The sequence below is a fragment of the Sinimarinibacterium flocculans genome, from assembly GCF_003201205.1.
Classification (GTDB): domain Bacteria; phylum Pseudomonadota; class Gammaproteobacteria; order Nevskiales; family Nevskiaceae; genus Solimonas; species Solimonas flocculans.
This window is the reverse complement of sequence record NZ_QICN01000006.1, coordinates 113553-170128: the sequence shown is the minus strand read 5'-3', so window position 1 is coordinate 170128 and position 56576 is coordinate 113553. Positions and strand designations below refer to the sequence as shown.

Here is a 56576-nt window from a genome sequence, read left to right as displayed (position 1 = left end):
CCGCCGCGCAGCAGCAGCAGCTTGCGCAGGTGGTCGCGGTAGAAGTCCTCGAACACCGGCGCATCGGTCATGAAGCCGAGCACGTCGCTGGCCCCCGGCCGGTGCAGGTGCGGGAAGAAGCCCATCCACAGCACCTCCTCGACGGCCTCCGGACTGTCCGGCGTGACCAGGATGCCGTCGCCGTGCGCACGTTCCGTCGCTGCGGCCGGCGGGCGCTGCGCGCGGTCGAGAAAGCGGTTCCACCACCACGGCGTGTACACCAGCGGAAAGTCGCGATAGCGATGCGTCGCCATGTCCGGATGGGCGGCCAGCATTTCCAGCAGCACGGTGCTGCCCGAACGGGCCAGGCCGCTGACGTAGACCGGCGCCTGGATCGGCGTGGCCTGGATGCGCTCGCGCAAGGCGGACGACTCCAGGCGGCCGAGCCGCTGCCACAGCCGCGGCCGGCGCGCGACGGAACCGCCGAGCCAGTCGACCCAGGCCGGCACGGCAAACGACGTCGTCGCGGCCCGATCGGAAGAAGCTTGAGTGTTCATGTCGGTCTCACTCGCTCATTGCAGGCGCAGGGCGCGCTTCAGTCCCAGTGCGACCACGGTCAGCACGCCGAAGAACAGGAACTCCCAACCCCGCATCCACTGCGGCCCCCAGGCGATGAACTCCCGGCGCGGCAGGTCGATCTCGACCCGGTCGACCGGCTGTCCATCCGGCAGGAACCCGAGCGGCCCCACGATCATGGCCGTGCGCCAGGTGCGCTTGGCCAGCACCGGCACGGGGGCCTGCATCTCGACCTCACCGAGCGGGCGGCCCGCGTCGTCGCGCAGACTCACGCGCGGCGGCTCGGTCCGCCCGTCGCGCCGGGACTGCGCCGGCCGCCACTGCGCCTGCAGCGGTGCCGGCTCGGCGCGAACGGCGACAGGCTGCTGTGCCTGGGGAAAGACGTGTCCGTAGCTCTGGGCGAGCCAGGACGCGAGCAGGATCATCGGCAGCAGCGCCACGAGCGCCGGAACGACGACCAGCCCGAGCTGCCTGAAGGCGCTGCCGAGCATCCGCCGCATCAGCGGCAGCGCTTCGTGCATCTCGCCATCGAAGCGGTCGAGCCGGTCGCGAGCCACGGCCAGCTCGCGCTTGGCCGCGGCGATACGCCGCTGCGGCGACAGGGCGCCATACAGCAGCATGGTCAGCGCGCCGCCCACGACGCTCCACAGCGTCAGGCGCATCGCCGGACCGAGCATCGCCGACATCTGCAGGTCGACCCAGCCCAGCGCACGTGGCGGCAGTTCGAGCCAGTCCATGGCCGCGACCCGCGTCAGTGTCCGTCGTGCGGCCGCGTCCGCACCGGGCCCGGCGGCGCATCGGCCGCCGCCGCCGCATCCGCGGTCTGTTCAACGCGACGCCGGCGCATCATCCGTCGCAGGGGCCAGGCGAGCACGAAGAACAGGGCCGCGCCGATGGCGGCGATGACGGCCCACAGCGCACCGACCAGACTCAGGCCGGCACCGGGACCGATATAGGCCGTCGCCGGCCACGCGACCAGCGCGCAGACGCTGGCGACACCCAGACTCACGATGCGATTCATGACCGGATCCTCCTGTTGCGTTGCTGTTCCAGATGTCCGCGGAACGCGGTTTCGAGACCGGCGGCGTCGATGCGCTGTCCCCAGGAGACCACGGGAATCAGGCGCTCGCCCTCGCCTCCGCGAACGGGGTTGACGTACTCCCAGACGATCTCGCCCTGCTGCGTCACCTCGAGCAGGCGACCGCCGTCGGACTCGGTGATCAGGGTGTTGCCGTTGGCCAGCCGCTGCTGCGCGGAGCGGATGCGGCTGTCCAGCGGCGCGTCGGCGCTGCCGGCGTAGCTCCAGACGATCCGTTCATCCTTCGGGTCGATCTCGATCACGCGCGACTGTCCATGCGTGCCGAAATGCCCGTTGTTGTCGAACAGCAGGATGTGTCCGTTGTCGAGCATGTCCGGATCGTGCTGGCCGACCCAGGAGCCGCGCATGGCCCACACGAGCTTGCCGCGATCCGGGTCGAGGACCGCGATGGCGCCGGTCTCGCGCATCGACAGCAGCAGCTGGCCCTCGCGGGCGAAGTCGAAGTGCCGCGCGATGCCGGCGTCGATGTAGTCGATCGTGTTGGTATGCAGGTAGTCGCCGCTGCGCCCCAGGTACCACGGCGAGCGGTCGAGCAGGCGCAGGTAAGGCGTGCCGTCGTGCGCCTGCAGCAGCGGGATCTTGCGCAGCTCCCGCCCCTCGGCCGACAGCTCGACGACGAAGTCGTCGATGCGCGGCGGCTTCAGGTGCAGCCGCGGCTCGAATGCCTCGTCGACGATCTCGTGCGTCAGCGTGAAGATGCGGCCGTCCGGCGCGACGTCGACGTCATGGTGGGCGTTCTGCAGATAGGTCCAGATGACCCGCGACTCGCGGTCCATCTTGACCAGGCCGTAGCCGTGCGGCGTGTCGCCGACGCCGTCGTAGACCGCGAGCAGGTCGCCGTTCGGATGGAGCACGGCCTTGCGGAAGTAGATGTGTGTCCCGGCCACCGGCTTGCGCACCGACGACGACTGCGCATCCCAGATCTGCTCGTAGGGCAGCTTCCATTCGTGCACCACGGTGCCGTCGGCATCGATCAGCAGCGCGCCCTGCGTGTGCCCGGAGGTGTACAGCGTGTAACCCGGCTGCATGCGTGCCGGATCGCTCACGGTGACGCCGCGACGCGCGCTGCGCGCTTCGCGCCACAGGTCGGACGCATACGGATCGGATGCGCCGCTGCGCTGCTGCAGCAGTGCGCGCCCCGCCAGGTGCGCGTCGCGCAGCCAGTCCGCGGGAAAGCGCTCGGCGAGCACCACCCAGGCACCGCCGAGAAAGGCCAGCAGGCTCAGGGCCAGTACGGACAGCACATTGAAGAGGCGATCGGTCATCGGCGTCATCGGTCGTGATGGCCCATGCAAGGGCCCTGTTCCACGATGGCCACCGTAGTCGCGCCGCACTGAACATCGGCTGAAACCCCGGCGCCGCAGGGCTTTACCCCCCTGCACCGCTTCTCCACAATGCGCGCCTCACCGCCGGGCCGCGCCATGAACGCTCTGTACGAATCCTCGATCACCAGCCTGCCGCGCGTGCACCGCGGCAAGGTGCGCGACATCTATGCGCTCGGCGACGATCACCTGCTGATCGTGACCAGCGACCGCCTGTCGGCCTTCGACGTGATCCTGCCGCAGCCGATCCCCGGCAAGGGCGCGGTGCTCACCGCGGTCAGCAACTTCTGGATGGCGCGTTTCGCCGGTGTGCTGCCGAACCATCTCGCGCCCGAGATCGACCTCGCCAGCCACCTGACGCCGGCGGAACTGCAGCAGGTCGCCGGCCGCTGCAACGTCGTGCGCAAGCTCAAGGCGCTGCCGATCGAGGCGGTGGCCCGCGGCTATCTGATCGGCTCGGGATGGAAGGACTACAACAGGACCGGCGCCGTCTGCGGCATCGCCCTGCCGCCGGGACTGCAGCTCGCCGACCGGCTGCCGCAGCCGATCTTCACGCCGGCCGACAAGGCCCCGGTCGGCCAGCACGACGAGAACATCGATTTCGCCGAGGTCGAACGCCGCATCGGCGCGGACCTCGCTGCACAGGTGCGCGACACCACGCTGCGCCTCTATGCCGAAGCCGCCGAGTACGCGCGCGAGCGCGGCATCATCATCGCCGACACCAAGTTCGAGTTCGGCCTCGACGAGCACGGCGTGCTGCACCTGATCGACGAGGCGCTCACGCCGGACTCCTCACGCTTCTGGCCGGCCGAGACCTACCGTCCCGGTATCAGCCCGCCGAGCTTCGACAAGCAGTTCGTGCGCGACTACCTGGAAACGCTGGACTGGAACAAGCAGGCGCCCGGCCCGCAGCTGCCGAAGGACATCATCGACAAGAGCGCGGCCAAGTATCGAGAAGCGCAGCGCCTGCTGACCGGCGACTGAGCGGTCCCGACAATGAGCTTCGTCTCCGCCGCCGTCCTGCTGTTCCTGGTCATGGACCCGCTCGGCAACATCCCGCTGTTCCTGTCGGCGCTCAAGCAGGTGCCGCCGGAGCGCCAGCGCAAGGTGATCCTGCGCGAGATGCTGATCGCGCTGGCCGTGCTGCTGCTGTTCCTGTTTCTCGGCGGACAGATGCTGCGCCTGCTCGGCCTGTCGCAGCCGGCCCTGTCGGCGGCCGGCGGCATCATCCTGATGATCATCGCGCTGCGCATGGTGTTCCCGTCGCGCGATCACTCGCTGCACGAGGAGGTCTCCGCCGAGCCCTTCATCGTGCCGCTGGCGATTCCCTACATCGCCGGGCCGTCGGCACTGGCCACGGTGCTGCTGCTGATGAGCCGCGAGCCGGGACGCTGGATCGAGTGGACCGGCGCGCTGCTGCTGGCCTGGGGCCTGTGTCTGCCGGCGATGCTCGCGGCCACGCGCCTGCGCGACATCCTCGGCGTGCGCGGACTGACCGCGGTCGAACGCCTGATGGGTCTGATCCTCGTCACCATCGCGGTCGAGATGCTCATGGGCGGCATCTCCCAGTGGTGGCTGCTGCATCGCTAGGAGCCCGGGCGACAGGAACCGCGCAGGCTCCTAGCCGCGTTCGCGCAGCCGCGGCTATGCTGCCGCGACCACGCAGCGCCGCTCCTGCACATCGGCGGCGGACTGCACGACCGCAGCGTCGGTGACCGCCGCCAGAGTCCGAACCCGAGGAGTGAAGCCATGCAGATCAAGATCGAAATCGACGTTCGCCCGGATGAGCTGCGCCGCTTCCTCGGCCTGCCCGACGTCAGCGCGCTGCCGTCCGATGTGGTCGGTTTCGTGCGCGAGCTGGCGGGGGCGGCCAGCGAGTTCGACGCGGCAGGCTTCGTCAAGACCAACCTCGGCACGCTGCGCAAGAACCCGGCGTTCCAGAAACTGATCGCCCGCATCCGCATCGCCGAGGAGGAACAGGCGGCCGCGGCGGCGCCGGCCAAGCCGCGAAGGCGGACGGCGAGCGGCCGCGCCGGCAAGCGTCGCAAGCAGCGCGACGACGCCACGCCCTGAACGGACGATCAGCGGGCGATCAGCGCGCGCGCCGCAGACGCCGGGCGCCGCCGCGCAGATCCCGGGCGAGGCCCTGCCAGAGCTGCCGCCGCACCGCGTGATCGCGACGCAGCCGATTGCGCGATTCCGGCAGCAGATCCACTTGGTCGCGCAGCAGTTCGCGCGCGCTGCGCGCCTGCCAGGCCAGCCGCAGGCGCTCGCCGGCGGCGTTGAGATGCGCGTTGAGGGCATCGGCCTCATGCAGGGCGATCAGGGCTAGACCGTCCAGCAGACGGTCGATCGGTGCAGCTTGTCGGGGGCGGTGCGACGTCATGGAGTCACGCTTTCGATCAACAAAAAAGGGGTTGAGGAAAGAATCCCCAACCCCTTGCCGCCACCGGACGGGCCGGCGGCGAAACCCGCGTTACGGCAAGCCTGCCCCCCTTAGGCGGCTGCCGCGGCCTTGCGCGCCTTGCCGGTGGTCTTGCGCGCGGTCTTCTTCGCCGCGGCCTTCGGCGCCTCGCCATTGATCTTGGCGCTGATGCTGCCGTAGCCGCTCTTCAGCGTCTTCGCCAGCTGGTCGCCGGCCTTGGAGAAGGTCGACAGGCTGTCGCTGTAGGCGCCGACCACGGTGTTCTTGCCTTCCGGCAGGTAGGCGATCGGGTTGCTGGCAACGGCCTTGATGCCGTCGGCCTTGGCCTTCTCGAAGCTGGCCTGGGCCAGATTCACGAGTTCCTTGCCGGCGGCGACGTTGGTCTGCACGACCGTCTGCACGCCGTCGACGATGATCGCGTTGGCGGCCTTGAGCGTTTCCACGCCGGCCTCGATCACGTCCTGGCCACGCGTCACGACCACGTCGGCACGCGTCTTCACATCGTTCACGAGCGATTCCACATTCACTTCACACCCTCCTCGAAAGACAAATCCACACGGTAGAGACCACTGAAATGCTGCGATGCAACATTTGTTGCGCTGCATCATATTGGCGCACCCGGAGGCTGTCAACTACCGACGGGCGGCGCGCGGGAACGCCCCGGCCCGGGCGCCCGCCGGCGGCCGGAAAAGACCGATCCGGTATGCTCCCGCGCCATGGATCGCTACCTGCAACGGCTGCGCGAGCTGCTCTGGGATCTCGAGGCTTCGGCGCGCTACCCCAAGCGCCTGGTCGTGCTCGGCCGCTACGGCTTCGTGCTCGCGCGCGACCTGATCGAAGGCCAGCTCAACATGCGGGCGATGAGCCTGGTCTACACGACCCTGCTGTCGATCGTCCCGCTGCTGGCGCTGGCGTTCTCGGTGCTCAAGGCGCTGGGTGTGCACAACTCGCTGGAGCCGGTGCTGCTCGAGCTGCTGCGTCCGCTCGGCGCCCAGGCCGAAGACATTTCGGCGAACGTCATCGGCTTCGTCGAGAACATCCGCGTCGGCGTGCTCGGCTCGCTCGGCGTCGCGCTGCTGTTCTATGCAGCGCTGTCGCTGATCCAGAAGGTCGAGTCGGCGTTCAACTTCATCTGGCGCATCGAGCGGCCGCGGCCGCTGTCGCAGCGCCTCGGCGAATACTTCGCCGTGCTCACCGTCGGGCCGGTCGCGGTGTTCGCGGCGCTGGGCGTGACCGCGAGCATCTTCAACAGCGCGGTCATGCTGCGCATCGGCAGCATCGAACCCTTCGGCCTGCTGATCTTCATCGCCGCACGCCTGCTCCCGTACGCACTGATCATCGGCGCCTTCACCTTCCTCTACGCCTTCGTGCCGAACACGCGCGTGCGCCTTCGCGCCGCGGCGCTCGGCGGACTGCTCGCCGGCGTGCTGTGGCAGGCCGGCAGTACGGCGTTCGCCTCCTTCGTCGCGCACGCACCGAACTACAACGCGGTGTACTCCGGCTTCGCGATCGTGATCTTCCTGCTGATCTGGCTCTACGTCGGCTGGCTGATCCTGCTGATCGGCTGCCAGCTCGCGTTCTACATCCAGCACCCCGAGCACCTCAAGCCGCGACGGACGCCGGCCAGCCTGTCGGGGCGCGCCACCGAGTACCTCGCACTGATGATCATGGGCCTGACCGGCCGGCGCTTCATGGCCGGCAGGCCCGGCTACACGCAGGAGGAACTGGCGCTGGCGCTGCACGCCGAACCCGACCACGTCGCCCGTGTCGTCGAGGTGCTGCTGTTCCACGGCCTGCTCGTCGAGACCGGGCACGACCGCACGCAGCTGATTCCGGGCATGGATCTCGACTCGATCGAGCTGGCGCGGCTGTGGCGGCTTGCGCGTGCCGGCGCCAGCACGCTGCCGCAACCGGGGGACGAGCTCGGTCGTGAGGTCGCGGACCTGCTCGGCGCCGCCGAGAAGTCCTTCGAGGAACGCACCGGCCCCCTGTCGCTGCGCCGCTGGCTGAGCCGCGACGGCAGCGGCGACTGAGCCGGCCTATTTCTCGACGAAGGCGCGCTCGATGACGTAGTCGCCGGGGGTGCCGATGTGCGGCGAGATCGAGAAGCCGCGCGCATCCAGGATCGCGCTGGTGTCCGCGAGCATCCCCGGGCTGCCGCACATCATCACGCGGTCGGTCTGCGGATTGAGCGGCGGCAGGCCGATGTCGGCAGCGAGCCGGCCGTTCTCGATCAGCTCCGTGAGCCGTCCCTGGTGCTCGAAGGGTTCGCGGGTGACCGTCGGGTAGTAGATCAGCTGCGCCCGCACCTGCTCGCCGAGAAACTCGTGCTGCGGCAACTCGTCGCGGATGTAGTCGTAGTACGCGAGATCGCTGACGCGGCGCACGCCGTGCACCAGCACCACCTTCTCGAAGCGCTCGTAGACGTCGGGATCGCGGATCAGGCTCAGGAACGGCGCGAGGCCGGTGCCGGTCGCCAGCAGGTACAGGTGCCGACCCGGCTTGAGGTCGTCGAGCACGAGCGTCCCGGTCGGCTTGCGGCTGACGAGGATCTGGTCGCCACTCTTCAGATGCTGCAGGCGCGAGGTCAGCGGCCCGTTGGGCACCTTGATGCTGAAGAACTCCAGCGTCTCGTCGTGATTGGGGCTGGCGATGCTGTACGCGCGCAGCAGCGGCCGCCCTTCGACCGGCATGCCGACCATGACGAAGTGGCCATTGCGGAAGCGCAATGCGCTGTCACGCGTCGTCGTGAAGCTGAACAGCGACTCGTTCCAGTGACGGACGTTGAGGACGGTCTCGTTGGCGAAGGCAACCATGCTGCAACCCGGTGAACAGTGATGAGCGCGCACCTTACGCAGCGGAACCGGCCGCGTCAGCCCCCGCGATGCGTTCGTTCTAACGAAAGATCGCCGGGGCAGCAGAGCCCGCGCCGGGCGTCACATCTCCGGCAGCGTGATGTTCATCTCCAGCACCTCGAGCCCGGCCTCGCGCTGCACGTGCACGTTGACCGCCGTGTCCGGAACCTGCACGTACTTGCGCACGACCGCGAGGATGTCCTCGCGCAGCTTCGGCAGGTAGGCCGGTGCATTGGAACGGCCGTCGCGCTGATGCGCGACGACGACCTTGAGACGCTCCTTGGCAAGCGCCGCGGTGTTCTTGGGTTCGGATCGGAAGAATTTGAGCCAGTCCATAGCGCCCTCCTCAGGGTCCGAACAGGCGGCCGAGCAGCCCCTTCTTCTCGGCCGTGAGGAATCGATGCGCACGCTCCTCGCCGAGGAAGCGCGCGACCACGTCGTCGTAGGCGAGTCCCGCATCGGACGCCTTGTCGACGATCACCGGCGTGCCGGCATTCGACGAGGTCAGCACCGCCTGCGATTCGGGCACGACACCGAGCAGGGGGATCGCCAGGATCTCCTTGACGTCATCCACCGACAGCATCTCGCCCTTGGCCACGCGCGCGGGGTTGTAGCGCGTGAGCACCAGGTGTTCCTTGACGCGACCGTCGCCGCTCTCGGCCTTGCGCGTCTTGCTCGACAGCAGCCCGAGCACGCGATCCGAGTCGCGCACCGACGACACCTCGGGATTCGTCACGACCAGGGCCTCGTCGGCGTGATACATCGCCAGGTGTGCACCCTTCTCGATGCCGGCCGGCGAGTCGCAGACGATGTACTCGAACTCCTTGGACATCTCCTCGAGCACGCGGCCGACGCCGTCGGCGGTCAGCGCGTCCTTGTCGCGGGTCTGGCTTGCCGCGAGGATGTAGAGGTTCTCGTGCTGCTTGTCCTTGATCAGCGCCTGGCGCAGCGTCGCCTCGCCCTGGATCACATTGACGAAGTCGAACACGACGCGACGCTCGCACCCCATGATGAGGTCGAGGTTGCGCAGACCGACATCGAAGTCGATCACCGCGGTCTTGTGGCCGCGCATGGCCAGGCCCGTGGCAAAGGACGCGCTGGTGGTGGTCTTGCCGACCCCGCCCTTGCCCGAGGTCACGACGACGATTTTTGCCAAGGCGTTCTCCTGATTCCGGTCTTCCCATGCTCCGGTGCGCGCCGGAGCCATCCATTTGTCCTGTCCACGATCGATCAGCCTTCCAGGCGCTCGATGCGCAGCTTGCCGTCCGCCAGCCAGACCTGCACGGCCTGCCGGCGCAGTTCGCCCTGCATCTGCTCGGCGACGGCGTAGACACCCGCCACCGCCACCAGCTCGGCCTCGAAGCGCCGGCAGAAGATGCGGGCGTCGGCATCGCCGCGTGCCCCGGCGATCGCGCGGCCGCGCAGCACGCCGTAGACGTGCACGCAGCCGTCGGCGGCGATTTCGGCCCCGGCGCTGACCGTGCTGAGCACGATCAGGTCACCCTCGGCCGCGTAGATCTGCTGTCCCGAGCGGACCGGCTCGGTGACGATGCGCGCCGAACGCCGCGGTGCGGGCGCCGCCGGCGCCGGCTCGGCCGGAACCGCTGCGCTGCGACTTCGCTGGCCGCCGTCCGCCGGCAGCACCGCGAGCCCGCAGGCCGCTGCCGCACCGGCCAGCGGACCGTCGGCAACGCCGACCGGCTGCATTCCGACCTCGCGCATCGCGGCGATCACCCCCTCGATCGGAACCGCACGATCGGCCTCCAGCATCACCGGCATGCCCCGGACCGCCTGCGGCATCTGGCGGGCGAACTCCTGCAACTGCGTGCTGATCGCGTTCGGATCGGGGTCGAGGATGCGCGCGCGTGTCAGCGACAGCATGCGGCCCTTGAATTCCAGCGCTTTGTTCGACGTCATGACGGCTTCGTGCGGTTGCCGGATTGTACACGGCCCGCGGCCGCCGGCCGGCTCCGCGGGCACTGGCTCGTGTTTTGCTTCCGCCCCCCAACATGCTATTGAAGCGTTCAGGCAGAGCCGTCCACGAACCGGGGAACTCCCTCTCGCAACCGCGTATGGCGATCGACTGGCACCAGTACCGCTGCAACGGTTATCACGACGAGCTGTTCGAAAAGCCCGGCCAACCGCGCGCCGCCGCGCGCCGGCTCGTCGACTACCTCGGCAACCTCGGCGCGGCGGAACTCGCCGAACGGCGCCTCGCCGCCGAGCTGGCGATCAAGATCATGGGCGTGACCTTCACGGTCTACTCGGAGGGCCGCAACGTCGACCGCTCGTGGCCGTTCGACGTGATTCCGCGCGCGATCACCAGCCGCGAATGGGCGCGCACCGAGGCCGGCCTGAAGCAGCGCGTCCAGGCCCTTAACCACTTCATCCAGGACATCTACGGCGAGCAGAAGATCGTCCGCGACAAGGTCTTCCCGGCGTCGCTGCTCAAGGAGTCGGTCAACTTCCGACCGCAGTGCGTCGGCATGAAACCACGCCACGGCGTCTGGGCCCACATCTGCGGCTCCGACCTCGTGCGCGACCTGGACGGCACGCTCTACGTGCTCGAGGACAACCTGCGCGTCCCGTCCGGCGTCAGCTACATGGTGGAGAACCGGCTGGTGACCAAGCGCGTGTTCCCGGAGCTGTTCGAGACCGGCAGCATCCTGCCGGTCGACGACTACCCGGCGCAGCTCTACGACATGCTGGCGGCGATGTCGCCGCGCCCGGGCAACCAGCCGAGCATCGCGCTGCTCACGCCGGGCATCTACAACTCCGCCTACTTCGAGCACTCCTGGCTCGCGCGCCAGATGGGCATCGAGTTGGTCGAGGGCCCGGACCTCTTCGTCGGCGACGATGACATCGTCTACATGCGCACGGTCTACGGCCCCAAGCGCGTCGACGTCATCTACCGGCGCATCGACGACCTGTTCCTCGACCCCGAGGCGTTCCGGCCGGACTCGGTGCTCGGGGTCAAGGGTCTGATGCGCGCATGGCTCAAGAACAAGGTCGCGCTGGTCAATGCGCCGGGTGCCGGCGTGGCCGACGACAAGGTGGTCTACGCCTTCGTGCCCGCCATGATCAAGTACTACCTTGGCGAGGACGCCATCCTCCCGAACGTGCCGAGCTGGCTATGCATGCGCAAGAAAGATCGCGAGCACGTGCTGGCGAACCTGGACAAGCTCGTGGTCAAGCCGGCCAACGAATCCGGCGGCTACGGCATGCTGATCGGCCCGCGCGCGTCGAAGAAGGAACGCGAGAAATTCGCGGACCTGATCCGCGCCAACCCGCGCAACTACATGGCGCAGCCCACGCTGTCGCTGTCGACGGCGCCGACGCTGACCGAGGACGGCATCGAGCCGCGGCATCTCGACCTGCGTCCGTTCATCCTGTCGCGCGGCGACTCGGTCTACGTCACCACCGGCGGCCTGACGCGCGTGGCGATGACCAAGGGCTCGCTGGTGGTCAACAGCTCGCAGGGCGGCGGTGCCAAGGACACCTGGATCGTCGACCTCGACGGCGAAACGGAGCCCCCCGTGCAGGTGCAGACCCAGGCGCAGAAGGGCGGACGGCAGACGCAGTCGCAGGGATCGGCAGCCCGGCCCGCCCGCCGCCGGAGACCCGGATGACGCCGGTCACGTCTTCCCTGGAGCGTCGCTGATGCTTTCGCGTGTCGCCGACGACCTGTACTGGTTCGGACGCTACATCCAGCGTGCCGAGAACACCGCGCGCGCCATTGTGGTGCATTCGAACCTGGTGCTCGACCTGCCGCGCAACGTCGCTGTCGGCTGGTCGGCGCTGGTCGAGATCATGGGCGTCGACGACCTGTTCCGGGCGCGTTACGGGACCGGCTATGCCGAGGCGGACGTCGTGCGCTTCCTCGTGCTCGACGCCGACAACCCGGGCTCGGTCGCCTCGTCGCTGGCCAGCGCGCGCGAGATCCTGCGCACCGTGCGCGAGTCGATGCCGCACGAGACCTGGGAGCACATCAACAACGTGCACCTCATCCTGCAGGAAGGCGGCGAGCGCCTGTTGACGCGCAGCCGGCGTCAGGACCTGCTGCAGCACGTGCTCGATGCGGCGCTGATGACCTACGGCATCCTTATCGCCAGCATGAGCCACGACGTCGGCTTCCAGTTCATGCGGCTCGGCACCAATCTGGAGCAGGCCGACATGACCACGCGCATCATCGATGTGCGCACGTCGAGCCTGATCAAGCCGCGCGCCGCCGACGAAGCACTGCGCCCGTTCCAGAACATCCAGTGGATGAGCGTGCTCAACTCGCTGACCGCCTACCACATGTATCGCCGCCACGAGCGGGCACGCGTGCGCGGCACCGCGGTGCTGCGCTACCTGCTACAGGACCGCGAGTTTCCGCGCTCGGTGATGTTCTGCCTGAACATGATCGGCGCGACGCTGCCGAAGCTGCCGCCGAGCCGCGCTGCCGAACGCGCACTGGAGCGCACCGGGGCGGTCGTGCGCGACGCCAACATCGAAAGGCTGGTGGAGTCCGGGCTGCACGACTGGCTCGACGAGGTGCAGGTCGGCATCGGCAAACTGCACGAGGCGATTGCCGCGAGTTACTTCAAGGCCTGAGCCGCAAGTCGCCTGTCAGTCGTCGGCCCCGTCAGTCGTCGACTTCATCCCGCAGCAGGCTGCCCTGCGCGTCCGACATCTCCCAGTCGAAGCGCGGCAGGCTGCGGAAGGCCGACATCAGGGCCTGCCCCCAGGCCTCTCGCAACTGCGCCAGCAGCGGCGTGTCCAGGTCGAGCCGCAGGGTGTGCGTGATGCGCAGCGCATCGCGCGGCAGCATCGCCAGATCGATCGGCGGTCCGACCGAGATGTTCGACTTCATCGTCGAATCCAGCGACACCAGGGCGCAGCGTGCGGCGTCCTCGAGCGGCAATGACGGACGGATGACGCGGTCGAGGATCGGCTTGCCGTACTTGCTCTCGCCGATCTGCAGGTACGGCGTTTCCGGCGAGCTGGAAATGCAGTTGCCCTCGGGGTAGATCAGGTACAGCGCCGGTTCCTCGCCCTGGATCTGCCCCCCCAGGATCAGGGTGGTGCGCAGATCGACGGTATTGCCAAGCTGCATGTGTGCGGCGGTGTCGCGTTGCGCTTTGACCGACACCGCGCCGACGTACTCCGCCGCGTCGAACATGTGGCGCACGTTGCGCAGGCTCACGGCGGCGGCGGGATCGTCGAGATCACGCTTGAGGTGCGCGAGCACGGCCTGGGTCGTCGCCAGGTTGCCGGCCGACAGCACCGTGAACACGCGTTCGCCGGCGAACTCGAAGACATGCAGCTTGTTGTAGGTGCGCACGTCATCGACGCCCGCGCTCGTGCGGGTATCGGCGGCGAAGACCAGTCCCTCGTTGACCTTGATGGCGACGCAGTACGTCATGCGGTGCAGCGTTCCGGCAGGGGTTCGGGCGGCGGCGGGTACCGGCGCGGCGGCGTAGTGTAGGCGCAGCGACCGCGCACGTCATCGCGCCATCGCAGGCCCTCTCGCACAACTTGTGCCGCCGAAAACCCCCGTGCAAGACTCGGTCCCGCCCCTGACCTGCGAGACCGCCGATGACCGCCGCGCAGATCGAGTTCTACTGGGACTCGGCCAGCCCCTACACCTACCTTGCTGCGACCCAGATCGAGGCGCTCGCCGCGCGCTACGGCGCCAGCGTGGTCTGGAAGCCGTTCCTGCTCGGCAAGGCCTTCGAAGCCACCGGCAACCGCGCGCCGGCGACGATCCCGGCCAAGGGCAAGTACCTGTTCCAGGACCTGCGCCTGTGGGCGCAGCACTACGGCGTGCCCTTCCGCTTTCCGTCGGTCTTCCCGGTGGCGAGCCTGGGCTCGCTGCGCGTCGCCTGCACGCTGGCGGACGCCGACATCGGCCGCTGGGCGCTGGCGGTCATGCAGGCGTACTGGACCGAAGACCGCGACATCGGCCAGCCGGACGTGCTCAAGGCCGTCGCGGCCACGCTCGGCTGGGACGGCGAGGCCCTGCTCGCGCAGGCGCAGACCCCGGCTGCCAAGGACCGCCTCAAGGCCAATACCGCCGAGGCCGTCGAGCGCGGCGTATTCGGCGCACCGACCTTCTTCGTCGGCAAGACCATGTTCTGGGGCAACGACCGCTTCGAGCTGATGGAGGAAGTGCTCAGCGGGCGACTCGCCGCCTGATGCGCCGCGCGGCCCTGCTCACCGGGCTGGTCGCGCTGCTCGCCGCCTGCCAGAGCCCGGCGCCGCGCGTTGCGGCGCCCGCACAGACCGTTGCGACGCCCGACCTCGAAGCGCTCTACGCCCGGCGACGGGCGCAGGGGCATACCGTCTATCGCGTCGATCCGGCCGCGTCTGACGTCCGTATCTACGTGTTTCGCGGCGGGCGCGCGGCGCCGCTCGGCCACAACCATGTGCTGTCGGCGCCGGACTTCGACGGCTACGTGAGTCTCGACGGCGAGGCCGCGACGTCGGCGCATTTCGACCTGCGCTTCGCCTTCGATGCGCTGACCATCGACGACCCCGCGCTTCGCGAAGCTACCGGCGGCAGCTTCGCCGGTCCGCGATCCGAATCGGACATCGCCGGCACCCGTCGCAACATGCTCGGCGAGCGCGTGCTCGACGCCGCGAACGCCCCCGCGCTGCATCTTCACGCGCTGCGCGTGGAAGGCGACTGGCCGGTGCTGGTGGCGCGCATCGCCGTCGACTGGCGCGGCCGGCGCCACGAGGACGACGTGCTGCTGCAGGTCGACCGCGACGACGAGGGCCTGCGCGCGCGCGGTGAACTGGTGCTGCGGCAGACCGACCTCGGCATCACGCCGTTGTCGATTCTCGGCGGCCTCGTCGCGGTACAGGATCCCGTCGGGGTGCGCTTCGACCTCCGCGCACAAAAATGGCGCAACGAGCCGTAAGTCATTGACAGAGCTGCAAAACCCGATCCGTATAATGGGCCGCTCATTCGATCGACCAGCGGGGGCACCGCAAGATGCCAAGCGCAGCGCGAAACCGGAGCGTCGTCGCCGGCCTGCTGTTGTGGACGATGCTGCCGCAGCCATCGGCCGCCGGCGACGACAACGAGCAGGACTGGCGGCTCGGCGGCGCCGCCCGCTTCAACTACGGCTGGCTCGACTACGGCCCTGACAAGGGCGACGGCGCCTTCGATCTGGAGCTGTTGCGGGTCGACGCCAGCGGCGAGCAGGGTGCGCTGTTCTTCTCGCTGCAGTACCGCTGGTACGAGGACTTCGACGCGATCCACCACGCCTGGCTCGGCTGGCGCGTCGACGAGGCGCGCGACCTGCGCGCCGGCGTCGTGCAGGTGCCGTTCGGGCTGCTGCCGTATGCCTCTCACGGCTTCTGGTTCGGTTCCGGCTACTACCTCGGCATCGAGGACGACTACGACCTCGGGGCGGTCTGGCGCGACGCGCGCGATGACCGGCGCTGGCATCTGGCGCTGTTCGCCGGCGACGAGTACCGCAACGGCGGCGAATTCGACCGCTATTCCTTCGACGTGGCGACCACCGACGCCCTGCCGTACCGCGAAGCCGAGCGCGTGCATCTGCGTTACGCCCGCGATCTCGACGGCGACGGCTGGCGTGGCGAGGCCGGCGGATCGGCCTTCGTCGGCCGCATCGAGAACCGCGCCACCGGCGGCGACGATGTGCATTGGGGCACAGCCGTGCATGCGGAACTGGTCCGCGGCGACTGGTCGCTGCAACTGCAGTGGGCGCACTACGACTACGGCGTCGACGGCGACCGCATCGCGCTGTCGGCCTTCATGTTCCCGTTCGAGATCGCCGCCGAAGCCGATGTGCTGACCGCCAACCTCGCCTACGCGCTGCCGCGCACCGGCTGGCTGGACGCCATCACCTGCTACAACGACCTGAGCACGACACAGGTCGACGGCCCCGGCCTGCGCGACTCCTGGCAGAACGTCAGCGGCTGCAGCTTCGCCAAGGGGCCGATGTTCACCTACGTCGACTGGATCGCCGGACACAACATGTGGTTCGTCGGCGGTCCCGGCGTCGGCATCCGCGAGCCGGGCGGCGACCGCTGGCGCTCGCGCCTGAACGTCAATCTCGGCCTGTACTTCTAGGGACGCCACCGACCATGAGCGAGCGCAACGCCGCCCCCGCGCGCAGCTGGATCCGCATCAATCCGCCGGTGTTCCTCGCCTCGGCGATCCTGACGCTGGCTTTCGTCGCCTACGCCGCCTCGGCACCCGAGTCCGCCGACCGCGTGTTCGGCGCGGTGCAGAACTGGGTCGTCGACACCGCCGGCTGGTTCTACGTGCTGGCCGTCGCCGGTTTCCTGGTATTCGTCGTGCTGCTCGCGGCCTCGGGCTACGGCCGCATCAAGCTCGGACCGGACCACAGCGAACCGGATTACAGCTACACCTCGTGGTTCGCGATGCTGTTCTCGGCCGGCATGGGCATCGGCCTGATGTTCTTCGGCGTCGCCGAACCGATCATGCACTACGCCGATCCGCCGGCCGGCGACGCGCAGACGGTGGAGGCGGCGCGCCAGGCGATGCGCATCACGATGTTCCACTGGGGCATGCACGCCTGGGCGATCTACGCGGTGGTGGCCCTGTCGCTGGCCTTCTTCGCCTTCCGCCACGGGCTGCCGCTGACGATCCGCTCGGCCTTCTATCCGCTGATCGGCGAGCGCATCCACGGGCCGATCGGACATGCCGCCGACACCTTCGCGGTGCTAGGCACGATTTTCGGCGTCGCCACGTCGCTGGGCTTCGGCGTGATCCAGGTCAACAGCGGCCTGCACTACCTGTTCGAGGTGCCGGTTTCCACCGGCGTGCAGATCGCCCTCATCGCCGGCATCACTGCGGTGGCGACGCTGTCGGTGGGCCTCGGGCTCGACAGCGGCATCCGCCGCATCTCCGAGCTCAACATGGTGCTCGCGGTGCTGCTGCTGGCCTTCGTGCTCGTGGCCGGGCCGACGGTGTTCCTGCTGCAAACCCTCGTGCAGAACACCGGCATGTACCTGTCGAACCTGTTCGAGATGACCTTCAACCTCTACGCCTACGAACCCAGCGGCTGGATCGGCGGCTGGACCCTGTTCTACTGGGGTTGGTGGATCGCCTGGTCGCCGTTCGTCGGCATGTTCATCGCACGCGTGTCGCGCGGCCGCACGATCCGCGAGTTCGTCGTCGGCGTGCTGCTGGTGCCGGTCGGCTTCACCTTCATGTGGATGACCTTCTTCGGCGATACGGCGATCCACATGGTCATGATGCGCGGCATCGGCGAACTTCCCGAGGCCGTGGCCGCCGACACGTCAGTGGCGCTGTTCAAGTTCTTCGAGTACCTGCCCTTGTCCGGCATCGCCTCGCTGATCGCGACGCTGCTCGTCGTCACCTTCTTCGTCACGTCGTCGGACTCCGGTTCGCTGGTGGTCGACATGCTGACCTCGGGCGGCCAGGAGGAATCGCCGCTGTGGCAGCGCATCTTCTGGGCCGTGATCGAAGGCATCGTCGCCGCGACCCTGCTCGTCGCCGGCGGCCTCAACGCCCTGCAGACCGCGACGATCGCCAGCGCCCTGCCGTTCGCCCTGGTCATGATCGTCATGTGCTGGGGACTGCTGCGTGCCCTGCGCATCGAGGGCTACAAGCGTCTGAGCCTGCGCGACATCCGCATCGGCGCCCGCAGCCCGCAGACACTGAGCTGGCAGAAGCGCCTCAGCGGCATCGTGCACCAGCCTTCGCGAAGCGAGGTGCTCGCCTACCTCGAACAGACGGTGCGACCGGCGCTGGAGGACGTGGCCGCCGAGCTGCGCAGCAAGCAGCTCGATGCCCGCGTCGGCAACGGCGACGACGGCCGCGTCTGGGTCGAGGTCGGTCACGGCGCAGCCATCGACTTCTTCTACTCGGTGCGACCGCGCGCCTACGAGCCGCCGGCCTTCATCCTGCGCGACACGCGCAGCGACCGGCAGGCGCAGATGAAGTACTACCGCGCCGAGGTGCACCTGCGCGAAGGCGGTCAGGACTACGACATCATGGACTGGCGCCGTGAGGACGTGATCGGCGACGTCCTCGATCACTACCAGCGCCACCTGCACTTCCTGCAGGCGGTCGGCTGAGCCGGCAGGCGCCTACGCGGACCAGCGCAGGTCCAGCGTGCACGGGTAGTCCGGATTCGGTGTCTCCGCACGCAGCGGATACGGACCGGGCGTATGGCCGATCGGCTCGAAGCGCGCGATGCGCCGCGCCTCGGCCTCGAAGGCATTGACCGGATAGCTGTCGTAGTTGCGGCCCGCCGGATGGGCGACGTGGTAGGTGCAGCCCGCGACCGCACGCCCGCTCCAGGTGTCGTACAGGTCGAAGATCAGCGGCGTGTGCACGCCGATCGTCGGATGCAGGCACGACGCCGGCTGCCACGCGCGATAGCGCAGGCCGGCGACGTATTCGCCGTGTATCCCGGTCGGACGCAGCGGCAGCGGACGGCCGCCGCAGGTCACCGCGAAGCGGCCGGGTGACAGTCCGCCGACCCTGACCTGCAGCCGCTCCACCGACGAGTCGACATAGCGCGTCGTGCCGCCGGCACCCGGCTCCTCGCCGAGCACCGGCCACGGCTCCAGCGCATGCCGCAGCTCCAGTTCGATGTCCTGGTAGCGCAGCACGCCGTGGCAGGGGAAGCGGAACTCGAAATGCGGCGCGAACCAGTCGCGCTCGAACGCGAACCCGGCACGGCACAGGTCGTCGACGACCTCGCCCAGGTCGCGCCAGTTGTCATGCGGCAGCATCCAGCGGTCGTGCAAGGCCGTGCCCCAGCGCACCAGCGGACGTTCGTACGGCTCGCGCCAGAACCACGCGATCAATGCCCGCACCAGCAACTGCTGCGCGAGGCTCATGCGCGCGTGCGGAGGCATCTCGAAACCGCGCAGCTCGACCAGACCGAGACGGCCGGTCGGCCCGTCGGGCGAGTACAGCTTGTCGATGCAGAATTCGGCGCGGTGCGTGTTGCCGGTCAGATCGACCAGCAGATTGCGCAGCGTGCGGTCGACGATCCACGGCGGGACGTCCATGCCCTTCTTCGGCAACTGCGCAAGCGCGATCTCCAGCTCGTAGAGCTGCGAGTCGCGCGCCTCGTCGACGCGCGGATGCTGCGAGGTGGGCCCGATGAACAGCCCCGAGAACAGGTAGGACAGCGACGGATGGTTCTGCCAGTAGCGCAGCAGGCTGGCGAGCACATCGGGCCGGCGCAGGAACGGCGAATCGGCCGGCCGCGCGCCGCCGACGACGACGTGGTTGCCGCCGCCGGTGCCGACCGCGCGCCCGTCGATCAGGAACTTCTCCGCGGTCAGGCGCGACTGGTGCGCCGCTTCGTACAGCGACAGGGTGTTGTCGCGCAGCTCGTCCCAGGAACGCGCCGGCTGCACGTTGACCTCGATGACGCCGGGGTCGGGCGTCAGCTTCAGCGTTTCCAGCCGGGCATCCGCCGGCGGCGCATAACCCTCGATCCGGACCGGCAGCTGCGTCTCGGCGGCCACGTCCTCGATCGCCGCGACCATGTCGATGAAGTCCTCGGTGCGCGACAGCGGCGGCAGGAAGACGTTGATCCAGCCTTCGCGCGGCTCGACCGCGAGCGCCGTGCGCACGTGTACGCCGTTGACGTAGCGCCCGCGCGGCGGCGGCGGCGACGGTTCGCGCGCCGCCTGCTGCTCGCGCGTGCGCGCGGCCGGTGCGTCGCCGCGCATCTGCAGGAACGGCTGGCGCCGCGGGTCGGGGGACGGCAGCGTCTGCGGCAGCGCCCATGGATCGGCCGGCCAGCTCGCCGGCACGCTGCCGGGCGGCACCGGCGGCAGCGACTCCAGCGGCAGGCGCAGCCCGATCGGCGAGTCGCCCGGCACCAGGAACAGGCGGCCGCTGCGCAACAGCCAGCGCTCGCTCATCCAGCGCGCCGCCGCCTGCCAGCGCTGCACCGGCAGCACGTAGCCGCGAGCGTTGCCGAGGCCGCGCTCGAACACGCCGATCATGCGCGCGCGCTCTTCGGGATCGGACAGGCGGTTGTCCTTGGGATCGATGTTCACCGGCAGCCGGCGCTCGCGCACCAGGTAGTGCAGCGCGTCCTCATAGGCTTCGCAGACGTTGCGCGGATCGACGTCGAGCCGCTCGGCCAGTCCGAGCATGAACTGGTTGGCCTGCAGCAGGCTCACCGGCTTCGCCGGGTCCGGTGTGCGCACCGGCAGGCGCCACATCGGCTCGCCGTCGCGCCGCCAGTACAGCGTGTAGACCCAGCGCGGCAGCGACTCGCCCGGATACCACTTGCCCTGCCCCCAGGTGAGCAGACCTTGCGGCGCATGGTGGGCGCGCAGGCGCAGGGCCAGGTCGAGCGCGCGCTGCGCCTTGCTCGGACCGACCGCGGCGGTGTTCCATTCGGCGCCCTGCGGATCGTCGGCGGCGACGAAGGTCGGCTCGCCGCCCATCGTCAGGCGCACGTCGTCCTCGTTCAGCCGTGCATCGACGGACTGACCGAGGGCGTCGATCCGGTGCCACTGATCGTCGCTGTACGGACGGGTCACGCGCGGCGACTCGAACACGCGCGCGATGCGCATCTCGTGGCCGAACTCGACTTCGCAGGGCTCGACGCCACCGGTGATCGGTGCCGCCGTCGACGGCTCCGGCGTCGCCGCGAGCGGGATATGACCCTCGGCGGCGAACAGACCCGAGGTCGGGTCGAGACCGATCCAGCCGGCGCCGGGCACGAACACCTCCGCCCAGGCGTGCAGGTCGGTGAAGTCCTCGGCCGCGCCCACGGGGCCTTCGAGCGGCTTCACGTCGGGCTTGAGCTGCAGCAGGTAGCCCGAGACGAAGCGCGCGGCAAAGCCCAGGTGGCGCAGCATCTGCACCAGCAGCCACGACGAGTCGCGGCACGAGCCGGAACGCAGCGACAGCGTCTGCTCCGGCGTCTGCACACCCGGCTCCATGCGGATCAGGTAGCCGATGTCCTGCTGCAGCCGGCGGTTGAGCTCGACGAGGAAGTCGACCGTCGCGCAACCCTCCATCTGCACGCCGTCGAGGTAGGCCTGCAGCTGCGGGCCGGGCGCATCGACGCGCAGATAGGGTTCGAGATCGGTCTTCAGTTCCGGCGCGTAGGTGAACGGCAGCTCGCGTGCGTCCTCCTCGACGAAGAAGTCGAAGGGATTGATCACCACGAGATCGGCGACCAGGTCCACGGTGACGACGAAGTCCGTCACCTTGTCCGGGAACACGACCCGCGCCTGCCAGTTGCCGAAGGGGTCCTGCTGCCAGTTGATGAAATGCGGATCGGGCTCGATCTTCAGCGCATAGCTGCGCACGTTGGTGCGCGTATGCGGCGCCGGTCGCAGGCGGATGATCTGCGGCGACAGCCCCACCCGCCGGTCGTACCGGTAGCGGGTCTGGTGGTGCAGCGCGACGTGAATCGACATGAAGACCCTTCGTGGTGAGCTCGAACTTACCGTGGCGCGACGGCATCGCCCCGGCACCGCACCGCCCGACCCGTTCCGGCCGGGCGCCGAGGCCGCCGTCCAGGGACGTCCCCTCCGCTGGCAAAAGGCTTGCCACCGGGCGACCGCCGCAGTCTGCCTATACTGCGCGCGCCATGACAGACCCCGCTTCCGGCCTCGCCAGCCGATCCGAACACGTCCGCCTCCGCGGCCTGCGCTACCACGTCCGTCGCTGGGGTCGCCCGGACGCACCGATGGTGTTTCTCGGACACGGCTGGCTCGACGTCTCGGCGACCTTCCAGCTGCTCGTGCAGCCGCTGCTGCATCGCTGGCAGGTGCTGGCACCGGACTGGCGCGGCTTCGGCCACACGCAGTGGCCGGCCGACGGCTACTGGTTTCCCGACTACGTGGCGGATCTCGACGCGCTGGTGGCCCACTATTCGCCCGACGCGCCGCTGCGGCTCGTCGGCCACAGCATGGGCGCCCAGATCATGAGCCTCTACGCGGGGCTCAGGCCGGACCGCGTCGAGCGCTACGTGTGCCTGGACGGCCTGTTCCTGCCGGACATGGAAGCCGCGCGGGCACCCAAGGTGCTGCGCCGCTGGATGGATCTGTGGCCCGGCGACACGCGCGAGCGCTTCTATCCCTCGTTCGAGGCGCTGGCGCGGCGCGTGCGGGCCAAGCACCCGGCGCTGACGGCCGAGCGTGCGCTGTTCATCGCGCGCTGCTGGGGCGCGGCCGACGGCTTCGGCCGCATCCGCCTGCTCGCCGACCCCAAGCATCATCTGCCGATGGCGGCGCTGTACCGGGCCGCCGAGTCGAAGGCGATCTGGCAACAGGTGACCGCACGCACGCTGTTCGTCGACGCCGCCGACTCGATCTTCCCCCAGGCGATCGGCGCCGCCGAGACCGCCGAGCGCCGCGCCTGCTTCCGCGACCATGCGCAGCTGCGCATCGACGGGGCCGGCCACATGCTCCACTTCGATGCGCCCGAGGCGACCGGTGCCGCGATCGCCGCCTTCCTCGACACCGGCTGATCCCCCGGTTTGCGGGGTGTCGCTGCGGCACCGGTCCCCATACACTCCATATCTTGTACCCGGCGTCAGACCGGGCCGTCGGTGCGCGCCCCCGGACGAGGCGCACCGACAAGCGATATTCCTCATGGGGAGGACGGTGTTCGACGAACGATCGGTGCCCACCGAGTCGGGCGGATTTTTCCTGCGGATACGAAACCGCGGGCTGATCGCGGCTGCGTCCCGGCGCAATCCCGTCGACGAACTGGCTCCCGCCACGGTGCAGGCCCTCGAGCGCATCGCCCGTTCCAGCGGGCCGTTGCTGCGGCTGCCACGGGACGTCGAAGCGAGCTACCGCGAGCAGTGGCGGGTCAACGCCAACCAGATGCGCGTGCTGCTCGCCCTGCTGCCGGTGCTGATCTTCGGCGGGCTGGCCCTCGCACCGGTGCAGCGCCTGGGCCTGTCCGGCGCCTATCACGAACTGCTGACCCTGCTGTCGTTCTCGGTGATCGTGCCGACAGCGCTGGCGGCGGCCCTCGTCGCCTGGCTGTTGCCCGAGCGCGCCATCTCCGGCGCGTTCATCGCCGCCGGTGGCCTGGTCATCCTGGTCGCACTCGAAACCCTGCGAACGCAGGGCGTGCAGTGGGGTTACACCGCCGACCACGGACTGGCGGTGGCCGTGCCGGTGGCGCTGGCCGTGCTCGGCGGTTTCCGCTTCAGTCGCGTCATGGCGATGCACGCCTGCTATGTCGCGGTGGTCCTCGGCGGCAGCCTGATCGCCCTGACGCCGTCGCTGAGCCCGATCACCTGGGTCGGCGAAGCCGCATTGCTGCTGGTCTCGGCGCTGTCCGCACTGTGGATGGAGACGACCCAGCGCCGGAGCTGGGCGGCGCGGCGCCTGCTGCAGCTGCAGGCGCACCAAGACCCGCTGACCGGCCTGCGCAACCGGCGCGCGTTCGAGCTGCACTTCGAGCTGGCGGCGGCGCAGGCGCGGCGCGACGGCAAGTCGATGCTGTTCGCCCTGGCCGATCTCGACCACTTCAAGCTCGTCAACGACCGCTACGGCCACGACTACGGCGACGGCGCCCTCAGCGAAGTGGCCGTGGTGCTCAGCCAGTTCGGCCGCCGGCCGCTGGACCTGTGCGCGCGGCTCGGCGGCGAGGAGTTCGCCATCCTGCTGTACGACTGCGAACCCGCTGCGGCCGAGGACCGGCTGAGCGTGCTCGTCGCGCAGGTGCGGGCGCTGGGGATCGACAATGCCGACGCACCGCTGCGCAAGCTCACGATCAGCGCCGGTGGCGTGATCTCCGACGGCAGTCACAGCCTGTCCCTGCTCTATCGCAGTGCCGACGAGCAGCTCTATACCGTCAAGCGCGGCGGTCGCAACGGCGCACAGCTCGGGCCGCTGGTCGACAGCTGATCGGCCGTCGCCGGAAAGGCGGCATCTGCTAGATTCGCGGGCCGCCCAGCGCACGCCCCCCCCCGATGAACGACCTGCCCGCCACCGACTTCCTGCAGGCCACGACCCCGTGGCAGTCGGACGCCGGCGACGGCCCGACGCTGCGCGGGCGACGACGGGACAACGGCCGGCCGCTGATCCATTTCCTGCACGGCAACGGCTTCTGCGGCGGGGTTTACTGGCCGTTCCTGCGTACGCTGGCCTCCGACCACGCGTTGTTCTGCCAGGACCTCGAAGGCCACGGTGCGAGCGACGCGCCGCGGCGCTACTCCGGGACGCGCGCCATCATCGAACGCGTGCCGCAGGTCATCGACGAGCAATGCGCCGGCGCGATGCCGATGATCGGTCTCGGTCACAGTTTCGGCGCCGCCGTTACGCTGGCGGTGGCGGCACGGCGGCCGGAGCTGTTCCGCACGCTGGTGTTGCTCGACCCGATCCTGATCCCGACGCCGTCGTGGCTCGGCCTCAAGCTGGCCAACCGGCTCGGCCGCAACGCGATCGCCAACGCCGCGCGCCGGCGCCGCGATCGCTGGGCATCGCGCGACGAGGTCCTCGGTCGCCTGCGCGGCCGCGGCATCTATGCCGGCTGGCGCGAGGACGCGCTGGCCAGTTTCGTCGACTACGCGACCCGGGACGACGGCGACGGCCGGGTGCTGTGCTGCCCGCGCGAGATCGAGGCCGCGATCTTCGAGAACCCGGTCTATCCCTGGCGGCTGATCCGCCAGGTGCGCTGCCCGGTGCTGTTCGTCCACGGCGAATCCAGCTACCCGTTCCTGCCGCCGGCGGCGCGCCGCGCCGCCCGCTTGAACCCGAACATCACCGTGCGCACTATCCCCGGCGGCCACTGCTTCATGCAGGAGGACCCGGACCGCGCCGCAGCCGTCGTGCGCGAATTCCTGTCCGCCGCGACCTGGGAGCCTGGGCGGTAGAAACACGGGCGGCTGCGACCTTTTTCGCTCCACACGCATCCAAGAGGGCATGAGCAGCCTTTTCGATGCGGTGGTGGACGAGGACACGCTGGCGCTCGCGCGCGGCGGCGACCGGGTCGGCCTGGAGCGGCTGTACCGCGCCTTCGAACGCGCCGTGTTCACCCTGGCACGGCGCATGACGCATTGCCCCGACGCCGCGGCCGACGTGATGCAGAACACCTTCCTGCGCGCGTTTCGCTCCATCCATCAGTACCGCGGCGAGGCGCCCTTCGGGCACTGGCTGCGTTCGATCTGCGCGACCGAGGCGCTGATGCATCTGCGCGCCGGACGACGCTTCCTCGAGCTGTTCGAGCCCGCCGAGATCCCCGACGAGAAGGAGCCCGCGGTCGAGGACATCTGCCAGTTCGACCTGGAGAAGGCCCTGTCGCTGCTGCCGCCGCTGCCGCGCTCGGTGCTGTGGCTCTACCACGTCGAGGGCTACAACCACGCGGAGATCGCCGCCCTGTGCGGCAAGACCGTGAGCTTCTCGAAATCGCAGTTGTCGCGGGCCCACGGCCGCCTGCGCCAGTTGCTTGCCGACGATGCCCAAGGCGCACCCGCCGCCGCACCGTTGCGCCCGCCCCTGAGGTCGCTGCTATGAGTCATCTGTCCGAATCCCTGCGTGAACTGCCGGCGTTCGAGCCCCCGGCCGACGGCTGGTCGCGGCTGCAGCAGGCGCTGCAGCCCGCACCGCGTCGCCGGCGGCGGGCAACCGCCGCCCTGGCGCTCGCCGCTTCCGTGCTGGCTGCGGTCGGGATCGTGCGACTGATGCCGCCGCAGGCACTGTCGCCGGCCGATCCCGAAATCGCCGCGCTGATGCAGCGCTCGCAGGCGCTGGAGCGCCACCTCGTCCGGCTGCGTCCGCAGGTCGTGGTCTGGGACGCGCGCTACGCCGCCACCACGCAAGCCATCGAGAGCGACATCGCCATGGTCGATCTGCAGCTCAACCACGCGTCCGCGGCCGGCGCCCGGACCCTGTGGGAAAACCGTGTGAGCCTGCTCGACCGGCTGGTCGCGACCCATCAGGCCGCCGGCGAAGGGCCATCCGCCGTCGCGCTGGCGCCTGCACAACAGGAGTGGAGTCTATGAAGTCCGTCATTTCCGGCGCCCCGTTCGCGCTGGGTCTCGCCGCCGCCGTCGCGATCACGCCGCTGGCGGCGCAGACACCGGCCGGGCAGGCGCGCAACGAACAACGCGCCGCGGAGCCGGCCCGCGTCGAAGCCGAGCTGCACGCCCGGCTCGCGGAGGCCGAGGCCGGCGCCGCGCAGAAGGCGGCCGAGGCCGAGGTCGAAGCGGCCCGCGCGGAGCTGGAGCGCGCCAAGGCCGAGCTGCAGAAGGCGGCGCGCGAGTTCGCGCGCCAGGCGCGCGAGCACCGGCTCGACAGTCCCCGCGCCTACGCCTACGAGTTCGTCACCGATCCGGACCGTGCGATGCTTGGCGTGACCATCGACCAGGGGCCCGAAGAGAAGGGCCGGCGGCGCGGCGTGCTGATCACCGGCATCACGCCGGGCGGCGGCGCCGAGAAAGCCGGCCTGCGGTCGGGTGACCTGCTGGTGGGTGCCAACGGCACGAAGCTCGACGCCGCCGTCGACGACCGGCGCGACCCGAAGAAGCGGCTCGTCGAAGTCATGGATGCGGTCAAGCCCGGCGACAAGGTCGTGCTCGACTACGAGCGCGGCGGCAAGCGCGCACAGGTCACCGTGGTCGCGACGCGCCCGAGGGCGGCAACGGCGCCGCTGGTGGCCTGGCACGACGTCGGCGACTTCGACGTGCTGGTACCGCCGCTGCCGCCCGTCCCGCCGGTGCCGGCGCTGGCGCCGCGTCCGCCGCGGGCACTGGGCGGCCTGCAGCTGGCCCGGCTCGATGACGATCTCGCCGTCTATTTCAAGACCAAGGACGGCGTGCTCGTGGTCGCCGCGCCCGAGGGCGGCAGCCTCGACCTGCGCAGTGGCGACGTGATCCGCCGCATCAACGGCCGCTCGGTCGCCAGCCCGGTCGCCGCCTGGGAGGAGATCGCCGAAGCCGCGGACGACCAGCCGCTCAAGCTGCAGGTCACCCGTCAGGGCAAGAATCTCGAGCTCACGGGCTTGCTGCCGCAGCGCCCGCGGCGCGAGATCGAGGTGATGCGCTTCGACGCGGTGGACGACGACTGAGCCGCCGGTCAGTGCGCGCCACGCGACGCGCAGTCCGCATCGGCAAGCGGCGGCAGCAGACCTTGCCCCTTCGCCGTCGGCACCCGCGCCGCGCGCATGGCCACCGGCGACCGGCCGTCGATGACGTACACCTGCTGGGTGCGGTCCCGCTGCAGCCGCTGCGCGTGGCGTGTCGTCGCAAAGGCGACGAACGGCCCGGCCGGCACCGGCCAGCTGCTGACGCCGCGGCCGGCGTGCAGCCGCGGCGCGTCCCAGGCGCCGTTGTCGAACACCGCCGTCATGACCCGCCAGCGCCAGTCGGCGCTGCGGCTGTCGAACCAGGCCAGCTGCGCGTGTCCGTCCGCATCCAGCCCCAGGCGCGGCGATCGCGCGCTGCTCGCGGCGTAGGCGCCCACCGGCTGCGGCGCCGCGAACGCGGCGGCACCGGATGCGCGCACCGCCGCCTGCAGCGACAGGTTCGCCCCCGCCGCCTGCAGCGGCTTGGCGGTCCAGACCAGATGTGTACGCCCGTCGCTGTCGACCAGCACGTCGACGTGCCGGTCGGCGGCATCGGCCGCGCCGAGGAACTCGATGGCCTGACCGGGGCTGCGCACGGCGATCTGCCAATCGTCCGGGTCGGTGCCCTCGCCGCTGCCGGTCTGGCCGGTCCATAGCGGATCGACATCGAAGCGGTTGTCCTGCCAGGCGATCACCGGCACGTCGTCGCCGCCGATCGCGATCGCCGGACGCACCGACGCCGGATAGCGCGCGCTGCGCGCATCGAGTCCGCTCGCCGCGGCAACGACCTTGCCCTCGCGGCTGAGGTTGTCCGCCGCCGACACGCTGCCGTCGGAACCGATCGTGGCGTGGAAGACATCGAAGGGCTCGCCCGCCGCAATCTGCTGCCAGACGACATGCGCCGTGCCGTCGGACGCGAGCACCACGTCCGGATGCATCGCCCGGCCGTCGGGCGCCTGCACCACGACCGCCGCACCGAACTGCGCGCCGCCCTCGTCGCTGCTGCGCGAGAGGATTGCCGGCCGGCGCGGGATCTGGCCGGCGCGCTCGTCCTGCCAGACAACGACGACGCGGTCGCCGGCAACGGCCACGCGCGGGAAGCGCGCCGAACCGGAGTCGTCGAGCCTGAGCGGCGCACGCCAGCGACCGTCGGCTTCGCGCACGGTGTACTCGATGCGGGTCGACGCCGCGTCATGCACTTCGCCGACGACATGCAGGCGGCCCGACGCCGCGTCGTAGGCCGCGTCGGCAAAGCCGGCGAACTCGCCCGGCGCGCCCAGCGCGTATTCGGCGCCGTCGTCGACGCCGCTGTCCGGCGGCGGCAGGAACGCGCCCTGCGGTTCAACCGGGCCGGTCGACACGAAGATGCCCGAGGTCATCGCGCGCACCTGCGCCAGCAGCTGCTGGAACAGGTTGCCGAGATCGTAGGGGCCGAGCACGGTGCCGAACAGCAGGCTCGACGGATCGGCGAGCCCGAGACTGCGCATCTCCGCGCGATACCAGGTGGGCGTGTCGCCGGCGACGATGTCGAGCACGATGTCCTCGAAGCCGATCACCGACGAGCCGACCACCTCCGCAAGCGCACCGGCATTGCGGCCGGGTGCGGCATAGACCAGAACACGGTTGCCCAGTCCCTGCTCGACCCGCACGCGCAGCGTGCCGGGCGTGCCGGCCGGCACGAACACCTCGTCGCCGGCGCGGACTTCATAGACACCGTCGCCGTCGAAATCCGCGTCGATGCGCAGCCGGGGCGACAGCACATCGCCGGCGTAGACGCCGGTACGCCCCGCGCGCAGCGCATCGACCAGTGCCCGGTCGGTCAGCGCCGGCGTCAGCACCTCCGTGGCCGGGCGTCCGGTGCCGCCGCCGAGCAGCCAGAACTCCTTGAAGTGGTTGTCGCTCGCGCCGGCGATGCCGAAGCGGAAGCCCGCGTTCCAGCGGTTCTCCACGTAGTCGATCTCGCCTTCGATGTACGACGCGCGATTCCACATCTCTACGAGATCGACACCGAGTGCATCGGCACGCGCGTTCGGCACGCCGTCGTCGTCCACCGACCCGTCGTCCGGGTGTGCCGTGACCCAGGCCGCGCCCTGGCTGTGCGCGAGCCAGATCGACTCCTGCACGACGCGGCTGTCCGGCTCGCCGTCGATGCGCGCGTTCTGGTCGACCATGTCCACCGCGCCGTGCACGGTCGCGTGCGGACTGCCGTTGGCTTCCTCGCCGGCGATCAGCAGCAGGCCCGACGACTCCCACTGCGGGTCGTAGTGCTGGTCGTGCGTGCGATGGTCGGTGATCGGCAGGAAGTCGAGGCCGGCCGCCTCGGCCTGCGCAATGATGTCCGCCAGCGGCATGTTGCCCGGCGCCTGATCGTCGCCGAGCTGGCGGCCGAGGCTGCCGTCGGACGAATGATCGGAATGCTGGTGCAGGTCGCCCTTGCGCCACTGCGCAGCCGACAGATCCTGCGGCGCCGGTGCGAAATGCGCGACGACCTCGACCGGCCCGCCCGCCGGCAGCACGCATTCGTCACCGGTCTGGCCGGCGCAGTCACCGTCCCATCGCTCGAAGCGCCAGTCGCGCGCCGCAACCGCCAGCAGGCGGTCGCCGGCCGCGAGTGTCATCGTGCAGGCCTCGAAGCAGTCGACCGTGCGCGGGGAGGACACCACCTGGCCGCGGCCCTCGATCCGCACCCGACCGGCATCGCCAGTGCCGTCCCCCGGCACCGTCGAATCGCCACAGGCCGACAACGCGATGCCGCCGATGACGGCGACAACGATGCCGGCCTTCCGCCGCTGCGGACCTTGCATGCTGCTCTCCCCATTGTCGTGGCGCACGGCCGGGTGCCGACGTCCCTTCGCCGCGGGATGCTACGAAAGCCGGGGAGCGCCGTACTGCGCAATCACGCCAAGGCCGAAACCCGGCAGGCGCGCAGCCTAGGCAGCGCCGGTTGCAGCACCGTGACGTGCGAGCATCTGCACAGCCAGCGCCTCGGCGACGCGGATGCCATCGACGCCGGCGGAGAGAATGCCGCCCGCATAGCCCGCGCCCTCGCCGGCCGGATACAGGCCGCGCGTGTTCAGGCTCTGACCGTCCTCGCCGCGGGTGATGCGCAGCGGCGAGGACGTGCGCGTCTCGACGCCGGTGAATACCGCATCGGGCCGCGCGAAGCCGCGGATCTGCCGGTCGAAGGCCGGCAGCGCCTCGCGGATTGCGGCGATCGCGTAGTCCGGCAGCGCGCTCGCCAGATCGGTCAGGTGCACGCCGGGCTTGTAGCTCGGCTCCACCTCGCCCAGCGCCACGGACGCCTGCCCCTTGATGAAGTCGCCGACGAGTTGGCCCGGCGCGAGGTAGTCGCCGCCGCCGAGCCCATAGGCGCGCGATTCGAGCTCTTCCTGCAGCGCGATGCCGGCCAGCGGGCCGGCGGCGACACCGCCCGGAAAGTCCTCGGGCGAGATGCCGACGACAATGCCGGCATTGGCGTTGCGTTCGTTGCGCGAGTACTGGCTCATGCCGTTGGTGACGACGCGCTGCGGTTCCGAAGTCGCCGCGACGACGGTACCGCCGGGGCACATGCAGAAGCTGTAGACCGAGCGCCCGTTGGCGGCGTGATGCACCAGCTTGTAGTCGGCCGCGCCGAGCAGCGGGTGACCGGCGTAACGACCGAGCCGCGCACGGTCGATCAGCGACTGCGGATGCTCGATGCGAAAACCGACCGAGAACGGCTTGGCCTCGATGTACACGCCGCGCGCGTGCAGCATGCGGAAGGTGTCGCGCGCGCTGTGGCCGAGCGCGAGCACGGCATGGTCCGCCTCCAGCGTCTCGCCGCCGTCGAGCACGACACCGCGCAGCGCGCCGTCCTCGATGACGAGGTCCGACACCCGCTGGCCGAAGCGCACCTCGCCGCCCAGCGCCTCGATCTGCTCGCGCATGCGCGTGACCACGCCGGTCAGCCGGAACGTGCCGATGTGCGGCTTGCTGACGTAGAGGATCTCCTCCGGCGCGCCTGCGGCGACGAACTCGTGCAGCACCTTGCGGCCGTAGAACTTCGGGTCCTTGATCTGGCTGTAGAGCTTGCCGTCGCTGAACAGCCCGGCACCGCCCTCGCCGAACTGCACGTTGGATTCCGGGTTCAGCGTGTTCTTGCGCCACAGCCCCCAGGTGTCCTTGGTGCGCTGGCGCACCGGCTTGCCGCGTTCGAGCACGATGGGCCGGAAACCGGCCTGGGCGAGGATCAGCGCCGCGAACAGTCCGCAGGGACCGAAGCCGATCACCAGCGGCCGCCGCGGAAGATGGGCGGGCGCGGCTGCCACCGGGTGATAGCGCGTGTCCGGCGCCGGGCCGATGTGCCGGTCCTCGCGAAAGCGCCGCAGCACCGCAGCCTCGTCGCGCAGTTCGCAGTCGACCGTGTAGACGAAGCTCAGGCCCGCGCCCTTGCGGCGCGCGTCGTAGGCGCGCTTGAACACCGTGAACGACTGCAGATCGGCCGCCGCGATCTTCAGGCGCTGGCAGATGGCCGGCGCGAGCGCGTCTTGCGCATGCTCGATCGGCAGCGTGAGTTCGGTGATGCGGAGCATGGCGGCTGGAGGCGGAAGGCGTTCTGGCTAACGGCGCATTGTCCCATGAGCACACTCCGGTCTTGCGGTACTCCCCTCTCCCGCAAGCGGGAGAGGGAACGGTAGGGCTTGCGCCCGACAGTCAATATGTGACCATAATGGCACATATGAACGCCGAGACAGCCGCCGCAGACACCGAAGCCCGCCTCGACGCGACCTTCTTCGCGCTGTCCTCGGCCGTGCGGCGCCGCATCCTCGACCTGCTCAAGCGCGACGGCGGCTGCAACGTGAACCATGTCTGCGCGGCGTTCGACGGCGAGATCGGGCGCTTTGCCGTGATGAAGCATCTGGCCGTGCTCGAACGCGGCGGCCTGCTGGTGACGCAGCGTGACGGCCGCGACAAGCGGCTGTGGCTGGACCCGACGCCGCTGCAGCTGATCCACGAGCGCTGGACCACCGAGTTCAGCGCCTACTGGTCGGCGCAGCTCACCCGCCTGAAGTACCGCGCAGAAGGCGCGGAGATCCACACGTTGCCGAAGACTCGAAAGGAGCGCCGTCATGGCTGAACAACCCGGGACCGAGGATGCGGTCTTCAAGATCTTCATCGAGGCCGACATCGAACGCGTCTGGCACGAACTGACGAAGACCGGCGAGGCGCAGGGCGCCGTCTTCAATGCCTGGCTGCACACGACCGGACTCAAGACCGGCGAACGCATGCAGATGCGCACCGGCACCGGCAAGCACGTGATCGTCGACGGCGACATCGTCACCTTCGAGCCGCCGTACCGCTACGCGCATACGCACCGCTTCACCCAGTACGACGATCCGCCCTGCACCGTCAGCTACGAACTCAGGCCGGTCGGCAGTGGTGTCGAGGTCACGCTGCGCGTGACCGGCATGCCGACCGGCACGCGCACCGCGAAGAGCATGACCAGCGGCGGCACGACGATCCTCGCCAGCCTCAAGGCGATCTGCGAAACCGGCCGGCCCAGCCTCGGCACGCGGCTGATGTACTGGATGTTCGACCACCTGGAATTCGTGCTGCCGGCCCGCACGCGCAGCGAGCACTGGCCGCTGAACCGCAGGCAATGACCCGCCCCCGAGGAGACCGACCATGGCCGACCCGCAGACCGCCGTCATCACGCAGCTCAGGAACATCCAGTCGCGCTCCGGCAAGACCATCGAACAGCTGCATGCCGCGGTGCGCAGCAGCGGCCTCGTCAAGCACGGCGAGCGGCGCAGCTGGCTGATGGAGCAGTTCAAGCTCGGCTACGGCGACGCCAACACGGTCGTGCACTTTCTGGACAAGCCGCTGCCGTCCCTGGATGGCGGCGCACCGCCCGCGCCCGCCGCCGACGGCGATCCGTTGAGCGCCATCTACACCGGCGCGAAGGCGCATCTGCGTCCGCTGCACGAGACGCTGCAGGCGAAGATCGACGCGCTCGGCACGCACGAACAGGCGCCGAAGAAGACCTACATCAGCCTGCGCCGCAGGAAGCAGTTCGCGATGCTCGGCCCCGCGACCAAGGACGCGCTCGAACTCGGCCTCAACGTCAAGTCGCTGCCGGACGATCCGCGGCTCAAGGCGCAGCCGCCGGGCAAGATGTGCAACTACACCGTGCGCTTCGGCAGCGAGGCCGAGATCGACAAGACCCTCGTCGGCTGGATCAAGGCCGCGTACGACGCGGCAGGCTGAAGCACGGCGACAGGCCGCTCAGTGCCCGGCAGGCGCCGAGCGCCACGACGCCGGTGACGACGAGCATCGCCGCCAGATGCACGCCCACGGCCGCGAGCACCAGCAGCGCAGACCCCGAGGCCGAGATCTCGCGCAGCGCGGCGCTGCCGCCGCATAGCGGTATCAGCGCCGGCACCAGCATCCACCCCGCCCCATGGGAGGTGGCGGCGATGAAGGACCACAAGGCCAGTCCCGCAGACCCGGCTGGCACGCGCAGCGGCCGGCATGCCCCGCCACGCAGGTGCGCGACGACGATGCCCAGCAGCAGGCCGCCGGCGATGAGCTGCAGGACCCTGTCGTCCACGGACAGACCGAACACGACGAGCGTGGCGACGATTGCGACCGACGCGGCATGCCCCAGTGCGATCGGGCCCAGCGCCTGCAACGCCAGCCGGCGGTCGCGGGCGCGCCAGCCCCAGGCCGCGGCGGGCAGCCAGCCAGTGGCGGGATGCAGGCCGTGCAGGGCACCGAGTCCTGCGACGGCCAACCACGGCCAGAGGCTGCTCACGTCGGTGCCACCCCGGCCGGCCGCGCCGCGACTCAGGCCTTGCCGCCGCAGCAGGCACCGTTGCCGGTCGCCTCGTAGCGATCGTGATGCCGCACCCAGGCCATCGTGTACGGCAGCGCGTCCTCGTCGCGGCCCTTTGCCGTGAGATCCATCATCCGGTAGCTGCCCATCATCACCTCGACGCCGCGACCGTAGGTCGAGTACGTGTGATGGACCGTGCCGGCCTCGTCGCGAACGAACGCGCTCACGCCCGGCGCCTCGTCCTTGGGGAACGCGCGCATGCCGTAGTTGTAGTAGACCTCGCCGCCGCTGCGCTGCTCCGGCGAGAACGACACGTGGAAGTCGCGATTGAAGTCGCTGCCGTGCGACGACACCCAGCGGAAGCGCCAGCCCATGCGCCGGCGGAAGCGCTCGATCTCGGCCAGCGGTGCGCGCGAGACCGCGACGAAGGCGATGTCGCGCTGCGCCAGATGCGCGGTCATGCCGTCGCTGTGATCGGCCATGTACGAACAGCTCGGGCAGCCCTGCTCCCAGCCGGGCCCGAACATGAAGTGCTGCACCAGCAGCTGGCTGCGACCGCCGAACAGCTCGGCGAGACTCTGCGGCCCCTCGGGCGTGTCGAAGACGTAGCGCTTGTCGACACGCACCCACGGCAGCGCGCGGCGCTCGCGGGCCAGTTCGTCCTGCAGCCGCAGCACTTCCTTTTCGCGGACCAGCAGCCGCTCGCGTTCGGCAAGCCATTGCGTACGCGAGACAGTGGTATGACTTACCCGCTCATTCATGACTTCAGCAACCGTATTCATGGTCGATCCTCAATACGAAACCTGTAGGAGCGCCTTCAGGCGCAACCGTCGCGCTCCGTCCAGAGAAAAGAGTCGCGCCTGAAGGCGCTCCTACATTTGCCACATCGACGACGCGTCTCAGGCCTTCGCCGCCTTCGGCCGCCGAACCGCGCGCACCTTGCCGCTGCCGCCACCGCCGCAATAGAACAGCTCGGCGCCGTCGGATTCGAGGCCGCTGACGCCAGTGCCGGCGGGCATCTGCAGACGCTCCAGCACTGCGCCGCTGGCGGGATCGATGTGACGGATCTCGCTCTCGTCCTCGTCCCAGGTGCCGTGCCACAGTTCGCCGTCGACCCAGGTCACGCCGGTGACGAAACGGTTGGATTCGATGGTGCGCAGCACCGCGCCGGTTTCGGGATCGACCTGCACGATCTTGCGATTGCGCCACTGGCCGACCCACAGGCTGCCCTCGGCCCAGGCCATGCCGGAGTCCGTGCCCTGCCCCGGCGCCGGAATCGACGCGACGACCTCGCCGCTCACCGGATCGATCTTGTCGATGCGGGCTTCGGCAAGCTGGTAGAGATACTTGCCGTCGAAGGCCGTACCGGCGTCGCAGGGACGATCGATCGTGCGCGTGACGTCGCCGGACGCCGCGTCGAGGGCGAGCAGCTTCTCGCCGGTCGCAGCCCAGACATGACGACCGTCATGCGTCACGCCGTGGATGGCCGAGGCGCCCGGGAAGGGTCCGTACTCGCGCACGATCTCGGCGGCCTGCGCAGGTGTTGTGGTGTTGTTTTGCACTGCCCGTCTCCTTGCAATGCGCCGCAGCGCGACGCGACAAGGCCAATCTACCCAGACGGCAGCGCAGCGGGGAGTAACAAGATCGTCGTGAATGCGGCGAGGTTCGGCGCCAGCGACGGGGCCAGCCATCGCTGCGTCCGCGTCCGGCCGACGGAACGCACCCGCCCCTGGGCTTCGAGCTCCGCGAGCGCACGCTGCACCGTGCGCTGGCTCGCCCCCAGCGCCAGCGCAAGGGCCGACGTCGACCATGCCGCACCGTCGGACAGCAGGGCCAGCAGCGACGCCTGCTCGCCGGCGATCGGCGGCGCCAGCACCACCACGTCGCGCGCCGTCTCCGGTTGCAGCACGAAGCCGCGCGGCGTCGCGTCGATGCGCGCCACACCGGCAAGCGCCTTGCGCAGGCGGCCCATCTCCACGCGCAGCCGCGCGCGGTGGGTCTCGTCCGCATCGCGCAGCCGGAACGTTCGTTCGATCAGCGTTTCGCGGCCTACATCGTCCGGCCAGGCTTCGGCAAGGGTTTGCGCCAGCACGAACAACACGGGGCGTCGCGCCAGTGGCCGCCAATCGTCGCCGGTCCGCACGCCGCGCCGGCAGGCATCGACGACGAGCGCGCCGGACGCCAGCAGCGCTTCGACCTCGTCCAGCCGCAGGGCCTGCTCCGCACGCTGCGCGCTGAGCCGGCGCGCCGCGGGACGTTCGAGCGACTGCGCCGCCTCCGCCACCTCTGCCGCTAGCGCGGGAATCCGCGCCTGTGCCGCGGCCTGCGCCGCCCGCAACAGTGCGGCGCGCGCGTGTTCGGTCCGCAGCGCGCGCAAGGCCAGCTCGGCGCTCAGCAACTCGGCCACCGCGACCAGGGTCGGCGACACGCCGTCCAGATCGAGTCGTTCCAGGTCGCTGGCCGCCGCATCGAGGCGCCCCAGCAGCACCAGGCGGCGCACGGCGATCAGCCGCGCCTGCAGCGCATTCGCACGGTCGCCGCGCGCGGCGAGCAGTTCCGCGGCCGCGAGCAGCGTCCGCGGCGCGGCGCCGAAATCACGCATCGCCAGGGCGACCTCGGCCTCGGCGACGACGCAGCGCGCCCGCGCCTTTTGCTCGCTGGCGCCGAAGCCGCGGCCGGCCCGCCGCAACAGCTCCCGCGCCCGCCCCAGCTCCCCGAGCTGCGCCATCGCGATGCCGCGCAGGGCCAGCGCCGGCGCGTCCTCGCGCAAGGCCACACGCTTGAGCGCACCGATGGCGTCGCCGGCAGCGAGCGCGCGAGCGGACGCGACGATCAGGGAATCCATGCCGACAGGCTAGCGCGGCGCCGCGCGATGCGCTGCGGACGTGCCACGCACACCGGGCCGGTGTCGGCGCTGACCTACGCCGGCGGGCCGCAAGCTACACTGGCGGCCATTCGGCACACGACCGTCGCGCGTGCGCAGTCAAGGGGAGATCGGGGCATGAGATTCACGTTGGCAGCCATGGCGCTGCTTGCCGTGCTGTGCGGCTGCAGCGATACCGACGGCAACCCGGCACCGGCGGTCGATGCAACCATGCTCTGTGTCAGCAGCGAGTGCGGCGAGCGCACCGTGCTGCTCGACATCCCCAGTGCGGAAAACCTCGTCTTCAGCGACGACGGACGCCTGTTCGTCAGCAGCGGCGTCGGCGTCTTCGAGATCGTGCAGGATGCCGACGGCCAGTTCGCCCGCCAGCTCATCTCCGAAGCGCGCGGCTATACCGGACTCGCGGTGAAAGGCGATGTCCTGTACGCGATCGGCGGCGACGGAGCGGTCTGGGCCACGCGCCTGGACGCGCCGCAGTTGCAGGTCATTCACACGATGACCGGTATGTGCATCGCCAACGGCACGGCGGTGGGCGCGGACGGCAATCTGTACATCGTCGACGAGCCGCTGAACCTCTGCGTGCCCGATCCGAAGATCAAGCGCCTGACGCTGGACCCCGGTGACCCGTTCAAGGTCGCGCACGAGGAGGTCTGGGTCCAGGGGAGCGAGCTCGGCCTGCTCTCCTTCGGCGTCGGCAACACCCTGCGCTTTCCGAATGGCCTGCAGGCCGACGGCACCCGATTCTTCGGCACCGACGGCGGCAGCATCTATCACGTCGACCTGCTGCCGGACGGCAGCGCCGGTGCGGTCACGCCGATCTTCTTCGAAGTGGACGTCCACGACGACCTCGGACTGGTCGACGACGGCGTGCTGCTGGCGAACTTCCTGACCGGCCGCATCAGCCTGATCTCGCGCGACGGCGAACTGCTACAGGCCACCGCGCCCGGGGTCTTCAGCTTCCCGTCCTCGGTGCGACTGGGCCGACCGCCGATGTTCGCGCCGACCGACATCGTCGTCACCGAAACCGGCGTGCTGCTCGACAACAACCTGCCGCTGGATCAGCTGAGCGTGTTCAGACGCCGACCGTAGGGCATCGCACGGCCGCCGGCTGCAGCAGGCTGTCCTCTGTCGAAAAATTCGCAGTTGCGCCGGCTCGACTTGCGCATACTGATGCCCGTGTCCGGAGGTGGCCGTCGAGCACGGCCCGGGGGCGTCGTTGAGATACTGGGCTTTCCTCTCGTATGCGCATGCCGACAGTGCGGCGGCAACGCGGCTGCATCGCGAGCTGGAGCACTACACACTACCCGCGTCGGTGCGCCGGGCCCATCGGCTGCCCAAGCGGCTGATCCCCGTGTTCCGGGACCTGGAAGAACTCGAAGCCTCGGCCAGCCTCACATCGCGTCTGCAGGCCGCGCTTGACGAGTCGCGCTGGCTGATTGTGCTGTGCTCCAAGGCATCGGCACGTTCCGCCTACGTCAATGCCGAGGTCGAGTACTTTGCGAGCAAGCACGGCCCGCAGGGGATCCTGTGCGTGCTGCTCGACGGGGATCCGCCGTCGGTCTTTCCGGCCGCGCTTCGCGACCAAGGGGAGGAGCCGCTCGCCGCCGACCTGCGTTCTGGTGCGGCGCACGACGTCGGGGTGCTGAAGCTCGTGGCGGCGATGGCGGTGGTGAACTTCACCGAGCTGCGCGATCGCGAGGCGCAACGACGACAGCGCAGGCAGCTCGCGGCCGCGGCCGTCGGCGCCGGTGCCCTGCTCGGCACCGCGCTCTACTGGGATCTCTTCGTCCGTGAGCACGTCACGTACTACGACAAATTCGTGCGCACCGACGGCATCTGGACCGGGGTGGACCGGATATCGCGCAAGGATGCATCGCAGCGTCACGCGTCGTACCGCTTCCTCCGCAGCGGCCGGCTCAACCCACCCTCCCGGGTCGACCGGACCAACGGCTCCGGTCACTGCACGGCGTCGGGCATGGCCGACGTTCTCGGACAGCATTCCGGCGACGAGTGGCAGTCCAGGAATCTTCGAATCTGCAGCGCGCGTTTCAGCTACGCTCGGGATGGCAGTATCCGCGCCGAACGCCTGCTCAACATGTTCGGCGATCCGCTCCAGTCGCTGAGCTACACCGAGCCCGATCTCGCGCAATTCACACGGGAAGGCTTTGCCGCAGCGAACGCCCGCAGCGGCATCTACTACGTGCACTTCGAGCGCGACCGGCTGGGCCGCGACATCGTCATGCACTTCCTGCACTCCCGTGGACAGCCGCGGCCGGATGACCGCAAGGCTTTCGGCTACCGCATGCAGTACGACGCGCGTGGCCGGGAAACCCGGCGCAGTCCCCTCGACGCCGACGGCAACGAAGTCGGGCCGGTGACGGTCAACGAGTACGACGCACGCGGTCACCTCGCGCGAACACGATTCGAGGACATCGACGGTCGGCCGCGCGTGAGCCGACAGGGCGTTGCGCGATTCGAATGGCAGTACGACGAGGCAGGCAACCCCATCGGCGTCGCCGGCTTCGATGCCGACGGCAGTCCCACGGCAAACCGGGATCGCTGGGCCCGCGTGACCTATGCCTACGACGGTCGCGGCAACCGGGTACGCGAGGCCTACTTCGATGCGCAGGGGCTGCCGACATGGACGTCATCGTCCGAGGGGACCGAAGTGCTGGTGTCGCGGTTCGACGATCGTGGCGATCGCATTCGCGTCGAGGGGCGGAGCGCCGACGGGGCGTTGACAGAAGGATTCGGAGGCTCTGCCGTACTCGTCGCGACGTACGACGACCGGGGCCTGCTGGTCGAGGCCGCCGAACTGGACCGTCACGAACGCCCCACGCGAAACCGCAATGGCTACGCCATCAACCGGTTCCGCTACGACGACCGCGGCAACATGGTCGACCAGGACTTCCTCGATCCCGACGGCCGGCCGACGCGCACCCGCTGGGGCGCGCGCATCCGGCTGCGCTACGACGAGCGCAGCAATATCGTCGAGTGGGCGTTCTTCGACGAAGAAGGCCGCCGCCATCTCCGGCCGGACCGGGGCGCCGCCGTGCTCTCCGTGGACCGGGACGAACGCGGAAACGTCGTCGAGACGAGGTTGCTCGACTCCGATCACGACCTCGTTTCAGGGCCGGACGGTCATGCCATCCTGCGCTATCGCTACGACGACTTCGGCAACCTGGCGGAGCTGCGCCATTTCGACGAGAACGGCATGCCCGTGATCAACGCGGAGGGCTACTCCGTTCGTCGCTCCCGCTTCGACGCCGGCGGCAACGAGATCGAGCGGCGCCACTACGATGACCGGGACCGGCCCGCTTCCGTCGGTGACGACGGCCACGGGTGGAATGCCGAGTACGACAGCCGCGGACGTCTGCTTCGCCGGCGTCACGTCGACGCGACCGGCAGTCCGCATCACGGTTCACGCGGCTACGCGGCGGTGCGCTTCGAGTACGACGGATCGGGGGTCGTGGCCGCCGAACACTACGAGGAAGGCGAGAACGGTGCACCGCCCGTCTCCATGGCTGAGATCGTGCGCGACCGCTACGACCTGGAAGTCGAACGACGATACCGCGATGCCGCGGGCGATCTGGTCATCGGTCCGGATGGCTTCGCCATCCTGCAGACCGAACGCGATCCGTTCGGCAACGAACTTCGGCAATCCTGTCTCGGCACCGACCTGCAGCCCGTCAACCGGCGCGGCGGAGGCTGGGCCACGAAGACGACCCGCTACGAACGCGGCGTGGCCGTCGAGCGGATCTTCCACGACCGCGATGGCCGGCGTATCGAGTCAGGCGTCTAGGGGGTTCGCCCCACGCTGCCCGAGGCAGCCGGCTCAGGCCGCATCGTGAAAGATGACGCCCAGCGCGAAGCGCTCGCCCGACTCGATGCGGCTGACGCCGTGGCGCATGGCGACGCGGTAGGCGCCGCGCGCGCCGGCAACGGGCCGGCGGTTGACGGCAAAGACCGCGGCATCGCCCTGTTGCAGCCGTACCACCCGGACGCGTGACTGCATGCGTGGACGCTGCTCGACCAGCACGAACTCTCCGCCTTCGAAGTCGCGCCCGGGTTCGCTGAGCAGGATCACGATCTGAAGCGGAAACACCTGCTCGCCGTAGAGGTCCTGGTGCAGGCAGTTGTAGTCGCCGGCGCCGTAGCGGAGCAGCAGCGGCGTCGGGCGGGTCTGTCCGGCGGCGCGGCAGCGCTCGATATAGTCGGCGTGTGTCGGCGGATATCGGTGCGACTCGCCGAGCGCCACGGCCCATGCGTTCGCGACCATGGCCAGTGGCGGATAGGCCGCCTCGCGCAAAGCCTGCACGACATCCGGCAGTGGATCGTCGAAGTAGCGGTACTCGCCGCGGCCGTAGTGGTGGCGCTGCATGATTACGCGCGACCGGAAGCGGCCGGTGTCCGCATAGAGCCGGCGCAGGGTCTCGCAGGAAGCGGCGTCGAGCAGCGCCGGAATGCGCGCCACGCCATCGGCGTCGAGTTCGCCCTGCAGCGCACGCCAGTCGACGCGATTCATGCGCCCGCCGTGCGGACGCTGCGTTCGAGATCGATGAGGCTGCGCTTGCGCTCCAGTCCCCAGCGGTAGCCGCCGAGTCCGCCATCGCCGCGGATGACGCGATGGCAGGGCACGACCAGTCCGACCCGGTTCGCGGCACAGGCGCTGGCGACGGCGCGCACGGCGCGGGGTGCGCCGATCGCCTGTGCAACCTCGCTGTAGGAGCGCAGCGCTCCGTAGGGGATCTTCAGCAGGTAGTTCCAGACCTTCATCTGGAACGCGGTACCGCGCAGGTCCAGCGGCAGATCGAGTGCGACCTGCCGGCCCGACAGGTGACGCGACAGGGCCTGCATCCACTGCGCGAACTGGTCGCGGGCGTTCGCCGGCATCGGCGTGATCGCCGCCTGCGGGAACTCCGCCTGCAACTGCCCGCGCAGCTCGGACTCGCTCGCGCCGAACTGCACGAAGCACAGGCCACGATCGCTGGCGCCGATCATCAGCAAACCCAGCGGCGTCTCCGACAGCGCCCATGAAATGTCCACACCGCGACCGCCGGCGCGGTACTGCCTGGGCGTCATGCCCAGCCGATGCGCGGCGCGCTCGTAGACGCGGCTGCTGCTGCCGAAGCCTGCGTCGTAGGTTGCGGCGGCCACGGAACGGCCGTCGCGCAGCTTGCGCTTCAGGGCGTCCAGCCGGCAGGACTCGACGAAGTCCTTCGGGCTCACGCCGAGCACGGCCTTGAAGCGGCGCTGAAGGTGAGAAGGACTCAGATGTGCCCGCCGGGACAGCTGCTCCAGGCCCGGGTTCTGATCACTGTGCTGCTGGATGTAGCGGCACAGCTCGCGCACGGTGCGGATCGTCGCCTCGTCGGCCGTGCGCGCCAAGGGTTTGCAGCGCTTGCACGGACGCAGGCCGTCGCGCTCGGCATCGGCAGCCACGGCATAGAAGCGCAGGTTCCGACGCAGCGGAGTGCGCGACGCGCAGGACGGCCGGCAGTACACGCCGGTGCTGAGCACGCCGTAGAAGAACCGGCCGTCGAAAGCGCGATCGCGGTCGCGCACGGCGGCCCAGCAGGTGTCGTCGTCAGGCTTCATGCCAGCTTGCTCGAGAAGCGCAGAGGTCTTCATGGCACATTTCCGGTGTCTTCTGGTGCAGACAGTGTCGCTCCCGCCCCGTGCACGACCTATCCGATTCTTGCCGACTGATCTCTTCCTTGGCTTGAAGTGTCGACCAGGGTACCCGGCATGGCCAGGCCCCGCTTCGTCGTCCGGATGCAGGGGGCGGGCGCGCTCGGCGGCCGGCTATCGTCCGGCGAACATCTCCTGCACAGAACGACACGCCGCCATGTCCGAGCCGAACCTGCTGACCGAACGACGCGCCAACATCTTCGTCATCACGTTCAATCGCGAGGAGAAGATGAACGCGATGACGCGCAGCTTTCTGGACGACCTGAAAGCTGCGTTGGACTCGGTGAAGTTCGACGACACGATATCGGTCGTCGTGCTCAAGGCCACCGGGAAGGCCTTCACCACCGGCTACGACCTCGACGGCAGCGACTGGATCCTGTCGCAGAACCCGATCGACGTCAGCGGGCGGCTGAATCTCGACCGCGACCGGGAAGACATCAAAGCGCTGCTCGAATACTGGTGGGCGATGTGGAAGTTCCCCAAGCCCATCATCGCGCAGGTGCAGGGGCTGTGCCTGTCCGGCGGCGGCGAACTGATCGCCATGTGCGACCTCGTCGTCGCCTCCGAAACCGCCAAGTTCGGGCATCCGGCCGGACGCGACCTGGGCATCCCACCGACGGTTTTCCTGTGGCCGATGCTCATCGGCATGAAGAAGACCCGCGAGTTCCTGTACACCGCGCGCCTGTTCAGCGCCACGGAGGCCGAGCGACTGGGGCTGGTCAACCGCGTCGTGCCGGCGCACGAACTCGAAGCGACCGTCGATGCACTGGCCGCCGATGTCGCCAGGACGCCGGCCAACAATCTCGCGATTCTCAAGCAGGCGACCAGTCGCTTCTACGAGAATATGGGTCTGTTCGCGTCTGGCGATCAGGCGGCGGAACTCGACGCCGTGTTTCACCAGAGCGAAACCTTCGTGCAGTTCTTTGCCAAGGCGGCGGAAGACGGTCTGCAGGCAGCGCTGCACGAACGCCGCCGGCGCTTCGGTTGAAGCGCAGTCACCGCACCAGGAGTACGCGATGCAGGTCAACCGCCGGGACCTCGATTTTCTTCTGTACGAGTTGCTGGACGTGGAGTCACTGTGCGAGCGCCCGCTGTACGCGGAGCACAGTCGCGAGAGCTTCGATGCCATGTTGGACGCCGCTGCGCGCCTTGCGATGGAGAAGTTCGCCAACCACAACGCCAGGGCCGATGCCCACGAGCCGCACATCGTCGACGGCAAGGTGGTTCTGATTCCCGAGGTCAAGCAGGCCATCGACGCCTATATCGACCAGGGCTTTCTGTCCGCGACGTTCGCTCCCGAGTACGGCGGTGTGCAACTGCCTTTTCTGGTCTCGCAGGCGGTCGCCTGGTTCTTCCACGCCGCAAATGCCTGCACCGTCGGCTATCCGTTTCTGACGATGGCCGCTTCCAACCTGCTCGCGGCCCACGCGAGCGAGGCGCAGAAGGATCGCTACATGCGGCCGATGATCGAGGGCCGCTTCTTCGGCACGATGTGCCTGTCCGAGCCGCAGGCGGGCTCGTCGCTGTCCGATATCCGCACGACGGCGACGCCCATGGGCGACGGTCGCTATCGGCTCAAGGGCACGAAGATGTGGATCTCCGGCGGCGAACATGAGCTCGGCGAGAACATCGTGCATCTGGTGCTGGCGAAGATTCCCGGAGGACCGCCCGGCACCAAGGGCATCTCGCTGTTCATCGTGCCGCGCTACCGCCTCGACGACGCCGGGCGCCCGGCCGAGAGCAACAACGTCGTGCTCGCCGGCCTGAACCACAAGATGGGCTACCGCGGCACCGTGAACACCCTGCTGAACTTCGGCGAGAACGGCGACTGCTACGGCGAGCTGATCGGCGAGGCGCACAAGGGGCTGTCGTTCATGTTCCACATGATGAACGAGGCGCGCATCGCCGTCGGCTTCAATGCCGCCGTACAGGGCTGCTCGGCGTACGAGTACTCGCTGCAGTACGCGCGCGAACGCCCGCAGGGCCGCAGCTTCAGCAGCCGCGACGCGACACAGCCGCAGCTCAAGATCGTCGAGCACCCGGACGTGAAGCGCATGCTGCTCACGCAGAAGGCGTATGCCGAAGGTGCGGTGGCGCTGTGCCTGTACGGCGCCAAGCTGGTTGACGAGCGCGCCGCCAGCGACGACGCGGACCAGCAGCAGGCGCTGCTGCTGGAGCTGGAGATCCTCACGCCCATCATCAAGGCGTGGAGCTCGCACTACTGCCTCGAAGCCAACTACTGGGCCATCCAGATCCTCGGCGGCTACGGCTACACCCGCGACTACCCCGTGGAGCAGATCTACCGCGACAACCGTCTCAATCCGATCCACGAGGGCACCAACGGCATCCAGTCCTTCGACCTGCTCGGACGCAAGGTCACGATGCACGGTGGTGCAGCGTTCAAGCTGCTGATGCGCCGGCTGGGCAAGACCGCCGAGACCGCCGCCCAGGTCGACGCGCTGGCTGAACACGCGCAGGCCCTGAAGGCCGCAACCCGGATCGTCACCGACACCACGTCCGCGCTGGTCGCCGCCGCGGCCCAGGACACCGACCGCTTCCTGTGCAATTCCTGGATCTACCTGGAGATGCTGGGACACACCGTCATCGCGTGGATCTGGCTGGAGCAGGCACTGGCCGCACACCAGCGCCTGAGCGAGAACGCACCGGACCGTGACTTCTACCAGGCCAAGATCAATGCCTGCCGCTTCTTCTTCCGCTGGGAGCTGCCGAAGATCGAGCGTCAGGCGGCGCTGCTGAGTGGACTGGACGACACCCTGCTGACCGTCGACGCGCAAGCACTATGAACACCGTGAGCGAAACCGTCTGCGTCAGCGCCATGCGGCGCGGCGGCCCGCAGGTTCTGCAGGTCCGTAAGGTGCCGATGCCGCAACCGGGGCCCGGCGAGGTGCGGGTGCGCATGCTGGCGGCCGGTGTGGCCTTCGCGGACATCATGCTGCGCGAAGGCCTGTATCCCGTCAGCCTGCCGTGGCCGCGCACGACGGGCTACGACATCGTGGGCGAGATCGACGCGACCGGGCCGGACGTACCTCCGGAGCTGCCTGTCGGACTGCGTGTTGCGGCACTGACGGTGCATGGCAGCTATGCGCGACATCGCCTGCTGCCCGCGGCGGACTGCGTGCCGGTTCCGCAGGGCGTGGATCCGGTGCCCGCGGTGGCGCTGGTGCTGAACTACCTGACGGCGTACCAGATGCTGCACCGCGTGGCGAGTCTCGATGCCGGCGACACCGTGCTCATTCACGCCGCGGCAGGCGGTGTCGGCACCGCCGTGCTGGATCTGGCACGCCTGAGCGGCATTCGTGTCATCGGACTGGCGTCGAAGGGCAAGCATGAGCTGGTTCGCCAACTCGGCGGCGAGCCGATCGACTATCGACACGAGAACATCGACGCGCGAGTGCGCGAGATGACCGATGGACGCGGCGTGGAAGCGGTGCTCGATGCGATCGGCGGCAAGGAAACGCAGCGCGCCGTCCGCCTGATCAAGCCCTCCGGCAGCGTCGTCAGCTACGGCGGCCTGTCGATGGCGAAGAACGGTCGCATGAGCCTGCCCGGCATCCTGCGCGCCGTGACCGGCGCAAAGCACTCACCGATCGCGCTGCTGACGCAGAGCAAGACCGTGGGTGGCTACAACGTCAAGACCTGGATGGATCAGCGCCCGGCGGCCTACCGCAAGGACCTGACGCAACTGATGCAGTGGCTCGCCGAAGGCCGGATCGCGCCACAGGTCGGCAAGTGCATCCCGCTGGAACAGGCCGCCCTCGCCCAGCAGTTGCTGGGCGAGGGTGGAAGCACCGGCAAGCTGGTGCTGGTCTGAGTGGACGCCGTCGGGCCTCAGCCCAGTGGTGGCGGCAGCGGGATCGGCAACGGCAGAGGCAGCGGCAATCCGCCGAAACCGCCACCGCCACTGTCGCCGCAGGCGTTGGCGTTGGGGTAGCTGTCGTCGACGACGGTGTCGATCCAGGTATTGATCAGCTCCCAGGCCTCGGTATGCACGACGCTGCGCGCCAGCGGCGGCATCTTCGCCGCGAGCGTCGTCGCCTCCGGTCCCAGGCGGTACGGCAGGATGGAGTCGATGGCGTGCTGCGGCACGATGTCGTACTCGCGACCGCCGCGGCCTTCGCTGCCGCTCGCCGTCGGTCCCTTGCAGATGCCATAGGTGTCGTTCACCGGGCGGAACACGTCCATGTAGAAGCCCGTGTTCTGCGCGAGTCCGCGCGGGTTGTGGCAGTGCGCGCAGTTGACTTCGAGATACGAACGCACCCGCGCCTCGATGTCCGCATCGCTGCCGGCCGGATAGCCGGCATCGCCGGGCTTGTTGTAGATCGCATTGCGCTCGATGGCCGTGGCGGCCTTGGTCAGCGGATCGACGGCGAGGTCGTCCGGGCAGTTCTTCATCAGGCCGTTGCTGCACCACCAGACAATCTGGTTGTGTCCCAGCACCGGATGATCCTGCGCCGCGCCCAGCGGCGACTCGCTGCGGTACGGGCCGTTCATGTTGCGCGGCTTGGGACCGATCGGCGCCGCACCGGTTTCGGCATCGTCATTGGCGTGGCAGATCTGGCACTGGTTGGCATTGGGCAGCGAGTAGGCGTCGGTGCTGCCGACATGCGAGGTGCCGGAGTCCACGTCGTGGTAGTTCCACGACACGCTGGCCACGCCGCCCTGCTGCGTCAGGCGCGCGACGCGCTGGCCGTTCTCTTCCTGCCAGATGTACTCCAGGCCCTCCCAGTACGGGCTGCCGTCCGGGTTCGCGCGCTTGATCAGCAGGCGCGTTTCGGCGACCTGCTCGGTGCCCTGGGTCTCATCTGCGAAGGCGAAGCTCTTCGCCAGGATGGTGCCGACCGGGAACAGGATCGTGGCGTTCACGCCGTCGCTGCCGTCGCGGTAGATCGCCTGCTCGCCGGTGGGGATGTAGGCCACGCGGAACTTGGTCGAGTAGTCCGAGAACAGCTTGGAGTTCATCGCGAACGGCACGCCGCGGCCGTTGGGCAGGCTGCGCGGATCCTGCGGATCGCTGAACAGGTGGTACTGGTCGAGCGTCGGGCAGTTGACGGCGTAGGCGTCCTCGTTGACGTAGCCCGCGGGCACGCTGGCCTTGCACAGGCGATCGATCAGCTCCTGCGTCGGCGCCGGCGCGACGCTGCCGGAGCGCTGGAACGGCGGGATCACGATCGGCGGCAGCGGCGGCAGGTTGCGGCCGTACGCGGCCACGCACTGGTGCGCGCTCATGTCGAGATCGGCCGGAAAGTCCTGGATGCCGGAGAGACCGCTGACGATGTCGTCCAGATCGCCCGGAGGCGCATCGAGCAGGATGTCCAGGCCCTTGGTGCCCTTGAAGTTGGCGAAGGTCAGGCTGTCATCGGCAAAGTCGTTGTCCGCGTCGATGCACGAGAACCACCACTCCGGCTTCAGGCGCACGCCGTTCTGGTCGAACTTGTAGGCGTTGTAGCGGCAGCTCGGGTTGGGGTACTGGTTGCCCTGGATCGGCTTGCCCTCGGCGTCGGCCGGCACCGGCTGGCCCTGGTCGTCGACCGGGTACGGACAGTCCGCGTCCAGCTCATCCATGTAGCCGTCCCAGGCGATGTGCGCACCGCGGTAGCCACCGCCTCCGGCCAGCACCTTGAGGCCGACCAGCGTCGGAAACGCGGAGGTGACCTGCTCGCCGCCGGTGGCGATGATCGCCGCGAAGTCTGGCGTCGGCAGGTCGTTGCCGTTGTTGATGAAGCGGTTGTTCCAGATGTGGACGCCTTCGGTGTACTTGTCGAGACGGCGGTCGCCGGGCACGCCGAGCAGGTCGTAGCTCGTGTGGATGATCCCGGCGGTGCCGTTGTTCTCGAAGGTGTTCTCGAAGATGTCGATCTTGTCGTAGGCCATCGTGATCATGCCGCTGCCGCGCGGGATGTTGGACACGATGCTGCCGGGCGTCGCGAAGTTGTAGGTGTTGTTGTTGCGCGAGACGTTGCGGTAGACGCGCGTGCGGCTGCCGTAGCGGGTCAGGCCGTCGAGGTCGTAGACGAGGAATCCACCGGTGTTGCACTCGGCAAGGTTGTCGACGTACTCGCCGCCGCGCACGTTCTCGATCTCGAAGCCGAAGACGTTGAACGCCGCGCGACTGTTCTTGATGATCGCCGTGTCGGTCTGGCCGACGTAGATGCCGGCATCCGATGCACCGATGGCGATCGCGTCATCCACAAGGATGTTCTGCGAGTTGACCGGGTAGATGCCGTAGCGGCCTGAGAGATTGCTCACCGTGTAGTCCGGTGAGTCGGTGTCCGTCTCCAGCGGGTTGGGATTGTTCGGGTTGTGCCGTGCCGGATCCGTGCAGGCGACCTGCATCGCAGCCTGGTAGTTGCTGGCGGTGATCAGGCGCTCGTTCTCCAGGTGGCGGCCGCTCGACCAGATCGCGCGCACGCGCCGCAGCGTGCCCCAGTTCACCCCCTGCAGCTTGAACGCGTCGCCCGGCGGGTCGAGCACGGTCAGGTCCTGCACCGTCAGCCCGCGCACGTTCGAGGCCAGCAGGCCTTCCTGACTGGAACTGTTCTTGAACGACAGCACGGTCTTGTCGCGACCGGCGCCGCGCACGAGGATGTCCTCGGTGCCGGTGATCTGGATGCCGCTCGACAGTTCGAAGTAGCCCTCGGCGAACTCGATCACGTCACCCGGCCTGGCGTCGATGCTGGCGAGCACCATCTGCGTCGTCGCTTCGGGACCGGGCTCGATGCGAAACAGCCGGCCGTCACCGCTGCCACCCTGTCCCGGCGCGGGCCCTGGACCCGGTACCGGATCGCTGCCGCCCTGGCAGGCACTCAGTACGAAGCCGCTGCACATTGCAGCAATGACGAGAAGACGCTTGATGACCATGACGAAATCCGGGTGAAGTGACGAGGCGCGGGCACGAACCGCAGGAGCCCGCGCGGACAAGCGGCGGATTCTCTTTGATCCACTCCGTCGCCCGCTTGACCCGAAACGTCAGCGACCTTGACACTTTGCGCCACGCGGACGCGACGCTCCGGCCTACCGGTCGAGCGCGTGCCACCCGGTCTGCAGCCTCTCGCGCAGCTGCTGCGGCGTGCAGCCGTTCTGCTTGCGGAAGGCGCGCGTGAAGGCGCTGTGCTCGGAGTAGCCGAGCAGCAGCGCAATGTCCGCCAGCGTGAGCTGCTCATCGCGCAGATAGGACTTGCCCAGCTCGTTGCGCACGAGGTTGGTCTCGTCGCGAAAGCTCGTACCGGCGGCCTTGAGCTGTCGTTGCAGCGTGCGCGGCGAGCAGCACAGCTGGCTGCTGACGCTGTCGATCATCGGTTCGCCGTCGCGCAACAGCTCGGCGATCACCCGTCGTACCTGCATCACCACGGGCTCCTGGCGCGGCAGTTGCGCCAGCAGGCGCTGGGCGTGCTGTTCGAGCAGCTTCTCCAGCGCCGCATCGGTCTTGCGCAACGGCCGCGCAAGCAGCTCATACCCGACACGGATGATCGGGGCCGGGCACAGGAAGCGCACCGGGCAGCGGAAGAACTCCTCGTACGGCCGGATGTCGTCCGGCGGCGGATGCGCGAAGTCCACCGAGTGCGGATCGGCACGACCCTCCATCAGGCTGCGGCAGAACTGCACCATCGCCGCGAATCCCGTTTCGCCGACGAGGATGCCGGTGCGGAACTCGCTGATGTCCCAGACCATCTCGATCGCGTCCGGCGTCTCGCGCCGCGTCATCGGAATCGCGTCGAAGATCAGCCGCTGATACTGCTCCAGCCGGGTCAGAGCCACCCCGAAGTTCTCCGACGCCAGCAGCAGGTGTCCGACCACGCCCAGATGTCGCGCGCGGACCGTCGCGCCCAGCTTCAGGCCAAGCTGTCGGTCGTTCAGATGCGCCATCGCGCGCTCGAGCATCTGCTCCCATTGCACGACGTCGACTCGATCCTGGCCGTCGGGATCGACAGCCGGTCGCGACACGCCGAGAACCTCGTCCGGAACGTAGCCGCAGGACTCCAGATAGTCGTGGAGCAGTAGCGTGAACGTGGAAGGGACGACCCGCTGATGCAAGGGCTTGGCCATACCCCCATTATGGCGAAGCCGTCAGCCCGGTAGCCCACACCGCGATACGGATTTCTTCCGACCGCAGTCCGCCTCGGAATCAAGCCCGGAGCCCATGGCTCAACGTCGGCCTGCGCCCTTGATCGCTAGCACGCCGTCGCCGATCACCTCGGTGCGGAAGCCGGCGCGCTGCAGCCGCCCGGACACCTCGTTCGGCACGTCGCGCCGACTGGTCAGCTTGTTCGGCGTACCGGTGTAGTGGAACAGGCGACCGTTGGGGCGCAGCACGCGCGCGAGCTGGTCGTAGAAGGCCTGAGAATACAGTTCACCGGCGATGCCGAAGCGCGGCGGATCGTGCAGGACGGCATCGAAGGACTCGGACGGCAGGCTGCCGATGTGCTCGCTCACATCCCCCCAGGTGAGCTGCAGCCGACCGTCGCTGTCTTCGACCGACGGTGACCAGGGGTTGAGGCCACGCAGCCAGATGACGTCCGCATTCCTCTCGTAGGACTGGATGCGCGCGGCGCCACCGGCGAGGCTGCAGGCGGCGAAGTAGCCGAGGCCGCCGCAGGTGTCGAGGACGGTCTTGCCGCGCGGCTCGATGAGTCCGACCTTGCGCTCGGCGTCGGCATACGGCGAGACCTGCGCCGTCGGCAGCATCTTGATGCCGTCGATCTCGAAGGTGGGCGGCCCCCAATCGGTGGGCACGAGCTTGATCAGCGACTCGCCGTAGCGCGACACCGGTTCGAAGGCCTCGCCGTTCCAGTGATAGACCGTGCGCTCCTTGCACTTGTCCGGGTAGGGCCAGTCGCGGTCGTTCCAGCGCCAGGCATCGGCGCCGATGCCGACCGTCGTCGTCGACCGCTGCAGGTCGAGCGAACAGGCCAGCGTGACCTCGCCGGCGTCGCGGGCCGTTGCGAGTGCATCGTGAACCGATCGGGTGAGCAGCGGGAGATGGGGGGGCATCGCGGGTGAGGCTACCACCCAGCCGCCGGCGCTGCCGCGAAGCAGGGCGGCGCTTCCAGCCGCAGGTCCTCGGGGACCGTGTTCACGCCCTCGTGCGTCCCCTCGAGCACGATCTGCACCTCGCCGCCGTCGGCGATGCGCGCATGGGCCGCGGCGGGCGTGAGCAGCAGGTCGGTGGCGCGTGGCTCGATATCGCCACCCTCGACGGCAGTGATGCGCTGGCCGGCGTCGGGCGTCCACGCCAGCGTCCAGGATTCCACGTCGAGTCCCCGCCGGTTGGCGATGCGCACGGTCGCTCGGAAGTCCTGCATCGCGATCTGCGCGTACTCGAAGTTGATCGTGCAGCTCGGCGTCGTCGACAGGTCGTTGACGATCCATGCGGCAATGTCGCGCGCGCAGCGACGGCCGCACTGGTTCGCCGCACGCCACGGCATCGTCGCCTCGATCGTCTGCCACAGGTCCGTGTACTCGCCGCAGGACTGGCAACTGGCATCGCGCAGCGAGGGCCAGCCTCGCCCGCCCTCGGCTTCGGGACCGTGGCAGTGCGCACACAGGTCCTGGTAGAGCGCCTCGCCACGCCCGAGGTCGATCGGACCGGCATCCGCCTGCGGCGCCGGACTCGGCGTCGCGCCGATCTCGCCCTGCGGGCGGCCGTCATAGCCGCTGCAGGCGATCAGCACGGCAGCGAGCAGCAGGACGGCCCACCCCCTCGCAGACCTCATCGATCGGTCGGTTTGGTTCATCGCCGCAGCATGCGGCGGCCTGATGTCGGGTCTGTGTCAGTCCGGCAGCCAGCCTTCCCGGCGCGCACGCTCGAGGTCGGCCGGGCGGTCGAGGTCCCACAGCGGCGCCAACTCCGCCCAGTCGTGCCCGGCCCGCCAACCGCCGGCCAGCAGTGCCGCGCGCGTCTGCGCCATCACCGCGGAAGTGCCCCAGTCCAGCGTGCCGAAGGCGGAGGCCAGCGGTTCGCGTGCCGCGACGGCAACGTAGCCGCCGTCTTCCGCCGGGATGAAGGCCATGCGTGGCGTTTGTACACCGTCGCGCAGGTCGATCAGGTGCCGGGGCTGCAGCGCCGGACAGTCGGTGCCGATCAGGGCCGCCGTCTCATGCGTCTGCAACAGCGTCTGCAGCGCCTGCAGCATGCGCGCACCCAGGTGCGCTCCCCGCTGCCCGATGCAGCGCACGCCGAAGCGGTCCGTACATTCGGCCCAGAACGGGTGTCGCGCGTCACCCGCCGTGAACAGGACGACGGCCTGCCGCGCAGCCTGCACCGCGGTCTGCAGCGCCTGCAGGGTCAGCTTGCGCTGCAGCTGTGCCGCCCCCTCGGCGCCCAGCGCCGGAATCAGGCGGGTCTTGGTTTCGCCCGCCACCGGCGCGCGGGCCATGATGCCGATGGCGAAGGGAGCGGACATGTCGGGCGTCGGGCGTGCACGTCAGAGACGCCGCAAGCATACGTCTGCCCCGACCCCGCCTGCCCGTGGTCCGCGCGCCCTGCCCTCTCCCGCGAGCAAGAGAGCGATCTTGTTTTTGCGAGTGCCGGTGCACTCGCAGCGATCCCGAACGCCCGGCCATGGATGTCCGAGGCGAGACATGCAAGGACGGCGTTCGCGCTCAGGCGAGCTGCGGCTCCAGCGACTGGCCTCCGGGCAGGCTCAGGCGCAGCACGCGCCAGGTGGTCGTGCCGAACTGGCGCGCCAGCGAGCCGGTGTTGTACGGCAGGCCGTACTGCTCGCACAGGGCCTGCACGCGCGGCGCGATCTCGGCGTAGCGGTTGCTCGGCAGATCGGGGAACAGGTGGTGCTCGATCTGGTGGCTCAGGTTGCCGGACAGGATGTGGAAGACCTTGCCCCCCTTGATGTTGCAGGAGCCGAGCAGCTGGCGCAGGTACCAGCGGCCGCGGCTTTCGTTCTCGACCGAGGCCGCACTGAAGGTGTGCGAGCCGCTCGGGAAGTGTCCGCAGAAGATGATCGTGTACGCCCACAGGTTGCGGACGAAGTTCGCGACCAGATTGCCGGAGAACACGTACAGGAAGAACGGCCCGGCCAGCAGCGGGAACAGCACGTAGTCCTTGAGCGTCTGCCGGCCGGTCTTGCGGCCGATGGCCTTGAGCCGCGCCCAGGCATCGCGCCAGGTCTTCTTGCCTTCGAGCACGCGCTCGAACTCCACGTCGTGCAGCGCGACGCCGTACTGGAACAGCCCGGCAAGCAGTGCGTTGTACACCGGCTGGCCGAGGTTCCACGGCCGCCACGGCTGCTGCGGGCTCATGCGCAGGATGCCGTAGCCGACGTCGCGATCCATGCCCACGACATTGGTGTACGTGTGGTGCATGTAGTTGTGCGAGTGCTTCCACTGGTCCGACGGGCAGGCGGTGTCCCACTCCCAGGTCGTGGAGTGGATCTTGGGATCCTTCATCCAGTCCCACTGCGCGTGCATGACGTTGTGGCCGACCTCCATGTTCTCGAGGATCTTGGCGATCGACAGCATCGCCGTACCGGCGAGCCATGCGGGCGGCAGGACGCCAGCGAACAGCAGCGCGCGGCCGCCGATGTCCAGTCCGCGCTGGATACGGATCATGCGGCGGATGTAGGCCGCGTCGGATTCGCCGAGGCTGGCCTTGATCTCGTCGCGGATCGCGTCGAGTTCGCGGCCGAAGGCATCGGCCTGGGCGTCGGTGAGATAGTGCGTATGGCTCATTGGGGGGCTCCTTAGAGGTCGATCTCGACATCGCCGATCGGCGCGCAGACGCAGATCTGCACGAGGTCGCCTTCTTCGTCGAAAGTCTTGCCGTTGCGCAGGTCGCGCACGCAGCCGGATTTGAGCGTTGCGGTGCAGCCGTGGCAGATGCCCATGCGGCAGCCGTGCGCCGGGGACAGGCCGTTGAGTTCGGCCAGGTCGAGCACCGGCTGGTCGCCGCGACCGTCCACGACGCGCGCGCTGCGCAGGAACTGCACGCGGGCGGCGGTGGCATCGCCCGCCTGCGGTACACGCGGGCGGAAGCGCTCGGTATGCAGCCGCGCGCCGATACCGGCCTGCTGCCAGTGATCCTCGAGCTGCTGCAGCAGCGCGTCCGGGCCGCAGGCCCAGGTCTCGCACCCGGCCCAGCCTTCGCAGACCGCGTCGAGCTGCGACACGTCGAAGCGGCCCTGCGCACGCGTGTACACGCGATGCAGCGTGACCTGCGGGTGACGCGCGGCGAATGCCGCCAGTTCATCGCCATAGATCATCGAGGCGGCGTCCGGGGCGGCATGGACGAGGGTCACCTCGGGCACCGTGCCACGGGCGTCGAGGCTGCGTAGCATGCCCATCACCGGCGTGATGCCGCTGCCGGCGGTGATGAACAGCAGGCGCTCCGGCAGCCACTCCGGCAGCACGAAGTCGCCGGCCGGCGCATCGATCTGCAGGCGTGCACCGACGCGCAGCAGCTCGTTGAGATGGGCGGACACACGGCCGCCGGCAATCGCCTTGGCGGTGATCTCGATGCAGCCGTCGTCGCGTTCCGGCGCCGAGGCGATCGAATAGCAGCGGCTGTGGCGCACGCCGTCGATATCGACACCCAGGCGCACGAACTGTCCGGCCCGGTGGCGCGGGAAGCCGCGTGGCACGCGCAAGGTCAGCGTCACCGCATCCGGCGTCGGGTGCCCGATGCGCTCGACCACGGCGTTGCCGCCGGCGGTATCGGCAAACAGCGCGCCGAGATAGTCGGACGGGTTCAGTGGCCAGGTCAGCGCGCCGGCGGCACGCTGCAGCCAGCGTGCGGAGTTCAGCGTTGCGGCGGGGAGGCGGTCATCAGCCATGGGGACTCCATCGACAGATCAGTAAACGTGTGTAAACTGTATGTGCATCGCAGCATGTCAGTCAACACTTGTTTACCGCTTTTCCGTTCACGACTGTTTTTATTGAATTTATAGTCGCTGAAACACCCCTTCTGCTGCTATGCTGTGTTCACCATGAGAAGCAGGAAGCGATCAGACGGGCCGTCGCAGCCGCCCGGCGACGGCGAAACCGTCGAGGCCGAGCCCGATGGCGGCCGCGACTGGCGCAAGCGCCGGACGCGCCGCGCCCTGATCAATGCCGCGCTGGCCCTGCTCGAAGGCGAGCGCAGCTTCTCCAGCCTGAGCCTGCGCGAAGTCGCGCGCGGCGCGCGCATCACCCCGGCCGCCTTCTACCGCCACTTCTCCGGCATGGAGGAGCTGGGGCATGCACTGATCGAGGATTCCTTCGAATCCCTGCACGAGATGATGCGCAAGGCGCGCGCCGGCGGATTGCCGAGCACGCGCATGATCCGCGCGTCGGTCAAGGTGTTCCTGGATCACGTCGGCGCGCATCGCGCGCATTTCAGCTTCATCGCCAAGGAGCGGTTCTCCGGCTCCACGGTCATTCGCGTCGCGATCCGCAAGGAAGTGCGGCTCTGGGTCGGCGAGCTGGCGGTAGACCTGTCGCGCTTTCCCGCGCTGGGCAAGTTCAGCGCCGAGGACCTGCAGATGCTCGCGGGTCTGATGGTCAACGTCGTCGTCGCCGCGAGCGAGCTGGTGCTCGACACGCCGCCGAAGGACAAGGAGGCGCTGACGCGCATCTACCGCCACGCCGAAAAGCAGATGCGCCTGGTGATGCTCGGCGCCGGCGCCTGGGACAGCAGCCGCAGCAGCGGCTGAGCGCGGTTGGATTCAGTCCCCTCCCCCGCACGCGGGAGAGGGGACGACGGCAGCGTGGCCCTATGCCGCCACCGCCGCGCGCGCCATCATCGCGTCGAACGGAGCATCCGCCGGCAGCGTGCCGTAGTTGAGGCCGTGCTCACCGCCGAGGCGGGTGGTGGCGAACAGCTCGGCACCGGGCACGCCGGCACGCAGCAGCACCGACGCCTGCAGCGCCAGCGCCATGCGCTCGACGATCATGCGGCT

Annotated in this window: 53 protein-coding genes (2 of these 53 cut by a window edge); 25 read left to right on the top strand and 28 right to left on the bottom strand. The window is 69.1% G+C overall.

Annotated elements, in window-relative coordinates; translation table 11 throughout:
- The 4 genes in view from C8D93_RS12280 to C8D93_RS12265 are tightly spaced (at most 15 nt apart) and all read right to left on the bottom strand, a layout consistent with a single transcriptional unit that may run on beyond the window.
- Positions 1-536: the start of a sulfotransferase gene (locus C8D93_RS12280; protein ID WP_110265492.1), read on the bottom strand. The gene continues 667 nt to the left of window position 1, outside the view; 536 of the gene's 1203 nt are visible here — the first part of the coding sequence; its start codon is at positions 534-536; its stop codon lies beyond the left edge, outside the window.
- 15 nt (positions 537-551) lie between these two features.
- Complete coding sequence (locus tag C8D93_RS12275) at positions 552-1292, bottom strand: hypothetical protein (protein WP_110265491.1); 741 nt, start codon at positions 1290-1292, stop codon at positions 552-554.
- A 14-nt stretch (positions 1293-1306) separates the two neighbouring features.
- The gene (locus C8D93_RS12270) at positions 1307-1576 is read right to left on the bottom strand and encodes a hypothetical protein (RefSeq protein WP_245903900.1); all 270 of its coding nucleotides are present in this window, start codon (positions 1574-1576) and stop codon (positions 1307-1309) included.
- Positions 1573-2919, bottom strand: a complete 1347-nt coding sequence (locus C8D93_RS12265; protein ID WP_170124014.1) for an arylsulfotransferase family protein — start codon at positions 2917-2919, stop codon at positions 1573-1575. The genes C8D93_RS12270 and C8D93_RS12265 overlap by 4 nt, the downstream gene beginning before the upstream one ends.
- Positions 2920-3075: 156 nt before the next feature.
- Here C8D93_RS12265 and C8D93_RS12260 point away from each other — a divergent pair, with 156 nt between their 5' ends.
- From C8D93_RS12260 to C8D93_RS12250, 3 genes are all read left to right on the top strand, one after another.
- Positions 3076-3960: a phosphoribosylaminoimidazolesuccinocarboxamide synthase gene (locus C8D93_RS12260; protein ID WP_110265488.1), complete on the top strand. Its 885-nt coding sequence runs from the start codon at positions 3076-3078 to the stop codon at positions 3958-3960.
- Positions 3961-3972: 12 nt separating this feature from the next.
- The gene (locus C8D93_RS12255; RefSeq protein ID WP_110265487.1) at positions 3973-4566 is read left to right on the top strand and encodes a MarC family protein; all 594 of its coding nucleotides are present in this window, start codon (positions 3973-3975) and stop codon (positions 4564-4566) included.
- Positions 4567-4725: 159 nt separating this feature from the next.
- On the top strand, positions 4726-5049 hold the full coding sequence (locus C8D93_RS12250) for a hypothetical protein (RefSeq protein WP_110265486.1): 324 nt from the start codon (positions 4726-4728) through the stop codon (positions 5047-5049).
- Positions 5050-5068: 19 nt separating this feature from the next.
- On the opposite strand, the gene C8D93_RS12245 is transcribed toward C8D93_RS12250, so the two are convergent.
- Together C8D93_RS12245 and C8D93_RS12240 are read right to left on the bottom strand one after the other, a co-directional pair.
- Positions 5069-5362: a hypothetical protein gene (locus C8D93_RS12245; protein ID WP_110265485.1), complete on the bottom strand. Its 294-nt coding sequence runs from the start codon at positions 5360-5362 to the stop codon at positions 5069-5071.
- A gap of 110 nt (positions 5363-5472) precedes the next feature.
- Positions 5473-5910 (bottom strand): hypothetical protein, encoded by a 438-nt coding sequence (locus tag C8D93_RS12240; protein WP_245903899.1) that lies wholly within the window; start codon positions 5908-5910, stop codon positions 5473-5475.
- 207 nt (positions 5911-6117) lie between these two features.
- On the opposite strand from C8D93_RS12240, the gene C8D93_RS12235 reads away from it, so the two are divergent.
- Positions 6118-7434 carry a YihY/virulence factor BrkB family protein gene (locus C8D93_RS12235; protein ID WP_110265483.1) on the top strand — a complete coding sequence of 439 codons (1317 nt, stop codon included), beginning with the start codon at positions 6118-6120 and terminating at the stop codon, positions 7432-7434.
- A 6-nt stretch (positions 7435-7440) separates the two neighbouring features.
- On the opposite strand, the gene C8D93_RS12230 is transcribed toward C8D93_RS12235, so the two are convergent.
- From C8D93_RS12230 to minC, 4 genes are all read right to left on the bottom strand, one after another.
- On the bottom strand, positions 7441-8217 hold the full coding sequence (locus C8D93_RS12230) for a ferredoxin--NADP reductase (protein WP_110265482.1): 777 nt from the start codon (positions 8215-8217) through the stop codon (positions 7441-7443).
- A gap of 120 nt (positions 8218-8337) precedes the next feature.
- Positions 8338-8592, bottom strand: coding sequence for a cell division topological specificity factor MinE (minE, locus tag C8D93_RS12225; protein ID WP_110265481.1), 255 nt, complete (start codon positions 8590-8592; stop codon positions 8338-8340).
- A gap of 10 nt (positions 8593-8602) precedes the next feature.
- The gene (minD, locus tag C8D93_RS12220; RefSeq protein WP_110265480.1) at positions 8603-9412 is read right to left on the bottom strand and encodes a septum site-determining protein MinD; all 810 of its coding nucleotides are present in this window, start codon (positions 9410-9412) and stop codon (positions 8603-8605) included.
- 74 nt (positions 9413-9486) lie between these two features.
- Positions 9487-10173 (bottom strand): septum site-determining protein MinC, encoded by a 687-nt coding sequence (minC, locus tag C8D93_RS12215; protein WP_110265479.1) that lies wholly within the window; start codon positions 10171-10173, stop codon positions 9487-9489.
- Positions 10174-10328: 155 nt separating this feature from the next.
- Here minC and C8D93_RS12210 point away from each other — a divergent pair, with 155 nt between their 5' ends.
- Positions 10329-11885, top strand: coding sequence for a circularly permuted type 2 ATP-grasp protein (locus C8D93_RS12210; protein ID WP_110265478.1), 1557 nt, complete (start codon positions 10329-10331; stop codon positions 11883-11885).
- 31 nt (positions 11886-11916) lie between these two features.
- Positions 11917-12852 carry an alpha-E domain-containing protein gene (locus C8D93_RS12205; RefSeq protein ID WP_110265477.1) on the top strand — a complete coding sequence of 312 codons (936 nt, stop codon included), beginning with the start codon at positions 11917-11919 and terminating at the stop codon, positions 12850-12852.
- Positions 12853-12883: 31 nt separating this feature from the next.
- On the opposite strand, the gene C8D93_RS12200 is transcribed toward C8D93_RS12205, so the two are convergent.
- Entirely contained in the window at positions 12884-13663 is a 780-nt protein-coding gene (locus C8D93_RS12200) for a proteasome-type protease (protein ID WP_110265476.1), read from the bottom strand.
- A gap of 173 nt (positions 13664-13836) precedes the next feature.
- On the opposite strand from C8D93_RS12200, the gene C8D93_RS12195 reads away from it, so the two are divergent.
- The 4 genes from C8D93_RS12195 to C8D93_RS12180 all read left to right on the top strand — a co-directional run bounded on the left by C8D93_RS12195 (position 13837) and on the right by C8D93_RS12180 (position 18342).
- Positions 13837-14436, top strand: a complete 600-nt coding sequence (locus C8D93_RS12195) for a 2-hydroxychromene-2-carboxylate isomerase (RefSeq protein WP_110265475.1) — start codon at positions 13837-13839, stop codon at positions 14434-14436.
- The gene (locus C8D93_RS12190; RefSeq protein ID WP_110265474.1) at positions 14436-15164 is read left to right on the top strand and encodes a YceI family protein; all 729 of its coding nucleotides are present in this window, start codon (positions 14436-14438) and stop codon (positions 15162-15164) included. The genes C8D93_RS12195 and C8D93_RS12190 overlap by 1 nt, the downstream gene beginning before the upstream one ends.
- A gap of 74 nt (positions 15165-15238) precedes the next feature.
- Entirely contained in the window at positions 15239-16345 is a 1107-nt protein-coding gene (locus C8D93_RS12185) for a putative porin (protein WP_211307314.1), read from the top strand.
- 14 nt (positions 16346-16359) lie between these two features.
- On the top strand, positions 16360-18342 hold the full coding sequence (locus C8D93_RS12180; RefSeq protein ID WP_110265473.1) for a BCCT family transporter: 1983 nt from the start codon (positions 16360-16362) through the stop codon (positions 18340-18342).
- Between the two features lie 12 nt (positions 18343-18354).
- Here the strand turns inward: C8D93_RS12180 and C8D93_RS12175 are convergent, their stop codons facing one another.
- Entirely contained in the window at positions 18355-21672 is a 3318-nt protein-coding gene (locus C8D93_RS12175) for a transglutaminase family protein (protein WP_110265472.1), read from the bottom strand.
- Between the two features lie 173 nt (positions 21673-21845).
- Between C8D93_RS12175 and C8D93_RS12170 the strand changes: the two genes are divergently transcribed.
- The 6 genes from C8D93_RS12170 (at position 21846) to C8D93_RS12145 (ending at position 27283) form a co-directional block, all read left to right on the top strand.
- Positions 21846-22727: an alpha/beta fold hydrolase gene (locus tag C8D93_RS12170; protein WP_110265471.1), complete on the top strand. Its 882-nt coding sequence runs from the start codon at positions 21846-21848 to the stop codon at positions 22725-22727.
- A gap of 136 nt (positions 22728-22863) precedes the next feature.
- Entirely contained in the window at positions 22864-24123 is a 1260-nt protein-coding gene (locus C8D93_RS12165) for a GGDEF domain-containing protein (protein ID WP_110265470.1), read from the top strand.
- A gap of 65 nt (positions 24124-24188) precedes the next feature.
- Entirely contained in the window at positions 24189-25091 is a 903-nt protein-coding gene (locus C8D93_RS12160) for an alpha/beta fold hydrolase (RefSeq protein WP_110265469.1), read from the top strand.
- 49 nt (positions 25092-25140) lie between these two features.
- Complete coding sequence (locus tag C8D93_RS12155) at positions 25141-25731, top strand: RNA polymerase sigma factor (protein WP_110265468.1); 591 nt, start codon at positions 25141-25143, stop codon at positions 25729-25731.
- Positions 25728-26219, top strand: a complete 492-nt coding sequence (locus C8D93_RS12150; RefSeq protein WP_110265467.1) for a hypothetical protein — start codon at positions 25728-25730, stop codon at positions 26217-26219. The genes C8D93_RS12155 and C8D93_RS12150 overlap by 4 nt, the downstream gene beginning before the upstream one ends.
- Positions 26216-27283, top strand: coding sequence for a PDZ domain-containing protein (locus tag C8D93_RS12145; protein WP_110265466.1), 1068 nt, complete (start codon positions 26216-26218; stop codon positions 27281-27283). Before C8D93_RS12150 ends, C8D93_RS12145 begins: the two co-directional genes overlap by 4 nt.
- An 8-nt stretch (positions 27284-27291) precedes the next feature.
- Here C8D93_RS12145 and C8D93_RS12140 read toward each other — a convergent pair whose 3' ends face one another.
- Positions 27292-30084: a CehA/McbA family metallohydrolase gene (locus C8D93_RS12140; RefSeq protein ID WP_146216587.1), complete on the bottom strand. Its 2793-nt coding sequence runs from the start codon at positions 30082-30084 to the stop codon at positions 27292-27294.
- A gap of 126 nt (positions 30085-30210) precedes the next feature.
- A complete protein-coding gene (locus tag C8D93_RS12135) occupies positions 30211-31851 on the bottom strand; it encodes an NAD(P)/FAD-dependent oxidoreductase (protein WP_110265464.1) in 1641 nt (546 codons plus the stop codon).
- 146 nt (positions 31852-31997) lie between these two features.
- On the opposite strand from C8D93_RS12135, the gene C8D93_RS12130 reads away from it, so the two are divergent.
- The 3 genes from C8D93_RS12130 to C8D93_RS12120 are packed head-to-tail and all read left to right on the top strand — an operon-like array spanning position 31998 to position 33526.
- The gene (locus C8D93_RS12130; RefSeq protein ID WP_170124013.1) at positions 31998-32396 is read left to right on the top strand and encodes an ArsR/SmtB family transcription factor; all 399 of its coding nucleotides are present in this window, start codon (positions 31998-32000) and stop codon (positions 32394-32396) included.
- The gene (locus tag C8D93_RS12125; RefSeq protein ID WP_110265462.1) at positions 32389-32922 is read left to right on the top strand and encodes an SRPBCC domain-containing protein; all 534 of its coding nucleotides are present in this window, start codon (positions 32389-32391) and stop codon (positions 32920-32922) included. The genes C8D93_RS12130 and C8D93_RS12125 overlap by 8 nt, the downstream gene beginning before the upstream one ends.
- A gap of 22 nt (positions 32923-32944) precedes the next feature.
- Positions 32945-33526: a DUF5655 domain-containing protein gene (locus C8D93_RS12120; RefSeq protein ID WP_110265461.1), complete on the top strand. Its 582-nt coding sequence runs from the start codon at positions 32945-32947 to the stop codon at positions 33524-33526.
- On the opposite strand, the gene C8D93_RS12115 is transcribed toward C8D93_RS12120, so the two are convergent.
- The 4 genes from C8D93_RS12115 to C8D93_RS12100 all read right to left on the bottom strand — a co-directional run bounded on the left by C8D93_RS12115 (position 33498) and on the right by C8D93_RS12100 (position 36939).
- Positions 33498-34073, bottom strand: coding sequence for a hypothetical protein (locus C8D93_RS12115; protein ID WP_110265460.1), 576 nt, complete (start codon positions 34071-34073; stop codon positions 33498-33500). The two genes, C8D93_RS12120 and C8D93_RS12115, sit on opposite strands and share 29 nt — an antisense overlap.
- A gap of 32 nt (positions 34074-34105) precedes the next feature.
- On the bottom strand, positions 34106-34876 hold the full coding sequence (locus tag C8D93_RS12110) for a DUF899 domain-containing protein (protein ID WP_110265459.1): 771 nt from the start codon (positions 34874-34876) through the stop codon (positions 34106-34108).
- Between the two features lie 117 nt (positions 34877-34993).
- Complete coding sequence (locus tag C8D93_RS12105; protein ID WP_211307313.1) at positions 34994-35656, bottom strand: Vgb family protein; 663 nt, start codon at positions 35654-35656, stop codon at positions 34994-34996.
- A gap of 47 nt (positions 35657-35703) precedes the next feature.
- A complete protein-coding gene (locus C8D93_RS12100) occupies positions 35704-36939 on the bottom strand; it encodes a helix-turn-helix domain-containing protein (protein WP_110265458.1) in 1236 nt (411 codons plus the stop codon).
- Between the two features lie 156 nt (positions 36940-37095).
- On the opposite strand from C8D93_RS12100, the gene C8D93_RS12095 reads away from it, so the two are divergent.
- The gene (locus C8D93_RS12095) at positions 37096-38067 is read left to right on the top strand and encodes an SMP-30/gluconolactonase/LRE family protein (protein WP_146216586.1); all 972 of its coding nucleotides are present in this window, start codon (positions 37096-37098) and stop codon (positions 38065-38067) included.
- A 127-nt stretch (positions 38068-38194) separates the two neighbouring features.
- Complete coding sequence (locus tag C8D93_RS12090) at positions 38195-40780, top strand: TIR domain-containing protein (protein ID WP_170124012.1); 2586 nt, start codon at positions 38195-38197, stop codon at positions 40778-40780.
- 33 nt (positions 40781-40813) lie between these two features.
- Here C8D93_RS12090 and C8D93_RS12085 read toward each other — a convergent pair whose 3' ends face one another.
- Together C8D93_RS12085 and ada are read right to left on the bottom strand one after the other, a co-directional pair.
- Complete coding sequence (locus C8D93_RS12085) at positions 40814-41503, bottom strand: 2OG-Fe(II) oxygenase (protein WP_110265455.1); 690 nt, start codon at positions 41501-41503, stop codon at positions 40814-40816.
- On the bottom strand, positions 41500-42609 hold the full coding sequence (ada, locus tag C8D93_RS12080) for a bifunctional DNA-binding transcriptional regulator/O6-methylguanine-DNA methyltransferase Ada (protein WP_245903898.1): 1110 nt from the start codon (positions 42607-42609) through the stop codon (positions 41500-41502). Before ada ends, C8D93_RS12085 begins: the two co-directional genes overlap by 4 nt.
- 217 nt (positions 42610-42826) lie before the next feature.
- Between ada and C8D93_RS12075 the strand changes: the two genes are divergently transcribed.
- The 3 genes from C8D93_RS12075 to C8D93_RS12065 are packed head-to-tail and all read left to right on the top strand — an operon-like array spanning position 42827 to position 46501.
- Entirely contained in the window at positions 42827-43657 is an 831-nt protein-coding gene (locus C8D93_RS12075; protein WP_110265453.1) for an enoyl-CoA hydratase/isomerase family protein, read from the top strand.
- A 28-nt stretch (positions 43658-43685) separates the two neighbouring features.
- The gene (locus C8D93_RS12070; RefSeq protein ID WP_110265452.1) at positions 43686-45473 is read left to right on the top strand and encodes an acyl-CoA dehydrogenase; all 1788 of its coding nucleotides are present in this window, start codon (positions 43686-43688) and stop codon (positions 45471-45473) included.
- Positions 45470-46501, top strand: coding sequence for a medium chain dehydrogenase/reductase family protein (locus tag C8D93_RS12065; protein WP_110265451.1), 1032 nt, complete (start codon positions 45470-45472; stop codon positions 46499-46501). The genes C8D93_RS12070 and C8D93_RS12065 overlap by 4 nt, the downstream gene beginning before the upstream one ends.
- Before the next feature lie 17 nt (positions 46502-46518).
- Here the strand turns inward: C8D93_RS12065 and C8D93_RS12060 are convergent, their stop codons facing one another.
- The 7 genes from C8D93_RS12060 to C8D93_RS12030 all read right to left on the bottom strand — a co-directional run bounded on the left by C8D93_RS12060 (position 46519) and on the right by C8D93_RS12030 (position 55472).
- Entirely contained in the window at positions 46519-49548 is a 3030-nt protein-coding gene (locus tag C8D93_RS12060) for a parallel beta-helix domain-containing protein (protein WP_110265450.1), read from the bottom strand.
- A gap of 153 nt (positions 49549-49701) precedes the next feature.
- A complete protein-coding gene (locus C8D93_RS12055) occupies positions 49702-50733 on the bottom strand; it encodes an AraC family transcriptional regulator (RefSeq protein WP_110265449.1) in 1032 nt (343 codons plus the stop codon).
- A 99-nt stretch (positions 50734-50832) separates the two neighbouring features.
- Complete coding sequence (locus C8D93_RS12050; protein ID WP_110265448.1) at positions 50833-51678, bottom strand: class I SAM-dependent methyltransferase; 846 nt, start codon at positions 51676-51678, stop codon at positions 50833-50835.
- Between the two features lie 11 nt (positions 51679-51689).
- Positions 51690-52400: a c-type cytochrome gene (locus C8D93_RS12045; protein ID WP_146216585.1), complete on the bottom strand. Its 711-nt coding sequence runs from the start codon at positions 52398-52400 to the stop codon at positions 51690-51692.
- Positions 52401-52457: 57 nt separating this feature from the next.
- A complete protein-coding gene (locus C8D93_RS12040) occupies positions 52458-53090 on the bottom strand; it encodes a TIGR04282 family arsenosugar biosynthesis glycosyltransferase (protein ID WP_110265446.1) in 633 nt (210 codons plus the stop codon).
- 199 nt (positions 53091-53289) lie between these two features.
- The gene (locus C8D93_RS12035; protein ID WP_110265445.1) at positions 53290-54372 is read right to left on the bottom strand and encodes a fatty acid desaturase family protein; all 1083 of its coding nucleotides are present in this window, start codon (positions 54370-54372) and stop codon (positions 53290-53292) included.
- A gap of 11 nt (positions 54373-54383) precedes the next feature.
- Positions 54384-55472 (bottom strand): ferredoxin reductase, encoded by a 1089-nt coding sequence (locus tag C8D93_RS12030; protein ID WP_110265444.1) that lies wholly within the window; start codon positions 55470-55472, stop codon positions 54384-54386.
- A gap of 153 nt (positions 55473-55625) precedes the next feature.
- Between C8D93_RS12030 and C8D93_RS12025 the strand changes: the two genes are divergently transcribed.
- On the top strand, positions 55626-56330 hold the full coding sequence (locus C8D93_RS12025) for a TetR family transcriptional regulator (RefSeq protein WP_110265443.1): 705 nt from the start codon (positions 55626-55628) through the stop codon (positions 56328-56330).
- A gap of 60 nt (positions 56331-56390) precedes the next feature.
- On the opposite strand, the gene C8D93_RS12020 is transcribed toward C8D93_RS12025, so the two are convergent.
- Positions 56391-56576, bottom strand: partial view of an acyl-CoA dehydrogenase family protein gene (locus C8D93_RS12020; protein ID WP_110265571.1) — the 3' portion only. The gene runs 1473 nt beyond the window's last position; the window shows 186 of its 1659 coding nt (coding positions 1474-1659); the start codon falls outside the window, past its right edge; the stop codon is at positions 56391-56393.

Coding starts and splice junctions, on each gene's coding strand:
- C8D93_RS12190 (WP_110265474.1), top strand. CDS start 14,436: ATGCGCCGCGCGGCCCTGCTCACCGGGCTGGTCGCGCTGCTCGCCGCC.
- C8D93_RS12170 (WP_110265471.1), top strand. CDS start 21,846: ATGACAGACCCCGCTTCCGGCCTCGCCAGCCGATCCGAACACGTCCGC.
- C8D93_RS12250 (WP_110265486.1), top strand. CDS start 4,726: ATGCAGATCAAGATCGAAATCGACGTTCGCCCGGATGAGCTGCGCCGC.
- C8D93_RS12110 (WP_110265459.1), bottom strand. CDS start 34,876: ATGAATACGGTTGCTGAAGTCATGAATGAGCGGGTAAGTCATACCACT.
- C8D93_RS12275 (WP_110265491.1), bottom strand. CDS start 1,292: ATGGACTGGCTCGAACTGCCGCCACGTGCGCTGGGCTGGGTCGACCTG.
- C8D93_RS12060 (WP_110265450.1), bottom strand. CDS start 49,548: ATGGTCATCAAGCGTCTTCTCGTCATTGCTGCAATGTGCAGCGGCTTC.
- C8D93_RS12050 (WP_110265448.1), bottom strand. CDS start 51,678: ATGCCCCCCCATCTCCCGCTGCTCACCCGATCGGTTCACGATGCACTC.
- C8D93_RS12045 (WP_146216585.1), bottom strand. CDS start 52,400: ATGAGGTCTGCGAGGGGGTGGGCCGTCCTGCTGCTCGCTGCCGTGCTG.
- C8D93_RS12095 (WP_146216586.1), top strand. CDS start 37,096: ATGAGATTCACGTTGGCAGCCATGGCGCTGCTTGCCGTGCTGTGCGGC.
- minE (WP_110265481.1), bottom strand. CDS start 8,592: ATGGACTGGCTCAAATTCTTCCGATCCGAACCCAAGAACACCGCGGCG.
- C8D93_RS12055 (WP_110265449.1), bottom strand. CDS start 50,733: ATGGCCAAGCCCTTGCATCAGCGGGTCGTCCCTTCCACGTTCACGCTA.
- C8D93_RS12175 (WP_110265472.1), bottom strand. CDS start 21,672: ATGTCGATTCACGTCGCGCTGCACCACCAGACCCGCTACCGGTACGAC.
- C8D93_RS12270 (WP_245903900.1), bottom strand. CDS start 1,576: ATGAATCGCATCGTGAGTCTGGGTGTCGCCAGCGTCTGCGCGCTGGTC.
- C8D93_RS12140 (WP_146216587.1), bottom strand. CDS start 30,084: ATGCAAGGTCCGCAGCGGCGGAAGGCCGGCATCGTTGTCGCCGTCATC.
- C8D93_RS12065 (WP_110265451.1), top strand. CDS start 45,470: ATGAACACCGTGAGCGAAACCGTCTGCGTCAGCGCCATGCGGCGCGGC.
- C8D93_RS12035 (WP_110265445.1), bottom strand. CDS start 54,372: ATGAGCCATACGCACTATCTCACCGACGCCCAGGCCGATGCCTTCGGC.
- C8D93_RS12130 (WP_170124013.1), top strand. CDS start 31,998: ATGAACGCCGAGACAGCCGCCGCAGACACCGAAGCCCGCCTCGACGCG.
- C8D93_RS12245 (WP_110265485.1), bottom strand. CDS start 5,362: ATGACGTCGCACCGCCCCCGACAAGCTGCACCGATCGACCGTCTGCTG.
- C8D93_RS12180 (WP_110265473.1), top strand. CDS start 16,360: ATGAGCGAGCGCAACGCCGCCCCCGCGCGCAGCTGGATCCGCATCAAT.
- C8D93_RS12260 (WP_110265488.1), top strand. CDS start 3,076: ATGAACGCTCTGTACGAATCCTCGATCACCAGCCTGCCGCGCGTGCAC.
- C8D93_RS12135 (WP_110265464.1), bottom strand. CDS start 31,851: ATGCTCCGCATCACCGAACTCACGCTGCCGATCGAGCATGCGCAAGAC.
- C8D93_RS12200 (WP_110265476.1), bottom strand. CDS start 13,663: ATGACGTACTGCGTCGCCATCAAGGTCAACGAGGGACTGGTCTTCGCC.
- C8D93_RS12185 (WP_211307314.1), top strand. CDS start 15,239: ATGCCAAGCGCAGCGCGAAACCGGAGCGTCGTCGCCGGCCTGCTGTTG.
- C8D93_RS12145 (WP_110265466.1), top strand. CDS start 26,216: ATGAAGTCCGTCATTTCCGGCGCCCCGTTCGCGCTGGGTCTCGCCGCC.
- C8D93_RS12085 (WP_110265455.1), bottom strand. CDS start 41,503: ATGAATCGCGTCGACTGGCGTGCGCTGCAGGGCGAACTCGACGCCGAT.
- C8D93_RS12205 (WP_110265477.1), top strand. CDS start 11,917: ATGCTTTCGCGTGTCGCCGACGACCTGTACTGGTTCGGACGCTACATC.
- C8D93_RS12070 (WP_110265452.1), top strand. CDS start 43,686: ATGCAGGTCAACCGCCGGGACCTCGATTTTCTTCTGTACGAGTTGCTG.
- ada (WP_245903898.1), bottom strand. CDS start 42,609: ATGAAGACCTCTGCGCTTCTCGAGCAAGCTGGCATGAAGCCTGACGAC.
- C8D93_RS12025 (WP_110265443.1), top strand. CDS start 55,626: ATGAGAAGCAGGAAGCGATCAGACGGGCCGTCGCAGCCGCCCGGCGAC.
- C8D93_RS12120 (WP_110265461.1), top strand. CDS start 32,945: ATGGCCGACCCGCAGACCGCCGTCATCACGCAGCTCAGGAACATCCAG.
- C8D93_RS12150 (WP_110265467.1), top strand. CDS start 25,728: ATGAGTCATCTGTCCGAATCCCTGCGTGAACTGCCGGCGTTCGAGCCC.
- C8D93_RS12235 (WP_110265483.1), top strand. CDS start 6,118: ATGGATCGCTACCTGCAACGGCTGCGCGAGCTGCTCTGGGATCTCGAG.
- C8D93_RS12100 (WP_110265458.1), bottom strand. CDS start 36,939: ATGGATTCCCTGATCGTCGCGTCCGCTCGCGCGCTCGCTGCCGGCGAC.
- minC (WP_110265479.1), bottom strand. CDS start 10,173: ATGACGTCGAACAAAGCGCTGGAATTCAAGGGCCGCATGCTGTCGCTG.
- C8D93_RS12255 (WP_110265487.1), top strand. CDS start 3,973: ATGAGCTTCGTCTCCGCCGCCGTCCTGCTGTTCCTGGTCATGGACCCG.
- C8D93_RS12210 (WP_110265478.1), top strand. CDS start 10,329: ATGGCGATCGACTGGCACCAGTACCGCTGCAACGGTTATCACGACGAG.
- C8D93_RS12265 (WP_170124014.1), bottom strand. CDS start 2,919: ATGACCGATCGCCTCTTCAATGTGCTGTCCGTACTGGCCCTGAGCCTG.
- C8D93_RS12030 (WP_110265444.1), bottom strand. CDS start 55,472: ATGGCTGATGACCGCCTCCCCGCCGCAACGCTGAACTCCGCACGCTGG.
- C8D93_RS12160 (WP_110265469.1), top strand. CDS start 24,189: ATGAACGACCTGCCCGCCACCGACTTCCTGCAGGCCACGACCCCGTGG.
- C8D93_RS12125 (WP_110265462.1), top strand. CDS start 32,389: ATGGCTGAACAACCCGGGACCGAGGATGCGGTCTTCAAGATCTTCATC.
- C8D93_RS12075 (WP_110265453.1), top strand. CDS start 42,827: ATGTCCGAGCCGAACCTGCTGACCGAACGACGCGCCAACATCTTCGTC.
- C8D93_RS12155 (WP_110265468.1), top strand. CDS start 25,141: ATGAGCAGCCTTTTCGATGCGGTGGTGGACGAGGACACGCTGGCGCTC.
- C8D93_RS12195 (WP_110265475.1), top strand. CDS start 13,837: ATGACCGCCGCGCAGATCGAGTTCTACTGGGACTCGGCCAGCCCCTAC.
- C8D93_RS12040 (WP_110265446.1), bottom strand. CDS start 53,090: ATGTCCGCTCCCTTCGCCATCGGCATCATGGCCCGCGCGCCGGTGGCG.
- C8D93_RS12230 (WP_110265482.1), bottom strand. CDS start 8,217: ATGGTTGCCTTCGCCAACGAGACCGTCCTCAACGTCCGTCACTGGAAC.